This is a genomic window from Streptomyces neyagawaensis (genome assembly GCF_023516595.1).
GTDB lineage: Bacteria > Actinomycetota > Actinomycetes > Streptomycetales > Streptomycetaceae > Streptomyces > Streptomyces neyagawaensis.
Genome location: NZ_JAMGBG010000083.1, coordinates 57,672 through 104,136 on the forward strand (window position 1 = coordinate 57,672; position 46,465 = coordinate 104,136).

The following is a 46,465-nucleotide window of genomic DNA, read 5'->3' on the forward strand; positions in this document are numbered from 1 at the left end:
TGGCGGTGCCGAGGATGACGGCGGCGCGCGGCGCCGTCTCGGGGGTGACCTGAAGGCCCGCGTCCCGGACGGCCTCCTCGGCGGCGACCAGGGCGAGGTGCACGGTGCGGTCGAGCCGGCGCACGGTCTTGTGGTCGAGGTGGTCCTCGGCGCGGAAGTTCTTCACCTCGCCGCCGAACCGCACGGGCAGGTCGGAGGCGTCGAGTTGAGTGAACGGGGCGACGCCGCTGCGGCCGTCCAGCAGGGCCGCCCAGGTCTCGTCCCAGGTCAGGCCGAGCGGGGTGATGGCTCCCCGGCCGGTGATCACGACCCGGCGCGGGCCCGGCCCGTACCGGGGCAGCGCGTCGGGAACTCCGGGGCTCGGTACGGCTGCGCTCATGTCTGCTCACCCTTCGCCAGAGCCCTGCGGGCTCGTTCCTCGAGTCGGGACACATCGGTCTTGCCGTTGCTGCTGAGGGGGAAGGCGTCGAGCACCAGCACGAGGTTGGGCAGCTCGTAGGGCTCCAGCACCTTCCGGAAGTCCCCGGCCCAGGCGGCCGGGGAGCGTCGTAGGGGGTCCTCCACCACGAAGACCAGTCGCGTCTCGCGGTCGCCGTGCCGGACGGCGACGACATGGACGGGTCCGCCGCAGCGTTCGGCCCGGCGGGCCAGCGCGGCCGGGTAGAGGGTGTAGCCGTGCCGGGTGACGGCGGACATCCGGCCGAGGACGCGCAGCCCGCCGCGGGCGTCGAGGACGCCGAGGTCATGGGTGCGGAAGTCGCCGTCGCCCGGCGGCCGCACGGTGGTGCCGTCGGCGTCCAGGAGGCCGACCGTCGCGTCGGGGGTGCGCACCCACACCTCGCCCGGTTCGCCGGGCGGGAGCGGGCGGCCCGCCGGATCGCGCACGGACACCTGGACGCCGGGCAGCGGCAGACAGTCCTCGGGGGCGTCGGGGCCGGCGAGGGCCACGTTGCCGAGCTCGGTGCTGCCGTAGCCGTCCAGCAGCGGCCGCCCCATGGTGGCCCGGAAGTCGCGGGCGAGGGCCGTGTCGAGGGGGCCGCCGCCGGTGCACCACAGACGGACGGAGCGCAACTCCTCCACCCGTTCCGGTCGCAGCTCGGCCAGGCGCAGCAGTGAGCGGTGGACGGAGGGCGTGGCGTCGACGACGGTCGCCCGGTGGGCGGCAACGGTGTCGAGGGCCCGGTCCAGCCGCCGGTACGGGGTGACGAGCAACCGGCAGCCGCTGAGGTGGGCGAGGAGCACGAGGGAGAAGCCGTACTGGTGGCTGAAGGGCAGCAGGGGGGCGAGGACGTCGTCGTCGCGGTACCCCATCCGCTCGACGGTGCGCCGGGTGTTGGCGAGGACCGAGCGGCCGGAGCGCACGATCGCCTTGGGTTCGCCGGTGGAACCGGAGGACCAGGCGATCAGGGCGTCGTCGCGGCGGGCCCAGACGTCCAGGGCCGGCGGGGCCGCGGCGGTCCACGGTTCCGGGGTGCCCGGCGTCCGGGCCGGTGCCGTCTCCCCCGGTATGGGGGCCGGTGACCGCGCCGGGCCCTCCTCGTCGAGCAGGGCGCCTCGCAGTGCCGGCGCGTCGAGGGACAGCGACGGCACCGGGCCGGACCACTCCTGCGAGGGCGGCCCCTCATGGATCAGCCGGTCGGCGCCGGCCCGTGCGGCGGCCGCCGCGGCCGACCTCGGTGACCTGAGGTGGTCCACGAGGACGACACCGGCGCCCAGGTGCATCAGGCCCAGCAGCACCGCCACGAAGGCGGGCGAGTTGCTCGCGTGCAGGGCCACACGGTGACGGGGCAGGACACCGAGGGCCCGCAGCGCGTCGGCGGTCCGGTGTGCCTGTGCGCCCGGCCGCAGAAGGGTGCCGGCGGGGCCTGTGGTCTCGTAGGTCGTGAGGGTCATGGGAGGCGCCCTCGGGGGGTGGTGCGCGTCGCTGCCAGCACGTCATCTCCGATCTCGGTGATCAGGGGCCCCGTGCCAGGGGCGGCTCGACGGATCGCGACGGGGCGCGGATTCCGGAGCGGGAACGTGGACACCGGCGCGCCGTCGGGGCGGTGCGCTGTGCCACGTCCAAGACGCTAACCGATACGGCTGACAATTCTCGATGTCCGGCTCTCAAATACCGTACGACTACGGCACTTTCCGTCGGCGGCACACGGGTCACCTCGCCGTATGCCCGAAAGGGCAGGGCGGCCTGCCCGCACGCAGATCGGGGAGACTACGGCACTTGCCGTTCCCCGCTCCTGGTACGGCACTTTCCGCTTGACGCTTCAAATGGCCGCGTGTTGACCTTTGTTCGCATCACGCCACCGGAATCCGACGTCCCCCGCGGCCCGGTGACACAAGCCGGCGGGCGGCGACCCCGCCCGTCGGCGACGATTTCCCGGGATTCGCTCAGAACTTCCCCGGGAGATCGCGAGCAGACCATTGTTCCAGCCCGGGCCGCATACCGCTCCGGCATCACGAGGGTGGGAGAAATGCAAGGAGAGTACGTCTCGCTGCGGCCGATCAACGGCAAGCAGGACTACGAGCTCATCGCCCAGTGGTCGTCCTCCGTCGCGTCCGTGTACTCCTCGGGCGGGCAGACCTTCACCACCGGCGATGGGATGGAAGCCCTCATGGCCAGGCACGGGATCACCTATCTGATGGTGGTCGACCGGTCCGGGGAACCGGTGGGCGGGGTCACCTACCAGCAGCTCACCTATCCCGGGAACTTCGAGGTCGGCAATGTGGTCGGCTCACCCGAACTGTGGGGCCTCGGCTACGGGATGGAATCCATGCATTTGCTGCTGGACCATCTCTTCCACCAGCGCAACGCCCACCGGGTCCATCTCATGGCCGGCCTCTACAACAAACAGATGGTGCAGATCTTCCTCAAGGGCCCCATCAAAGTGGAGGGAATCCTCAGGGATTTCTTCTTCCTCGACGGTGAATACCATGACGCGCTGGTCGGTTCGCTGCTCAGGAACGAGTACTACGGTTTTCTGCGCAGCCTGGGGACGAGTCCCGCCGATCTGATCCCGAAGGACGACAAGGCGGATGCCCGCGTCCTGCTCGCGGAGGCCCTCGACAAGGTGACCGACATCCTTCCCGCCCGGACGAACGGAGGTGAGACCCGTGCCGATATCGCCGAGACCAGCGTCTGAATTGCGCGCGTGGGCCGTCGAATGGGTGATGCGCAACGCCGGCATCGCGCGGGAGACGGTGGAGACCGACCGGCCCTTCGGGGACTACGGACTGTCCTCCATGAAGCTCGTCTCCCTCTCCGGTGAACTCTCCGAACTCCTCGACCGGAACCTGCCGGTGGACATCGCGTACAGCTTCCCGACGATCGCCGCGCTGGTGGCCGAACTGTCGGCCGAGCACGGCGCGGCACCCGCCGCCCCGGTCCCGCCGGGGTCGGCCGCGGCCACGACGGAGTCCATCGCCGCCGCGTCCGGGTCTGCCACCGCACCCGGGTACGGGCCCGTCGGCACCGCGTCCGGGTCTGCCACCGCACCCGGGTGCGGGCCCGTCGGCACCGCGTCCGGGTCTGCCACCGCACCCGGGTACGGGCCCGTCGGCACCGCGTCGGGGTCCGCCGCCGCGTCCGGGGCTGCCGCCACTTCCGGGGCCGCCACCCCGTCCACGTCGGCGGCCTCCCCGGCTCGACCCGTCGCGGCCCCGGCCGTCCGTGAGCCGATCGCGGTCGTGGGGGCCGGGTGTCGGCTGCCCGGCGGGATCCGGGGGCCCGAGGAGTACTGGCGGTTCCTGCTCGACGGCGGCGACGCCATCCACCGCACCCCGCCCGGACGTTGGAGCGGGCTGCCGGGCGCCGACCGCATCCGGGAGGGCGCCGCCGGCCTCGGCGGGTTCCTCGACGACATCGACCGGTTCGACGCCGCCTACTTCGGCATCTCGCCCAAGGAGGCGGCGATGACCGACCCGCAGCAGCGGCTCGTCCTGGAGGTCGCCCAGGAGGCCCTGGAGCACGCCGGGATCCCCGCGCGCACCCTGGAGGGCCGCAGGGCCGGCGTCTTCCTCGGCGCGAGCACCGCGGACTACGCGCCCGACAGCCCCGAGGACATGGGCGGCTGGAGCGCGGCGGGGTCCTCCATGGGCGTCATCGCGGGCCGGCTGTCGTACAGCCTCGGGCTGCGCGGACCCAGCATGCTCGTCGACACCGCCTGCTCCGCCTCGCTGGTCGCCGTCCATCTCGCCTGCCAGAGCCTGCGGGCCGGGGAGTCCGAACTCGCCCTCGCCGGCGGGGTGAACCTGCTGCTGTCTCCGGGCGCCTCCGTCGCGTTCGAGGAGGCGGGCATGCTGTCGCCCGACGGGCGCTGCCACACCTTCGACGCCGGGGCGCACGGGTACGGGCGCGGCGAGGGCTGCGGGGTCGTCGTCCTGAAGCGGCTGTCCGACGCCGTACGCGACGGCGACCGGGTGCTGGCCGTGATCCGGGGCAGCGCCGTCAACCACAACGGGCGCTCCAACGGGCTGATGGCACCCAACGGGCAGGCCCAGGCCGAGCTGCTGGCCGCCGCGTACGAGAACGCGGGCCTCGACCCGGCCACCGTCGACTACGTGGAGGCGCACGGCACCGGCACGGCGGTCGGCGACCCCATCGAGATGGGCGCGATCACCTCGGTCACCGGTGAGGGACGCGCCCCGGAACGCCCGCTGCTGGTCGGCGCGGTCAAGACCAACCTGGGGCATCTGGAGGCGGCCGCAGGTGTCGCCGGGTTCCTGAAGACGGTGCTGGCCCTGCGGCACGGCGAGCTCCCGGCCACGCTGCACTTCCGGGCTCTGAACCCCGCGATCCCGGCCGACGCGCCGGTGCGGGTGGTGGCCGAGCGCACACCGTGGCCGTCGGGCACCGGTCCCCGGACGGCGGGCGTGAGCTCCTTCGGGTTCGGCGGGAGCAACGCGCATGTCGTCCTGGAGGAGGCGCCTCCCGGCACGGACGGCGGCCGGGACGCCGGCCACGCGGACGACGCCACGGCGGACGACGCCTCCGCGTCACGTCCCGTGGTCGTCACGGTCGACGGCAGCTCCCCGCACGCCTGCCGCGAGCAGGCGGCGGCCCTGCACGCGTGGGTGGCCGAGCACCGCGACACGGTGTCCGCGGCGAGTGTCGCGCACACCACGACGGTGCGCCGCTCCCACGGCCCGGTCCGCGCCGCCGTCGTGGCGCGCGACACCGGTGAACTGCTCGACCGGCTGCTCCTGCTGTCCACGGGCGAGGAGGACACCGGGGTCGTCGCCGGCTGGGTGCGGGACGACGCGCGGCCCGTGTTCGTCTTCTCCGGGCAGGGCGCGCAATGGCCCGGCATGGCGAGGGAACTGCTGACCGAGGACGCCGCGTTCGCCGAGGCGATCGACGCGCTGGACCCGCTGGTGCGGGAGGAGTCCGGGTTCTCGGTGCGCGAGGTGCTCGCCGAGGGCGCCGCGACGGCGCTGGACCCGACGGACGTGATGCAGCCCGTGCTGTTCTCCGTCCATGTGGCGCTGGCCGCGTCCCTGCGGGCGCGGGGCGTCGAACCGGCCGCCGTCGTCGGCCACTCCATGGGCGAGGTCGCGGCGGCCGTCGTCGCCGGCGCGCTCTCCCTGGAGGACGGCGTACGGGTCACCTGTCGGCGCTCGCGGCTGATGAAGGGGCTCTCCGGGCGCGGGGCGATGGCGGTGGTGTCCGCCGACCCCGAGGAGGTCACGCGGTTCGTCGCCGGGCACGGACTCGACCGCGAGGTGACGGTGGCCATCCGGCTGAGCCCGTCGGCGACCGTCGTCTCCGGCGACCGTGACGCCGTGGAGTTGCTCACGGCGGCCTGGCAGGCCGAGGGCGTCAAGGCGCTGCCGGTCAACATCGACGTGGCGTGCCACTCGCCGCAGGTCGACGAGATCCTCGACGAACTCGCCGCCCAGCTCGCGGACATCCGCCCCCGTACGCCCCGCGTCCCGCTCTACTCGACCGTCACCCCCGGCCGCGCGACCCCGATGGACGCCCGCTACTGGGTGGACAACCTGCGGCAGCCGGTCCTGCTCTCCGACGCGGTGGGGCTGGCCGCGCGGGACGGGCACGAGGTCTTCGTCGAGGTGAGCCCGCACCCGGTGCTCGTCGGCCCGATCGGGGCCACGCTGCGCTCCCTGGACGTCGCCGAGGCGGTGGTACGGCCCACGCTGCGGCGCGAGGAACACCCCCTGGACGCGCTGGCCCTGACCGTGGCGGCCCTGCACTGCCACGGCCACCCCATCGCCTGGAACGCCGTCTGGCACACCGGCACCCTGCTCCCCCTCCCCCCACGCAGCTGGGACCACCGCCGCAGCCACTGGCTCACTGCGGCGGCGACGGCCCCGACGGGGGCAGCCGCACCGACCACCGGGCCGGAGGGGACAACGGCACCCGAGGGAGCCGCTCCGGGACCGAAACCCATGGAGGAACGGCAGCCGGAGCCGGCCACTGCGGCGACGGCGGTCTCGGGGACCACCGCCACGCAGCCGGCCGCTGCCGGGGCGGACGCCACGCAGCAGCCCACAGCCGACGCCGACGCCACGCAACCGGCCACCGCCGGGGCAGAGACCGCACAGCCGACCGACGCCCGGACCGACGCCACACAACCCGCCGCCACCGGAGCAGAGACCACACAGCCGACCGACGCCCGGACCGACGCCACACAACCCGCCGCCACCGGAGCAGAGGGCACGCAGCCGGTCGACGCCCGAACCGACGCTACGCAGCAGCCCTCCGCCGACACCGACGCCACGCAACCGGCCACCGCTCAGGCAGGGGCCGCGCAACCCGCCGCGGCCACGCCGCCGAGCTCCGCCATGGCCGACGTCCGCAGGGCGTCCGCTCCGCAGGCAGCGGACGAGGAGGGTGTCGCGGAGGAGGACGGGGCCGCGTTCGCCGCCCTGGGCAGGGCGCCGTCCCTGGCCGGCCGGGGCCGCCGCCGACCGGTCGCGGCCCGCCGCGCCGACACCCCGCACCCCTCCGCCTCCGCCTCCGCCGCCCCCACCGACTCCCCGCTCGCCGCCACGGCTCCCCCGCCCGCCAAGGGCCCCCGTGCCACGACCCCCACCGGCGCCCCCGCACCCCCCACCGGCACCACCTCGAACCCGGCACCCACCACCGGCACCACCCCGAACCCCGCACCCCGCACCGGCACCACCCCCAACCCCGCACCCCCCACCCGCGCCCAACTAGAGGTGCTCGTGCGGGACGAGGTGGCCGCCGTCATGGAGTGCGAGCCCGAGGACGTGCGGACCCGGCAGAGCCTGTTCGCGGCCGGCATGGACTCGTTGATGAGTCTGGTGGTGCTGGGGCGGCTGTCCGATCTGCTGGGCCTCGAGGTGACGCCCGCCGATCTGCGCGAACACCCCACGGTGGCCTCCCTGGCGGCGTTCCTGGCGGACGCCCTGCCGCAGGGGCCCCTCCCGGCAGCCCTGCGCGAGCGGGCGGAAAAGCCGACGAAGCCGGCGGAGACCCGAACGGAACGTACCGAGGGGGCGCCCGTGACCCGGCGCACGCCTCACCGGACGCGACCACGCGAGAGAGCAGAAGGAGACCGGAGCATGAGCCGAGTGGCACTCGTCACGGGCGGTAACCGAGGGATCGGCCTGGCCGTGGCCAGGCGGCTCGCGGCCGACGGCATGAAGGTCGCCGTCACCTACCGCAGCGACCCGCCCTCGGACCTCTTCGCGGTGCAGTGCGACGTCCGCGACCCCGAGTCCGTCCACCACGCCGTGAACGAGGTCGAGCAGACCCTGGGCGGCATCGACGTCCTGGTCGCCAACTCCGGCATCACCCGCGACCGTGCCTTCGCCGTCATGTCGGAGCCGGACTTCGCCGCGGTGATGGACACCAATCTGATGGGCGCCTACCGCGTCACCCGCGCCGTGGTGCGCGAGATGATGCGCAAACGCGAGGGCCGGATCGTCTTCGTGTCGTCGGTCGCCGGCCTCACGGGCTCGGTCGGCCAGGCCAACTACGCGTCCTCCAAGGCCGGGATGATCGGCCTGGCCCGCTCGCTGGCGCTGGAGCTCAGCCCGTACGGGGTGACCGTCAACACCGTGGCCCCGGGCTGGGTCGACACCGACATGACGGTACGGCTGCCCGAGAAGGTCAAGGAGGGCATCACGTCCCAGGTGCCGCTGGGCCGTCAGGGCTCCGCCGAGGAGATCGCCGAGGTCGTCGGCTTCCTCGCCTCGGAGGGGTCGAGCTACGTCACGGGCGCGGTGCTGCCCGTCGACGGCGGCCTGTCGCTGGGAGCGTGACGACGATGCTGCTCGCCGGGAAGCGGATCCTGGTCACCGGGGTCATCACCGAGTCGTCCATCGCGTACCACACGGCCGTCGAGGCGCAGCGGGCCGGCGCGGAGGTGGTGCTCACCAGCATCCGGCCGCGTCTGGTGCGGCGGATCGTCGAGCGGATGCCCGAACCGGCGCCCGTCGTCGAGCTCGACGTGACGGACGCGGAGCAGCTGCGGACGCTGCCGGACCGGCTCGCCGAGCACGGCGACCGCTTCGACGGGGTGCTGCACTCCATCGCGTACGCCCCGCCGGGCGCGCTCGGCGGACGGTTCATGCAGACGCCCTGGGAGGACGTCGCGACCGCCGTGCACACCTCCGCGTACTCGCTGAAGTCGCTGGTGGCCGCGGTGCTGCCGATGATGAAGGGCGGCGGGGCGGTGGTCGGGCTCGACTTCGACGCCTCCGTGTCCTGGCCCGACTACGACTGGATGGGCGTCGCCAAGGCGGGCCTGGAGTCCACGGCCCGCTACCTCGCCCGCTATCTCGGCCCCCAGGGCGTCCGGGTGAACCTGGTCGCCGCCGGGCCCCTCAACACGCTGGCGGCGAACGGGGTGTCCGACGCCCCGCCGGACGAGGACGGCGGCACCTGGGCCGATCTGGCCCCCCTGGGCTGGGACGAGAACCTCGCGACGCCGGTGGCGAAGGCGTGCGTGGCCCTGCTCTCCGACTACTTCACCGCCACGACGGGGGAGATCGTCCATGTCGACGGAGGCGTCCATGCCATGGGCTTCTGAGCCGGCCGGGCAGCCGGCCGTGACGCTGGACGACATCGCCGAGTGGTTCACGCGCAGGCTGGGCCGCGAACTCGGGCCGAGCCCGTGGCACGAGGTGACGCCCGAGGCGGTACGGGGCTTCGCCGACGCCACCCACGACTGGCAGGCCATCCATCTGGACGCCGAGCGGGCCGCGTCCGGCCCCTACGGGGTGCCCGTGGCGCACGGCTTCTACACGCTCGGCCTCATCCCGTATCTCACCTCCACCCTCTTCGATCCGAGCTGGATCGACGTGGCGCTGAACTACCGCCTGGACCGGGTCCGTTTCCTCACGGCGGTGCCGGTGGGTTCGCGGGTGCGGGCCCTCGCCCGGGTGAGCGGCGTCCGGGTACGGCCGCGTGGCTATCTGGAGGTCGTGCTGGCCTTGTCGCTGATGGTCGAGGGCGCCGAGCAGCCGGCCTGCACGCTCGACCACACCCGTCTCTACACGATGCGCCCGGACGCGTCCCTGCCCGTGGACGGGCCGGTCCCCCGCGTGATGTACCCGCCCGGGCACCCGGCACCGGCCGACTCCCTCACCCCCTGAAGATCCCTGGCAAGGAGGAGCCCCCGCATGGGCGACACCCCGGCTGCCCCCTCGGCCGACACCCCGGCCGCGCCACCGAAGGCGGCACCGCCCCCGTTCACCGGCCGCAGACTCCTGTTGATCGCCTCCGGGGCCGTCAACGCCGTCCACCTGCCGTACTGGCTGACCTGGATGCGCAGCAAGTACCCGGACACGGCGGTGCAGGTCGTCGCCACGCGCAGCGCACAGCGCTTCGTGACGCTCCAGGCGCTGTCGGCGCTCACCGGCCGGCAGGCGATCGGCGACACCTGGACCGACGACCCGCTCCCGACGGCCCTGCACGTCGAACTCGCCGAGTGGGCCGACTCGGTGGCCGTCTACCCGGCCTCGCTGCACTACATGGCGCGTGCGGCGCTCGGCCTGGGCGACAGCCCGAGCCTGCTGGCGCTGCACGGCACCGCCGCGCCGATCGTCCTGGCCCCGTCCCTGCCACCACGGGTGGAGGACAACCCCGCCTACGTCCGGCATCTGAAGGCGCTCGCGGAGCGCCCCAACCTGTCGGTGGCACCGACGCGGCCCGGCGTCAGCATGACCACGGGCCGGCGCGACGGCCGGACCGCGCCGCCGCTCCCGGACGTCCTCGCCGAGCTGGAGCGGCTGCGCGGTGCCCTGCCGAAAAACCTCGCCGAAGAAATCGAAGAAAACTCTGAATCGGATATTGACTCCCTCCGATAAAGCAGGTGAAGATATAACCAGGAAAGCCCGGAACGGAAATACGGAAAGTCCGGGAATTCCATTTGGGCAATTCCTTTGCCCCACCCCCGCTCCACCCTCCCCGCACCCCACGCCATCGGAAGGACCGGAAGAGTCATGGCCGTCGGAGATCCGCAGATCTACTGCTACGCGGACCCGCTCTTCTTCGAGACGCCCGACCACTGGGACCGCGGATTCGCCCCGTTCACCGTCGCGACCCGGCCGGCCCCGGCCGGCTGGACCCGCACCGAGCGGGCCGGCTGGACCCACCTCGTGCCGCCCGTCAGGAACCTGCCGGACCAGGGCTGGAAGATCCATGTCTCGGCCGGCCCCGAGCACACCGACCGCGCCCTGGAGATCGTCTGGGACCACTGCGTCGGCGAGAACGTGCAGTTCAAGCATCTGAGCACCCGCGAGGTCCACCTCGCGCACAACACGAAGTACGCGCCGCGCTCCGGCAGCGGCAAGCTGATCACGATCTACCCCCACGACGACGAGCAGCTCCTCACCCTCCTGGAGGACCTGACGAAGCGGCTCGACGGAATCACCGGGCCCCGCGTCCTCAGCGACCTCCAGTGGCCGGACAGCCCGCTCCACCTGCGGTACGGGGCGTTCGTCGAGCGGTTCTGCACCGAACCGAACGGCGCCGTGGTGCCCGCCCTGACGCGGCCCGACGGCACTCTGGTGCCGGACCAGCGCCGGCCGGTGTTCACCCTGCCCGACTGGGCCCCGGTCCCGCCCTTCGTCCAGGAGGTCCTGGACCGGCGCACCACCGGCCCGGAATTCCCGTACCGAATTCAGCGCGCCATGCATTTCTCCAACGCGGGTGGCGTCTATCTCGCGGAACGGAAAAGCGACGGAAAGGTGTGCGTCCTCAAGGAGGCACGACCGTACGCGGGCCTCGACATGAAGTCCCATGACGCGGTGACCCGATTACGCAGGGAGAAATGGGCCCTGGACCGGCTGTCCGGCGCGGAGGGCGCACCCGGCGTCCTCGACTACTTCACGATGGACGGCCATGAATTCCTGGCCATGGAACACGTGGACGCCTCGAACCTCTGGGTGTGGATGGCCCGGATCCACCCGATGATCGTCTCGGAGAACTCCTCCCCCGAGGACTACCGGGCGTACACCGAGCGGGTCCTGGGTGTCCTGGACCGGATCGAGCGGGTCCTGGCCGGTTTCCACGCCCGCGGTGTGGGCTTCGGCGATCTGCACTACGGCAACGTCCTGGTCCGCCCGGACGACTCGGTCGCCCTGATCGACTACGAGGCGGCGTTCGACGCCGCCGACACCGACCACCGGCCGGCCGTCGCCACGATGGGCTTCTCCGCCGAGACCGGCCTGCGGGGCATCGACCTCGACCACTACTGTCTGGCCTCCCTCAAGGCCGCGATGTTCCTCCCCTACGAGAAGCTGCGGGCGCTCGACCCCAAGAAGACCGCCGAGCAACTGGACTTCATCGCCGAGCGGTTCCCCCTGCCCGAGGGCTACCTGGACCCGGTACGGCGGATGCTGCTGCCGTCCGGCACGGCGCAGTCGGCGCCGGCGGGGACGGGGCTCCCCCCGGTGCGGGAGGCGGCCGCCTCGATGGCCTCGGCGATCGTGTCCTGCGCCGACCTCTCCCACCCCGACCGGCTGTTCCCCGGCGACTGCGAGCAGTTCACCACCTCGGGCGCCACGTTCGCCAACGGCGCCGCGGGCGTCCTGTGGGCCCTGTCGGTGTGCGGGTTCCCCGTACCCGACGCCCACCAGGAGTGGCTGGTCGAGGCCGCCGACCGGCCGGGCCCCCGCCAGGGCTTCTACAACGGCACGCACGGCCTGGCCTACGCCCTGGACCACCTCGGCCACACCGGGGCGGCCGCCCGCCTCGTCGACCGCACCCGTGACGCGGCGCGCACCGCACAGGGCATCGGCCTGTACGACGGGCTGACCGGCATCGGCCTCACCCGCCTGCACCTCGCGGAGCGCTGGCAGACCGTCGACTTCGACGAGGACATCGCCCACATCGCCGACACGCTCGCCGGGGCGCTGCGGACGAACCGCCCGGTCACGGGCGGCCCCACCGCGCAGGACCCTCCGCCCGTCCGGGCGGGACTGATGCGCGGCTGGTCGGGAGTGGCGCTGTTCTTCCTCCGGCTGTACGAGGTGTCCGGGGACCCCGGCCATCTCGACCTGGCCGTGACCGCCGTCCACCGCGATCTCGACCGCTGCACGACCACGCCGAACGGCTCGCTCCAGGTGGAGGAGGCCGGCGTACGCACCCTGTGCTACCTGGATGTGGGAAGCGCCGGGATCGCCCTGGTGGCGGACGAGGTGCTGACCCTGCGGGACGACGACCGGCTGCGGGAGGCCCTTCCCGCGCTGCTGACCGCCTGCACACCCGAGTTCGTGGTGATGCCGCAGCTGTTCATGGGCCGCTCGGGGCTCGTCGCGGCGCTGGAGCGGGTCGGCCGCCGCGACCCGGAGCTGGCGCGGCCCGCGGTGGTCGCCCGGCATCTGGACCGGCTCGGCTGGTACGCGCTCTCCCACCAGGGGCACATGGCCTTCCCCGGTGACCTCCTGCTGAAGCTGTCCATGGACCTCGCCACCGGCACGGCGGGCGTCCTGCTCACCACCGCCGCGGTGATGGGCGACCAGGGACGCTTCCTGCCCTTCTTCACCGACCGTCCGTCGGCGCCGGCGGACCCCACAAGCTCCCGCTGATCACCGATCAGCGGGTCCGGACACCACCCGGTGTCCGGTGCACCACCCAGAGAAACCGATCAGCAAAGGATGAGTGACATGGACCAGATTCTCGACCTGCAGGGCCTGGAGACCGCCGGTGACGAGGCGGAGCTCCCCACCAGCTCCGCCAGCACCAACTGCTGACACCCGGCGAACCTTCACGGTCCGTCCGTCCCCCGTCCCGTCCCCACGATCATGGAAAGGAGGTGCGACATGGACCAGATCCTCGACCTGCAGGGCCTGGAGACCGCCGGTGACGAGGCGGAGCTCCCGACCAGCTCGGCCAGCACCGGCTGCTGAATCCCGTGACCACGGGAGGGCCGGGTGTGAGGCGTCGATATCGCCTCACACCCGGCTCCACCAGTATGTGCCCCGGCGGCACGAGGCTGTAGCCCCCGTGCACGCCCGGGGGACCCCGGAACATCACGCCCCATCCCCTGGGGCGTTTCTCTGTTGGGGGGCCGGCGCCACGTGCGACACACGCCCCGGGCCGGCCGCGTTCAGGACGACGCCCGCGCCACCAGCTCCGTGGGCAGGACCACCTGGCGGCGTTCCAGGCCCCGCGAGATCGCCGGACGGCGGTCGGCGATCTCGTCGAGGAGCAGATCGATCATGGCGCGGCCCATCTCCTCGATCGGCTGCCGGACGCTGGTGAGGGGCGGGTCCATGTGGCGGGCGATGGCGGAGTCGTCGTAGCCCACCATGGCGACATCGTCGGGCAGCCGGCGTCCGGCCTCGCGGAGGACCTGACGGGCACCGGCCGCCATCACGTCGGACTCGGCGAAGACCGCGTCGAGGTCGGGGCAGCGCTCCAGCAGCTCCCACATCGCCCGGCGGCCGCCCTCCTCCGTGAAGTCACCGGGGACGATCAGCCGCTCGTCCACCTCGCGCCCCGCGTCCTCCAGGGCGTCGCGGTAGCCCTCGATACGGCGCTGGGCGCCGTAGACGTCGAGGCGGCCGGTGATCGTGGCTATCCGGGAACGGCCGCGTTCGATCAGGTGCTCCACCGCCGAGCGGCCGCCGCCGTAGTTGTCGGAGTCGACCGAGGGCAGTGTCTCGTGCTCGGAGCGCGGACCGCTGATCACCGCCGGGATCTCCAGCTGCGACAGCAGGTCCGGCAACGGGTCGTCGGCGTGCACGGAGACCAGCAGGACCCCGTCGACCCGGTGGGCCGCGAGGTACTGGGCCAGCCTCCGGCGCTCGCGGTCGCTGCCCGCGAAGATCAGCAGGAGCTGCATCTCCGTGTCGGAGAGCTGGGCGCCCACGCCCTTGAGGATGTCGGAGAAGTACGGCTCGGAGAAGAAGCGGGTCTCCGGCTCGGGCACGACCATCGCGATCGCGTCGGTGCGGTTCGCCGCGAGGGCGCGGGCCGCCGTGTTCGGGACGTAGCCCAGCTCCGCGACGGCCGCCTCGACCGCCGCCCGGGTCGCCTCGCTGACCCGTGGCGAGCCGTTGATCACCCGGGACACCGTGCCGCGGCCGACACCGGCCCGTGCGGCGACCTCTTCCAGGGTCGGCCGCCGGCCGCTTCGGCCCCGTGCTCCGTGGCCTGCCACCATGGTCGCCTCCCGTTCACACCGCGCTGGCGTGGAATCTAACAGTCCCGCTTCCCGGACGATGTCCGGCGACCCCTGTTCCGGACGCCGGGACCCGGCCCCCGGACCGGCGCGGACCCCGCCGCCGACCTGTTCGTCTCCCCGATCCCGCCGACCTCTGAAGTCCCCCCGGTCGCGCCGGCGGACGGTTCGGGGCATGCTCGGACCTCGGTCCCGGCGTTAGTTAACAGCCCGATAACCGAAGACATCTCTCCACGCCGACTCCCTTGACACCCCCGCACGAACCGACGACTCTTCAACACATCACTTGTGGGAGCGCTCCCACAGTACCTGGCACTTACACATCCCGCACGTTCCCCGCCCGAGCCGCAGCAGTGAAAAAACGGGCCCAACAACGCAGTTGGCCGGGGGGTCGGCACGTCAGGGCATCAGGAGGACGCAATGCGAGCACGTACCCTCCCCCACTCTCGGCTGCGGTCGGGCGGGGGCACCCGGATCGCCCGCACTACGCGCAAGACGGTGGTCATCGCGGCCGTCGCGGCGCTGGGCGCCGGGCTGCTCGCCGGCTGTGCCGACGACGGCAAGGACGAGGACGACACGTCGTCGGGTAGTGGTGGCGGCAAGACCAAGATCACCCTGGGGCTGTTCGGCACCGCGGGCTTCGAGGAGTCCGGCCTGTACAAGGAGTACGAGAAGCTCCACCCGGACATCGACATCCAGCAGACCGTCGTGGAGCGGAACGAGAACTACTACCCCGCTCTCCTCAACCACCTGACCACGGGCAGCGGTCTGCAGGACATCCAGATGGTCGAGGTCGGCAACATCGCCGAGATCGTCGGCACCCAGTCGGACAAGCTGCTCGACCTGTCGAAGTACGGCAAGAAGGACGACTACCTGCCCTGGAAGTGGCAGCAGGGCACCACCTCCGGCGGCCAGACCGTCGCCCTCGGCACCGACGTCGGCCCCATGGCCATCTGCTACCGCAAGGACCTCTTCGAGAAGGCCGGACTGCCCACCGACCGCGCCGAGGTCGGCAAGCTGTGGGCGGGCAGCTGGGACAAGCTCGTCGAGACCGGCAACAAGTACAAGGCGAAGGCGCCCAAGGGCACCACGTTCCTGGACTCCCCCGGCGGTCTGCTGCAGGCGATCCTCAGCAGTGAGAAGGACCGGTTCTACGACTCCTCCGGTGAGGTCATCTACAAGACGAACCCGGCCGTCAAGAACGCCTTCGACCTCACGGCCAAGGCCGCGAAGGACGGGCTGGTCGGCAACCAGACGCAGTTCCAGCCCGCCTGGGACACCACGATCGCCAACAGCAAGTTCGCCGCGATGTCCTGCCCGCCGTGGATGCTCGGCTACATCAAGGGCAAGTCGAAGCCCGAGGCGGCCGGCAAGTGGGAGATCGCCCAGGCCCCGAAGTCCGGCAACTGGGGCGGCTCCTTCCTGTCCGTGCCGAAGAACGGCAAGAACGCCGAGGAGGCCGCGAAGCTGGCCGCCTGGTTGACGGCTCCCGAGCAGCAGGCGAAGCTCTTCGCCGTACAGGGCAGCTTCCCCAGCACCCCGGCCGCCTACGACTCGGACGCGGTCAAGAACGCGAAGAACGACATGACCGGTGACGCGCCGATCGGCACGATCTTCGCCGAGGCCGCCAAGAACATCCCCGTGCAGACGATCGGCCCGAAGGACCAGATCATCCAGCAGGGCCTGACCGACAACGGCGTGATCCTCGTGGCCCAGGGCAAGTCGGCCGGGGAGGCCTGGAAGAACGCCGTCAAGACCATCGACAACGCACTGGACAAGTGACCGGTATGCCCACACGGCACGACGCCGCCGCGCCCCCCGTCAAGGGGGGCGCGGCCCCGGCCCGCCCGCCCGCGGAGTCCGCGTCCGAGGAACGACGCCGGGCCCGGCTGTCCCGCCGCTGGCAGCGGGACGTGCGCTGGAGCCCGTACGCCTTCGTCTCGCCCTTCTTCCTGCTGTTCGTCGCGTTCGGCCTGTTCCCGCTGCTCTACACCGGCTGGGCCTCGCTGCACGCGGTGGAGCTGACCGCCCCCACCGACATGAGCTGGGTGGGGCTGCGCAACTTCACCCGCATCTTCGACGACGAGTTCTTCTGGAACGCGGCGAAGAACACCCTGATCATCGGGATCATCTCGACCGTCCCGCAGCTGATGATGGCGCTGGGCATCGCGCACATCCTCAACTACAAGCTCCGCGCCTCGACCTTCTACCGGGTCGTGATGCTCGCCCCGTACGCCACGTCGATCGCCGCCGCCACCCTGGTGTTCGTGCTGCTCTTCGGCCGTGACTACGGAATGATCAACTGGTTCCTGGGGCTGTTCGGCATGGACCAGGTCGACTGGCAGAACGGCACCTGGTACTCGAAGATCGCCGTGTCGACCGTCGTCATCTGGCGCTGGACCGGCTACAACGCGCTGATCTACCTGGCCGCGATGCAGGCGATCCCGCAGGACCTGTACGAGTCGGCGGCCCTCGACGGCGCAAGCCGCTGGAAGCAGTTCCTCCATGTGACGCTGCCGTCGCTGCGCCCGACCATCCTGTTCACCTGCGTCGTCTCGACCATCGGTGCCTCGCAGCTCTTCGCCGAGCCCCTGCTGTTCGACGCCAACAAGGGCGCGTCGGGCGGCTCCCAGCACCAGTTCCAGACGCTCGGCCTCTACCTGTACGAGCAGGGCTGGGTGAACCAGCACCTGGGCCGCGCCTCGGCGATCGCCTGGACGATGTTCCTGATCCTCATCGTGGTCGGAATCATCAACTACGTCATCTCGCGCCGGCTGCGCGCCAGTAGTTAGGAGACCGGCCGTGACGACGACAATCACCAAGCCCCCGGCCGACGCCGCACCCGAGCCGCCGGAGAACGGCAGGCGCAGGCGCGGACCGAAGGCGGCTCGGGCGGGCGGTCAGCATCACGCCGGGCCGGTCGCCTACGTCATCCTCATCGCGTTCACCCTGGTCTCGCTGTTCCCGCTGTTCTGGACGGCCGTCGCCGCCTCCCGGGACAACGCGCGGCTGGCGGAGACCCCGCCGCCGTTCTGGTTCGGCGCGAACCTCTTCGACAAGATCGAGGTGGCCTGGAAGGACGCCAACCTCGGCGAGGCGTTCCTCAACACCACGATCGTGGCGGGCGTCTCCTCGCTGACCATCGTCTTCCTGTCGACCATCGCCGGCTTCGCCTTCGCCAAGCTGAAGTTCCGGGGCCGTGGCGCGCTGATGCTGATCGTGATCGGCACCATGATGGTGCCGCCGCAGCTCCAGGTGATCCCGCTGTACATGTTGGTCGCCAAGCTCGACTGGACGGACCAGCTCCAGGCGGTCATCCTGCCGTCGCTGGTCAGCGCGTTCGGTGTGTTCTTCATGCGGCAGTACCTGCTCCAGGCGCTGCCCGACGAGATCATCGAGGCGGCCCGCGTCGACGGCGCGAGCAGCTGGCGGGTGATCTGGCACGTGGTCTTCCCCGCCGCGCGGCCCGCGATGGCCGTGCTGGGCATGCTGATGTTCGTCCAGACCTGGAACGACTTCCTCTGGCCGTTCCTCGTCCTGACCCAGCTGGGCAACCCGACCGTGCAGGTCGCGGTCGCCGGTCTCGGCCGGGGCTACACCCCCGACCAGGCTTTGATCATGGCGGGCGCACTGCTCAGCACACTGCCGCTGCTGCTGGTCTTCGCGATCTTCGGCAAGCAGATCGTCGGCGGCATCATGCAGGGCGCGGTGAAGGGCTGATCCCCGCGCCGTGCGTCTCGCACCCCTGGGGGCCGGGCCACCGCCGCCCCGGCCCCTTCCGCCCTCAGTTCTCTTTCCCCCCACCCACACCGTCGGTCTGATCGACCACCAATGGGAGCGCTTCCATGCCTGAGCCCACGACGCCAGTGACCTTTCCTCCCGCCTTCCTCTGGGGCGCGGCGACGTCCGCGTACCAGATCGAGGGGGCGGTGCGGGAGGACGGCCGCACGCCCTCGATCTGGGACACCTTCAGCCACACACCGGGCAAGACGGCCGGTGGCGAGACCGGTGACATCGCTGTCGACCACTACCACCGCTACCGCGACGACGTGGCGCTGATGGCGGACCTGGGTCTCTCCTCGTACCGCTTCTCGATCTCCTGGTCGCGGGTGCAGCCGACGGGCCGGGGCCCGGCGATCCAGCGTGGCCTGGACTTCTACCGCCGGCTGGTCGACGAGCTGCTGGCGAAGAACATCAAGCCGGCCGTGACGCTCTACCACTGGGACCTGCCCCAGGAGTTGGAGGACGCGGGGGGCTGGCCGGAGCGCGAGACCGCGTACCGCTTCGCCGAGTACGCGCGGATCGTGGGCGAGGCGCTGGGCGACCGCGTCGAGCAGTGGATCACGCTGAACGAGCCGTGGTGCAGCGCGTTCCTGGGCTACGGCTCCGGGGTGCACGCGCCGGGCCGTACGGACCCGGTGGCGTCGCTGCGCGCGGCCCACCATCTGAACCTGGCGCACGGTCTCGGCACGGTGGCGCTGCGCTCGGTGATGCCGGCGCGCAACTCGGTGGCGGTGAGCCTGAACTCGTCCGTCGTGCGGCCGCTGTCGAACACCCCGGAGGACCTGGCGGCGGTCCGGAAGATCGACGACCTGGCGAACGGGGTCTTCCACGGGCCGATGCTGCACGGGGCGTACCCGGAGTCGCTGTTCGCGGCGACGTCGCAGCTGACGGACTGGTCGTTCGTGCAGGACGGTGACGTGGCGACGGCCCACCAGCCGTTGGACGCGCTGGGCCTGAACTACTACACGCCCACACTGGTCGGCGCGGCGTCGCCGGACATGGCCGGGCCGCGGGCGGACGGCCACGGCGCGAGCGACCACTCGCCGTGGCCGGGCGCGGACGACGTGCTGTTCCACCAGACGCCGGGCGAGCGCACGGAGATGGGCTGGACCATCGACCCGACCGGCCTGCACGAGCTGATCATGCGGTACACGCGGGAGGCGCCCGGCCTGCCGCTGTACGTCACGGAGAACGGCGCGGCCTACGACGACAAGATGGACAGCGACGGCCGCGTCCACGACCCGGAGCGCATCGCCTACCTCCACGGCCATCTGCGCGCCGTGCGCCGCGCCATCGCGGAGGGCGCGGACGTGCGCGGCTACTACCTGTGGTCCCTGCTGGACAACTTCGAGTGGGCCTACGGCTACGGCAAGCGCTTCGGCGCGGTGTACGTCGACTACGCGACGCTCACCCGCACCCCCAAGTCGAGCGCGCTCTGGTACGCCCAGGCAGCGAAGACAGGCGCACTCCCGCCCCTGGCGACGCCCACGCCGTAACACCACCGAACCGGGGGGAACGGGGGCAAGGGGCGCGGTGCCATTAGGGGAGCATCGCGCCCCTCGGGGTTACCGCGGCCGTCACCAGGGCCTTCAGAGGCTGCCAGGCGGCGCGAGCCACTGCGTCGGCTGGCCGGTGACCGAAGCGATCGTCTCGAAGTCGTGGTCGTAGTGGAGCATCGTCAGGCCCTGTAGCTCGGCGGTCGCGGCGACGAGCAGATCCACCGCGCCCGCGGAACGGTGCCGCCCCTTCTCGGTGAGCTGCCGCTGCACGTCCCACGCCCGCGTGACGGCCCGCTCGTCCAAGGGCGTCCAGCCGAACAGCGCGTCGAGATCATGGACCAGTTCCGCCCGGTCCTCCGCGTTCTTCGCGCTGTAAAGGAACTCGACCTCGGTGAGAGGGCAGCGCGCGATCAGCCCTTCCTCCAGGGGCCTCTCCCAGACGGAACGGGCCGGGCGCCGCAGGATGCGGACCAGAGCGCTGGTGTCGATGAGGTAGGAGGCGGTGCTCACCGACGGTACGTCTCCTTGTCCAGCAGCTCGTCGAAGTCACCCGCGTCCGCCTTCGCCGCCAGCCGGGCCAGCGCGAGCGCCCGCTTCTTGCGTTCCACACCGTCCCTCAGCGCCGCGTTGACGGTGTCCTTCTTCGTCTTGGTCCCGAACGCTATGGCGGCCTCCGCCAGCAGCTCCTCATCGATGTCGATCAGCGTCTTGGCCACGGGGAACCTCCTGGATATCCACTGGATGCATCAGTATATCCATCAGGCCGGGAGGGGTCCGTGTCCCTTCCGGCGAGCGCGCGTACGACGATGTCGATGCCTCGCGCCGCCACACCGCTCTCGTCTCAGGACACCCGCGCCGGAACGGCTCTACACGGCGACCAAGCGCACCCTTTCCCCGCAGAGTTTCGCCATGTCGTCGACGTCCGAGGTGAGCATGACCACCGGGCGGCGCTGCCGCAGGGCCATCTCGGCGACCGCGGCGTCGAGGGCGTACTTGTGGCCGTGGAGACCGGCGGACATCAGCATGGCCGACGCCGCTCGGGCCTCCTCGTCCCCGACGGGCACGATCCGCACGCCGGACAGGATCCCGGTGAGCCGTGCCCGGTCGGTCCTCCGGTGCACCGCTTCGATGATCGTGAGCGCGCTGACGGCCACATCCATGCCGCGCCTGCGCGCCTCGGCGACCAGGGCGACGACCGGCTCCCTGTCGTCCACGAGCCTGGACAGGCCTTCACAGTCCAGGACGAGAGTGCCCTCGTGGCTCAGCTTGCGGCGGGCCACTGCCCCTCCTCGGCGAACACCTCATCGAAGATCCGCCGGGCACGCTCCTGCTCGTCCGGGGAGATCGGGCCCTTGCGCTTCTCGTAGTCGGCGAGGTACTCGTCGAGGATCTGCCCCCGCAGTTCACGCTCCACCGCCTCGGTGATGAACGCCGAGAACTCCCGCTTGCCCACCCGCTGACGAATCGCCTCGGCGGTGCCCTCCGGCAGGGAGAGGCTGACCCTGGTGGCGGGGCCTTCGCCGATGCCGTACGAGGTCTCACTCATGGACTGAGATTATGAAATGAGCAGGAATACGCCCGGGCGCCCGCACGACACCGACTCCGAAGTGTCAGTGCTCGTACGGGCGCCCCAGCAGGCCGCGACCGTCAGCGCGGTTCCCGTACCACCGCCGCGTCGCCCGCCGCCAGCTTCAGTGAGCCGGTGGTGGCGGGTTGGCCCGTCAGGAGGTCGACGGCGTTCGGGGCCACCTCGATCTCGGCCTCCGACTCGCCGTGGTTGATCAGGAAGACGTAGTCCGCCTCCGGGCCGCGGCGCAGGGCCGCCTCGACGGACGCCGGGGTCGTGCGGACCGGGCGCACGCCCGCCTCCTCGCGGACGCGGTCCAGCAGCGACGCGAGGGCCTCCGGGTCGGGGCGGGTCGCCACGTACCAGGTCGTGCCCGTGCCGTACGCGTGGCGGGTCACCGCCGGGACCCCGGCGAGCGGGCCGGAGGCGTACGTGGCGACCGCCTCGGCGCCCCGCAGCGCGACCCGCTCGGACCACAGGGCACCCCGCGCGCCCTCGCCGAGCCCGGTCAGCTCCACCGACTCGTCCGGCAGCAGCGGGAAGACCTCGTCCGTGTGGACGCCCAGCGCCTCACGGAACGCCCCCGGGTAGCCGCCGAGGCGGATGTGGCAGTTCTCGTCGACCGCCCCGCTGTGGAAGCCGACGGCCAGCGTGCCGCCCCGCTCCGCGAAGCCGGTGAGGTTCGCCGCGCCCTCGTCGTCCACCAGGTACAGGCTCGGCGCGAGCACGAGCTTGTACGCCGACAGGTCCGCGTCGGGGCGGACGAAGTCCACCGCCACGCCGGACCGCCACAGCGGCTCGTACCAGGCCCGCACCAGCTCCTGGAAGCGCAGCTCACCGCTCGGCTGGGAGGGCAGTTCGACGGCCCACCAGGCGTCCCAGTCCCAGACGACGGCCACCTCGGCGGTGCCCGTGCTGCCGCGCACCTCCGCCAGCGCCTTCAGGTCCGCGCCCAGCGCGACGACGTCCCGCCAGATCCGGCTGTCGGTGCCGGCGTGCGGAAGCATCGCCGAGTGCCACTGCTCGGCGCCCGCCTTCGCGGCCCGCCACTGGAAGTAGGCGATGCCGTCGGCGCCGCGCGCCACGTGGGAGAGCGCGTTGCGGCGCAGCTCGCCCGCCGTCTTGGCACGGTTGACGGGCTGCCAGTTGACCGCGCCGGTGGAGTGCTCCATCAGCAGCCAGGGACGGCCGCCCGCGAGGGAGCGCACCAGGTCGCCGCTGAGCGCGATGTCGATCTCCGACTCGGGGTCCGTGGACTGGAGGTAGTGGTCGTTGGAGACGATGTCCAGCTCGGGCGCCCAGCGCCAGTAGTCCAGCTTGTCGAAGTTGAACATCACCATGAAGTTGGTGGTGGCGGGCACCTCGGGGGCCGCGCCCCGCAGTACCTCCCGCTCCGCCTTCAGCAGGGACAGCAGCGCGTCGCTGCAGAAGCGGCGCCAGTCCAGCTGGTGCGTCGGGTTGGGGACCGCACCGGTGGCGCGGGGCGGGATGATCTCGTCCCAGTCGTAGTACCACTGGCTCCAGAACGTCGTGCCCCAGGCGTTGTTGAGCGCCGCCAGGTCGTCGTCGTACTTCTCCCGCAGCCAGACGCGGAACGCGGCGGCGCTGGTGTCGCAGTGGCACTCGCCGTTGTGGCAGCCGTACTCGTTGTGGACGTGCCACATGACCACCGCCGGGTGGTCGGCGTAGCGGCGGCCGAGTTCGCCGGCCATCCGCAGGGCCGCCTCACGGTAGGCGGGGCTCGACGGGCAGAACGTCTGGCGGCTGCCGTACGACAGGGTGCGGCCGTCCTTGTCGACCGGGAGCGCCTCCGGGTGGGCGCGGAAGAACCACGCCGGGGGCGCCGCCGTCGGGGTGGCGAGGTCGGCCGCGATGCCGTTCTCGTGGAGCAGCGCGAGGATGCGGTCCAGGCGGGAGAAGTCGTACTCGCCCTCGCGGGGCTCCAGGAGCGCCCACGAGAAGATGTTGACGCTCACCATGGTGACGCCGGCCTCGCGCATGAGGCGTACGTCCTCGTGCCAGACCTCCTCGGGCCACTGCTCGGGGTTGTAGTCGCCGCCGTACGCGATGCCGGGGACGTTCAGGGTGCTCATGGGTGCGGTTGGTTCTCTTTCGAACGGGGCCGGTGTCAGCCCTTGTTGGCGCCGAGCGTCAGACCGCTGACGAACTGCCGCTGGAGCGCGAAGTACACGACCAGCGTCGGGATGGCGGTGAGCAGGGCGCCGGCGGCGACCAGGTTGGGGTCGGTGAAGTACTGGCCGGAGAGGTTGTTCAGCGCCGAGGTGATCGGCATGTTCTCACCGGTGGAGATCAGCACCAGCGCCCAGAAGAAGTCGTTGTAGATCCAGATGGACAGCAACGTCGCCAGGGCGGCCATCGCGGGCTTGCACAGCGGCAGCACGATCTGCCAGTACAGGCGCCACACGGAGGCGCCGTCGACGAGCGCGGCCTCGGTCAGCTCGTGCGGCAGGGAGCGCATGTAGTTGCTCAGCACGAAGGCGCAGAAGCCGGACTGGAAGGCCACGTGGATGAGGACCAGGCCGAGCGCGGAGTCGTAGAGCTTGCCGCTCATCGTGATGCCTGGGATGTCGATGAGCAGGTACAGGCGGTACAGCGGGGTGATGATGACCTGCTGCGGGAGCAGGTTGCCCGCGGTGAAGACCAGCAGCAGGAAGAGGTTGACGCGGAAGTCGAAGCGGCTGACGTAGAACGCGACCATCGACGACAGGAACAGCGTCAGCAGCACCGCGGGCACGGCGATGATCAGCGTGTTCACGAAGTAGTGCGTCATCTCCGACTGGGTGAACGCGTTCGTGAAGTTCTCGAGGCTGAGCTTGTCGGGCCAGGAGACATAGCCCTTCTCGCTGGTCTCGCCGTACGGGCGCATCGCCGCGTAGAGCGCCCACAGCAGGGGCGCCAGCCAGGCGAGCGCCGCGCCGCCGAGGAAGACGTGGAGCAGGACCCGGGCGGGGCGGACGGGAGTGCGCTTCTTCAGAGCGTCGGTGGCGACGGTGGTGCTCATGCGCGCCGCTCCTTCCGGAAGGTCGCGATCAGGTAGGGGATGATCACGGCGAGGGAGATCACCAGCAGGACGACGGCGATGGCCGAGCCGTATCCGATACGGCTGGACTCACCGATGATGTTGTTGGTGACCAGGATCGACAGCAGCTCGGTGCCCTCGGCGCCCTTGTTGAAGACGAAGACGAGGTCGAAGGCGCGCAGGGCCTCGATGATGGTGACGACCAGCACGACGGTGTTCGTGGGGCGCAGGGTCGGGAAGATGACGTTCTTGAACGTCTGCCACTCGTTGGCCCCGTCGAGCGCGGAGGCCTCCCGCAGGGACGGGTCGACGCTCTTCAGACCGGCCAGGTAGAGGATCATCATGTAGCCGGTGTGGCGCCACGAAGCGGCGATCAGGATCGCCCACAGGTTCAGGTCCGGGTCGCCGATCCAGTCGATGTAGTGACCGGGCTTGTTGGCGCCGATGATGCTGTTGATCAGGCCCGTGTCGGGGTTGTAGATCAGCTGCCACACGAAGCCGATGACCGCGAGCGACATCACGACGGGCAGGAAGAACGCGGTCTGGTAGACGCGGCTGAAGCGGATCTGCTTGTCCAGCTGCACCGCGAGGAACAGCCCCATCGGCGTCGGGATCAGGATCAGCACGACGAACCACACGATGTTGTGCTCGACCGCGGGCCAGAACTGCGGGTTGTTGGTGAACAGTTCCGAGAAGTTGTGCAGCCCGACCCACTCGATGGAGTCGAAGCCGATGCCGTCCCAGGTGGTGAACGCCAGCAGGATCGAGGCGAGCGCGGTCACCCAGACGAGGGCGACGTGCAGGATCGTCGGCAGGCCCGCCATCAGGCCCAGCGTGAGCCGGTCACGCCGGGTGAGGAGGCGCTTGTGCCCCTGGGGCACCTTGGTGGCCGCCGTCTTCGGGGCAGGGGTGGAGCCCGGAGGCGGCGCGGGCGCTTCCGGGCTCTTGGTGGGTGTGGTCGTCATGTCTGTCGGTCATCCAGTCGTGAGGACGGTCTTGGGGGCGGACAGTCCTGGGGACAGCCGCCCCGGCGGCCGCCCGTGCGACCGCCGAAGCGGTCGTGGGGCGGCCGTCGGGACGGTCGGCCGTCAGGACGCGAAGATCGTCTTCTTCTGGCGCTCGATCGACGAGAGCAGGCTGTCGATGCCCTTGGGGTCACGGATGAACTTCTGCAGCGACGGCTGCATCACCGTGGAGGTGAAGTCCGGGCGGCTGTCGCGGTCCATGAACTGCGTCAGGCTCTTGGCGCCGGAGATCATGTCGTACGCCTTCTTCTGCAGCGGCGTGTACGAGGAGGTGTCGGCCTTGGTGGAGGCGGCCACCACGTTCGGGTCGGCCTTGAGGTAGATCTGCTCCGCCTCGGGGGTGCCGAGGAACTCCAGGAGCTTGACGGCGCCGGCCTTGTTCTTCGGGCTCTTGCTCATCATGAAGCCGTCGGTGGGGGCCTCGACGGTGTCCTGGCCGTACGCCGGGTCGATCTCCGGGAAGGCGAAGAAGTCCAGGTCGTCCAGGTCGGCCTTGTTGGTGAACTGCTGGCCCACGAAGGAGCCCAGCAGGTACATGCCCGCCTTCTTCGACACCAGCGTCTGCGCCGCGTCCTGCCAGGTACGGCCGACCGCGCCCTCCTGGTGGTACGGCAGCAGCTCGGTCCACAGGTCGAACGTCTTGCGGACCTTGGCGTCCGTCCAGGCGACCTTGCCCGCCATCAGCTCGACGTGGAAGTCGTAGCCGTTGGCGCGGAAGTTGATCTGGTCGAACGTGCCCATCGCGGGCCAGGCGTCCTTGTCACCGAAGGCGATCGGGACCAGGCCGTCCTTCTTCATCTGCTTGCACAGCGCGATGAGCTGGTCCCACGTGGTGGGAACCTCGTAGCCCTTCTCCTTGAAGACGCTCTTGCGGTAGAAGAGCGCCCAGGGGTACGTGTACAGCGGCACGAAGTAGGACTTGCCGTCCTCACCCTGGCTGAGCTTCTTCATCGCCTCGGGGAAGTTCCCCCCGATCTTCTCCCACACCTCGTCGATCGGGCTGGCCAGCCCCTTGGCCGCGAAGAACTGCATCCGGTAGCCCGCGAACCAGTGGAACACGTCGTCCGGCGTGCCCTGCAGGTAGGAGTTGATCTGCTCCTGGAACGTGTTGTGGTCCTTGGTGTTCACGTCGACCTTGATGCCGGACTTCTTGGCGAAGTCGGCGTAGATCTCCGCGAACGCCTTCTTCGGCACCGCGTCGGAGGCGTTGGAGCCGAGCGAGACGGTCTTCGAGTCAGTGGCCGAGCTGCCACTGCCGCCGCAGGCGCTGAGCAGCGGGACGCCCGCGCCGAGCGCCGCGGCCCCGCCTATGCCGCGCAGCAGGGTGCGGCGGCTCGTGCCGGGCACGGAGAGACCGGAAGGTGTGAGATGCATGAACGGCTCCCTGGGGACAAGTGGTTCGGTCGTTAAGAGGCCCTCGTCGGTTATTGATCGAAATCGACCAGAAACCAACTTGACCGAACACGGTGGTCGCCATAACAGCCCTATGCCAGGTCGCGCGTCAAGCCTTCTTGTCCCCCTTTGTTGAAACGTAATCCCTGTTCGTCGAAACGTGACCGTCACATACGTGAGCCATCTCACTAGGTGTCATATACACGCATCAGGGTGCGCGCATCGGGGGTGCGGCGAACGCACAGGACCCGTCACGCGGACGACCCGTTCAGCCCGCCGGGCAGGCCCGTTCAGCCCGCCGGGTGCAGGGTCGCCTCGCCCGTGACACGGATGCCGGTCGCCTCGCCCGGCCGCACCGGCAGCGGGCCCGCGACGCGCACGCCGACCGGGGTGTCGTGGCCCTCGACGGCGACGGTGACCATGGCGTCGTGGCCGTAGAAGCACACGTCGGTGACCGTGCCCCGCACGGCGCCCTCGGCGGCCGGAGCGGTGAGCCGCAGCTGTTCCGGGCGGAGCAGCACGGTGCCCGTGGCCGGCCCGTCGGGCGCGGCGGCGAGCGGGACGGCGCCGAGCGGGGTCCGGGCCGTGCCGTCGCCGCCGACGGTGGCGGGGAGCAGCACCGCGTCGCCGACGAAGCCCGCGACCCAGGGGTCGGCCGGGCGGCGGTAGAGGTCCTGCGGGGTGGCGCACTGGGCGACGCGGCCGTCCCGGACGACGGCGACGAGGTCGGCCGTGGAGAGCGCCTCCTGCTGGTCGTGGGTGACGAGGAGCGCCGTGGCCCCGGTCGCCCGCAGCGCGGCGCGTACGTCGGCCCGTACGCCCGCCCTGAGGGCGCTGTCGAGGGCGTTGAACGGCTCGTCCAGCAGCACCAGCTGGGGCCGGGGCGCGAGGGCCCGGGCGAGGGCCACGCGCTGCTGCTGGCCGCCCGAGAGCTCGTGCGGCATCCGGTCGCCGTATCCGGCGAGGCCGACGAGTTCCAGGAGTTCGCCGGTGCGCTGCCGCCGTTCGCCCCGGGTCAGCCCGGTGAGCCCGAAGGCCACGTTCCGCGCAACGCTCAGGTGCGGGAAGAGGGCGCCCTCCTGGGGCACGATCCCGATGCGGCGCCGCTCCGGCGGCACATGGACACCGGGTCCGGCGAGGGTCCGCCCGCCGAGCCGGACGGTGCCCGCGTCGGCCCGCAGGAACCCGGCCACGATCCTCAGCAGGGTCGTCTTGCCGCCTCCGGAGGGGCCGAGGACGGCCGCCAGGGCACCCGCCGGGACGGTGAGCCGGAGAGCGCGCAGGACCGGGTCGTGGCCGGCCGTGTAGGACTTCGTGAGGCCCTCGACCTGGAGCGCGTTGGTGTGCGGGTCGTCCGACTGCGCCGGATTTGCGTGCGTCTCGTTTGCTTCGAGCCCGTCCCCCCGCCGCTGTGACGGTTCTTGTTCGATCGTGTGCTGTTCGTCCGTGGTGGATGCCTGTGTGTCCGGTACGTCCGTGCCCGGCTCGTTCGCGTGGGACTTGTTCATGATCGGTGCCTCCCCAGCAGGTACGAAGGCACGGCGGCCAACAGGATGAGCGCGGCGGCGTACGGGGCGGCCGCCGCGAAGGAGCCCGCGCCCGTCTCGGTCCACAGGCGGGTGGCGAGGGTGTCCATGCCGGTGGGGCGCAGGAGCAGGGTCGCCGGGAGTTCTTTCATGCAAACGACGAAGGTCAGCGCGGCCCCGGCGGCGACGCCCGGCGCGGCCAGCGGGACGGTGATCTCGCGAAGCACCTGCCAGGGCCGACGGCCGAGCGAGCGGGCCACGTCCTCCAGGACGGGCGGGGCCTGGAGCACGGCGGCACGGGTGGCGGCCACCGCGACCGGCAGGAAGAGGACGGCGTACGCACACACCAGCAGGGGCAGCCGCTGGTAGAGCGGGTAGGCGTAGCGGACGGCGAAGAAGACCAGGGACAGGGCGACCGTGATGCCGGGGAGCGCGTGCCCGGCGTAGGCGGCCTGTTCCAGCAGCCGTGCCCCGCGCCCCCGGTGCCGGGCGGCGATCACACCGACGGGCAGGGCGAGGAGCGTGGTGAGGGCGGCGCCCGCAGCGGCGACGCCGAGCGTGGCCCAGGCCGTCTCGGCGAGACCGCCGAGGTCCCAGGTGGCGGAGGAGCCGACCGCGAGCCAGTAGCCGAGGGTGCCGAGCGGGAAGGCCACGGCCACGGCGGTCACCGCACCGCACCACAGCAGGGCGAGCGGCTTCCAGCGGCCGAGCGCCACGGGCACCGCCGGGCGGGCGGTGCCCCCGCCGGTCCTGGCGTGCCCGGCACGGCCGCGCGTCCGCGCCTCCGCGGCGACCAGGGCCACGGTCATCAGCACCAGCACGACGCTGAGCGCGGCGGCGGGGGTGCGGTCGAAGGAGGCCCGGTAGGAGGTGTGGATGGCCCGGGTGAAGGTGTCGTACCGCATGAGGGAGACGGCGCCGAAGTCGGAGAGCACGTACAGCGCGACGAGCAGCGCCCCGCCCGCCGCCGCCGGACGCAGCTGCGGCAGGGTGACCCGGAGGAACGTGCGGAGCGGACCGTCCCCGAGGGAGCGCGCGGCCTCCTCCTGCGCCGGGTCGATGCCCCTGAGCGCCGCCGCGACCGGCAGCAGCACATACGGGAAGCTGACCAGCGTCAGCGAGAGCGCGGCCCCGCCGAATCCGGCGAGGCCCGGTTCGGCCGACAGCCACGCGAAGGCCGCCACATAGCTGGGCACGGCCAGCGGCAGGGTCGCGGCCACCGCCCAGAAGCGGGCGCCCGGCAGCGCCGTACGCACCGTCAGCCAGGCCAGTGAGACCCCGAGGACCACACAGGTGGCGACGACCACGACGGTCAGGCCCAGGCTGCGCGCGAGGAGGTCCAGCGTCCGCTCGTCGGCGACGACCTCCCAGGCGAAGGCGGGGCCGCGTTCGAGCGCGCGGACGGCGAGATAGCCGAGGGGAAGCAGGGCGAACAGGGCGGCCACACAGGCGGGGACGAGCAGGACCAGGGGCGGCCTGCGCTGTGCCCCGCGTCCGGCGAAGGAGGCGGTCTTCTCCGCCGGACGGGGGGTGGCCCGCGCGCGCTCGGACTGCGTCCGCGCGGCGGTCGGCGAGGGTTTCACGGCCCGTCAGACCAGCCCGACGTCCTGGAGCATCGCCAGGGTCTCCTGGAGGGACTCCAGCTTGCCGAGGTCGATGTCGGGCGACTGGAGCGACTCGAACGGCGGCAGCCCCTCGACGGAGCTGGTGACGCCCGCGGCCAGCGGGTACTCCTTCGTCGTGTCCGCGAAGTAGGTCTGCGCCTCCTTGGAGAGCAGGTAGTCCACGGCCTTCCGCGCGGTGGCGGCCTGGTCCTCGTTCGCGGCGAGGACGCCGGCGCCGGCCACGTTGATGAGGGAGCCGGGGTCCTTGCCGGGCAGGAAGTGCAACTTGGCGTCGACGCCGTCCTCGCCCTTTTCAGCGACCCGCTCGTACCAGTAGTAGTGGTTGACGAGGCCCAGCGACACCTCGCCGGCCTCCACGGCGTCGAGGGTGGCGAGGTTGTTGGTGTAGGTCTTGGACCCGTTGGCCTTGAGGTCCTCCAGCCACTTCCGGGCCGCGTCGTCCCCCTCCAGGACGCGCATCCCGGTGACGAACGCCTGGAAGGAGGCGTTGGTGGGCGCGAAGCCGACCTTGCCCTTCCACGTGGGCTTCACCACGTCGTGGACGCTGTCCGGCACGTCGTCCGCGCTCACCTTGTCGGGGTTGTACGCGATGACGCGGACGCGACCCGACAGGCCCACCCAGTCGCCCTCGCCGCCGCGGTACGCCTTGTCGACCTTGTCGAGGGTGCTCTGCGGCAGCTTCGCCAGCATGCCCTCGCGGGAGAGCGCGCCGAGCGCCCCGGCGTCCTGGGAGAAGAACAGCCCGGCCTTGGTGCGGTCGCCCTCCTCCAGGATCTGCGCCGCGAGTTCGGCGCTGTCGCCGTAGCGCACCTCCACGTCGGCGCCCACGGCCTTCTCCAGCTTGTCCAGGATCGGCTTGACCAGCTTCTCGTTGCGGCCGGTGTAGATGACGAGGGACGCGTCGCCCGCCTCACCCGACCCGCCGTCCTTGTCGTCGCCGGAGCCGCAGGCGGCGAGGGCGGGGAGCAGCAGACCGGCCGCGACGAGCGCGAAGATCCGGCCACCCAGAGGGGGTCGCATATGTGTGCCTTTCCTACGCGGCTCACCGGTGCACCAAGGGGTCGTGGCCTCGGTCGGCGAGGGCGAACTGACGCTTCTTGGCCAACTGTGAACATGCTATGAATAAGGTAAAGCTTGCCTAAGCGTCAAGGGGCGTGTGTTACCCGCGGACGCTGTTCCGGAAAGGCCGCGCCCCGTGATCCACTCCTCCGGCCCCGTCCGGGCCGCCTTCGCCGCCCTGCCCGCCCTCCCCGCTCCGGCCGGCCCGATCCTGCTCCCGGGTCCCCACCCGCGACCGCGCATGGTGCCCTTCGCCCGCGACCTCGCCGCGTACGGCGACCGCGTCGCCCTCCACACCCCCACGGGCACGGTCACCTACCGTGCCCTCGCCGAGCGCGTCGCCGCCACCGCGGAGCGACTCGGCCGCGTACGGCGGCTGGTGCTGGTGGCCGGGGCCAACCGCGCCGACGCGCTGGTCACCTACCTCGCCGCCCTCTCCGCCGGCCACCCCGTGCTGCTCGTCCCCGGCGACGGCGACGAGGCCGTCGCGTCCCTCACCGCCGCGTACGCGCCCGACGTGGTGGCCCGCACCGGCGCCGACGGCACCTGGACGCTCGACGAGCACCACCCCGGCACCGCCCACACCCTCCACCCGGACCTCGCCCTCCTGCTGAGCACCTCTGGCTCGACGGGCTCCCCCAAGCTCGTACGGCTCTCGCACGAGAACGTGCAGGCCAACGCCGAGTCCATCGCCACCTACCTCGGCATCACCGACACCGACCGGGCGGCCACCACCCTCCCGATGCACTACTGCTACGGCCTGTCCGTCATCCACAGCCATCTCGCGCGCGGCGCCGGGCTGCTCCTCACCGAGCGGTCGGTCACCGACGACGCGTTCTGGGCCGAGTTCCGCGCCGCCGGAGCGACATCCCTCGCCGGGGTGCCGTACACCTTCGACCTGCTCGACCGGATCGGCTTCGACCGGATGGAGCTGCCGCGACTGCGCCGGATCACCCAGGCCGGCGGCCGACTCGCGCCCGAACGGGTCGCCCGCTACGCCGAGTTGGGGCGCCGCCGCGGCTGGGACCTGTTCGTCATGTACGGCCAGACCGAGGCCACGGCCCGTATGGCCTACCTGCCGCCCCACCTCGCGGCCACCCGCCCGGAGGCCGTCGGCATCCCGATCCCCGGCGGCTCCTTCCACCTGCGGCCGCTCGACGACCACGAGCACGCACTCGCCCCCGGTCACGCACTCACTCCCGGCCACGGACCCACCGCCGACCACGGGCTCGCTCCCGGCCAGGGACTCGCCCCCGTTCGCGCCTCGGACCACGGCCCGGCCGGCGGCGAGGGCGACCGGCAGGCCCTCGTGGGCGAACTGGTCTACTCGGGCCCCAACGTGATGCTCGGTTACGCCGAGAGCCCCGCCGACCTCTCCCTCGGCCGCACCGTCACCGAACTCCGCACCGGCGACCTCGCCCGGCAGGCCCCCGACGGCCTGTACGAGATCGTCGGCCGCCGCAGCCGCTTCGCGAAGATCCTCGGCCTGCGCATCGACCCGCAGCGCGTCGAGGCCGCGCTGGAGCGGCACGGTGTGACGGCGTACTGCGCGGGCGACGGGGACGAATTGGCGGTCCTCGCCGCCGGAACCGCCGCCGACGAGCCCCGCCTCCGGCGCCTGGCCGCGGCCGCGTGCGGTCTCCCGCCCCGGGCGGTACGCCTCCGCGCCCTCCCCGAGGCTGACCTCCCCCGCCTGCCCACGGGTAAGCCCGACTACACGGCGGTCCGCCACCTGACCCGCCCGGCCGCTCCCGCGTCAGCCGACACCCCGACCGACGGGCACGCCGGGGGCGCGGGGACCACCCCGGTCCCCGAGCACATCCCTGCCCCGGAGAGCGTCACGGCCGCCCAGCGGGGCACGGCCGCCCGGCGGAGCACGGCAGCCGACCGCCCCCCGGTCCACGGCCAGCCCTCCACCGACGACCGGCGCCCCATCGATCAACTCCGCGCCCTCTACGCCGAGATCCTCGACCGCACCGACGTCACCGACGACAGCACCTTCGTCGGACTCGGCGGCGACTCCCTCTGCTACGTCGAGATGTCCGTGCGCCTGGAGCAGGTACTCGGCGCCCTCCCGCCCGACTGGCACACCCGCCCCCTGCGCGACCTGGCCCCGGCGGCGCCCTCGGCCGTCTCGGCCCAGCCGGGGCCGGCCCCCGCCCGCGCCGGTCTGCGCCGCACCCTGGAGACCGGCATCGCCCTGCGCGCCGTCGGCATCGTCCTGATCGTCGGCTCGCACATCCATCTCTTCACCCTCCAGGGCGCGGCCCACATCCTCATCGGCGTCGCGGGCCACAACTTCGCCCGCTTCCACCTCACCGACGCCGAACACCGCGTGCGCGTGCGGCACCTGTGGCGCAGCATCGCCCGGATCGCCCTGCCGAGCGCGGCGTGGATCACCGCGGCCGTCCTGGCGACCGGCGTCTACGATCCCGCGAACGCCCTTCTCCTCAACAGCCTCCTCGACCAGGGAACCGAACGCCACGAGTGGCACTACTGGTTCATAGAGGCCCTGCTCTACTTCCTCGTCGCCCTCGCCCTGTTGCTGGCCCTCCCCCTGGTCGACCGTCTGGAGCGGCGCCACCCCTTCGGCCTCCCGCTCGCCCTGCTGGCCGTAGGGCTTCTCGGCCGCTACGACATCGCCGGCCTGGCCCCCGCCCGCTTCCACCTCGGCCCCACGGTGGTCTTCTGGCTCTTCGCCCTGGGCTGGGCGGCGGCCCGCGCCACCACGGCCCGGCGGCGCCTGCTCCTGACCGCCGTCCTGGTGCTCGCCACGCCCGGCCTGTTCCAGCCGGACCAGCAGCTGCGCACCGTCGTGGTGATCGCCGGCCTGACCCTGCTGATCTGGGTCCCGACGCTGCCCAGCCTCGCCCCCCTGAACCGCCTGGCCGGCCTCCTCGCGGGCAGCTCCCTCTACATCTATCTGACCCACTTCCAGGTCTACCCCCACCTCGAGGACGACTTCCCCGTCCTCGCCCTCCTCGCCTCCCTCGCCGTGGGCACCACCTACGCGGCGGTGGCGACCCGGGTGACCCGGGCCGTGCGCCGACGGTGAGCCCCTGCGGGCGACGGCACCACGCCGGAGCCCGGCGGCCACCCGAAACCACGGAGCCCGGCAGCTACTTGAAGACCGATGCCAAGCCGGTCTGCCGACGCCGCCGCATCGCCCCGCGGTGCCCCTTGCTTCTCGGCCCCCTCCCGCCCTTGGCGCCCAGCTGGATCCAGATCCGCACCTCGGTGCCGCCCAGCACCGACGACCCGATGCGTACGTCGCCGCCCGTCGCCTCCGCGAGGCGGCGGACGATGTCGAGGCCGAGCCCGGTCGAGCCGTCGTGCCCGGAGCCTCGGCCGCGTGCCATGGCCGCCTCGGGGTCGGCGATGCCGGGGCCCGCGTCGGAGACGAGCACGATCACGGCGTCCTCGCCGTTGTGCACGTCGACGGCGAAGGCGGTGCCCTCCGCCGTGTGCCGGAAGACATTGCCGAGGAGGGCGTCGAGCGCGGCGGCGAGGTCGGCCCGTGCAACGGGTATGCGGACCGGCCGCTCGACCCCGGCCACCCGCCACTTGCGGCCCTCGTCCTCCGCGAGCGCCGACCAGAACGCCATCCGCTCCCGGACCACCTCCGCCGCGTCGCACCCGGCGCCCGGCCCCACCGCCGCGGTCTGCGGCTTGGCCTCCCGCGCCGTCCGGATGATCGTGTCGACCTCGCGCTCCAGCTGCTCCACCGCCGCCCGGGTCTGCTCGGCGGCAGGCCCGTCGCCGAGCGAGGCCGCGTTGAGCCGCAGCACGGTCAGCGGCGTGCGCAGCCGGTGCGACAGGTCGGCCGCCAGCTCCCGCTCGTTCGCCAGGAGCTGGACCACCTGGTCGGCCATCGCGTTGAACGCCACCGCCGCCAGCCGCAGTTCCTTCGGCCCCTCCTCGGGCACCCGCGCCCCCAACTGCCCCTCGCCCAGGTCATGGGCACTGTCCACCAGCCGCCGGGCGGGCCGGACCATCCGCACCCCCAGCCGGTCGGCCACCGCCACCGAGCCGACGACGAGGGCCACCCCCACACCGGCGAGCACCGCCCACGCGGTGGCCACGCCGTTGCTCACCTCGGCCTCGGGGACGAACACCTCCACGACCGCTATCTCGCCCGAGCTGAGCGCGGTGGGCTGGAGCAGCGTGGACCCGCCCGCCACCTCGGTGGTGGACGCGCGGCCCAGCTCGCGCACGGTGGCGATGTCCTTGTCGGAGGCGCGCTGCCGGCCGAGGTCGAGCGCGATGGCCCCGTCGCCGACCGCGGGGAGGTGGACCGCGAGCCCGTCGTCCGCGCCCGCCGAGGCGACGACCCGCTCCAACTGCTCGCGGTCGTTGGTGATGGACAGGGCCGGGGCGATGGCCGCCGCCTCCCGTTCGGCGTTCGAGAAGGCGCGGTCGCGGGCCATCTCCTTGATGACCAGACCGAGCGGCACGGCGAAGGCGACCACGACCATCGTCGTCACCGCCACGCACACCTTGACCAGCGCCCACCTCATGGCAGCACCGCCGGCCCGGGTGGCTCCAGCTTCACCCCGACGCCCCGCAGGGTGTGCAGATAGCGCGGTCGCGCCGCCGTCTCCCCCAACTTCCGCCGCAGCCACGACAGATGGACGTCGATCGTCTGGTCGTCCCCGTAGGACTGCTGCCACACCTCCGCCAGGAGTTCCTTGCGGGGGACGACCACACCGGGCCGTCCGGCGAGGAACGCGAGGAGGTCGAACTCGCGTCGTGTCAGGTCGAGTCGTACGCCGTCCAGTTCGGCCTGGCGACGCAGCGGGTCGATGGCGAGCCCGCCGACGCGGATGACCGTGGACGGGGGTGGCTCCCCCACGGGGCCGCGCGCGCGGCGCAGGACCGCGGCCATCCGGGCGGACAGGTGCTCGACGGAGAACGGCTTGGTCAGGTAGTCGTCCGCGCCCGCGTTGAGCAGCCGGACGATCTCCGTCTCGTCGTCCCGCGCGGTGGCGACGATCACCGGGACGTCGGTGATCCCGCGCAGCATCTTCAGCGCCTCGGAGCCGTCCAGATCGGGCAGTCCGAGGTCGAGGACGACCAGGTCGAAGTGGTGATGGGCGACCTCGCGCAGCGCCTCCAGGGCCGTGCCGACGCTGCGCACGGTGTGTGCGGCGTCCGTCAGATGCCTGATCAGCGCCGAGCGTACGAACTGGTCGTCCTCGACCACGAGCACACTTGCCATGCGCCGCACCGTACGCCATCGGGACGAGCCCGGTCGGGGCCTGTGGACAACTTGTCCACACCCTCCGCGCACACGGCCGCCACTGGCCCTCCACCGCCGGACGGGACCCCGCACCCCACGACACGGGTGGGACTCGTGGTGCAGGATGGCCGCGATGCGCAGAGGACTGCTACACGTACTGGCCTGGCTGCTCGCCACGGGCGCGGCGGTCACGTTGTCGTGGTGGGGTGTTCACACGGTGATGGCCGGCACCGCCTACGACCCGCCCCGGGCCCTGCCCATCACGGCCGCCGACGCGAAGGACACGGGGAAGGACCGCGAGGAGCCCGCGCGGGTCTCCGACACCGCCGGCCCGGACCCCTCCCCCAGCACCGGCCGGCCGGAGCGGAAGGGCGGTCAGGGGAGGAATGGCACCGGCACGGCGTCGCCGGTCCCGACGAAGTCCCCGCGGGTCAGCCCGGGTCCGAGCACCGGCTCCTCCGGTGACTCCGGTGAGGTCAAGGCGTACGACACCGAGGGCGGCCGGGTGGTCTTCTCGCTGACGAGGACGTACGCGACCCTCGTCTCGGCCACGCCCGGTTCGGGCTGGTCGATGCAGGTGTGGAAGACGGAGTCCTGGATCCGCGTGGACTTCGCCGCGGGTTCGGACCGGGTGTCGGTGTTCTGCACCTGGCACGACAGCGCGCCCCGCGTGGACGTGCAGAACTTCTGACCGCCGACTGCCCGGCCCCGGCCGCGGGTCAGCGGAACACCGAGGGCGGCGGGGCGGGCGAGGCGACGGCCGCCGCGTCGGTCACGGGTGCCGCCCCGCCGGTGAAGTCGGTGAGCGCCCTGCCGTGCTCGACGCGGCCGGGATGCGGGTCGGAGGCGGCGCGGCGGGTGAGTTCGGCGAGCGGCAGCGGACGGCCCGAGGCCACGAGGACCGCGTTGCCGAATCGTTTGCCCCGGAGCACGGCCGGGTCGGCGACCAGCGCGAGTTCGGGGAGGACGGCGGCGGCGGTGGCGATCTGGCCGCGCAGATGGGCGAGCGGGGGACCGTCGGCGACATTGGCGGCGTAGCACCCGTCGGGCTTCAGCACGCGCCGTACGTCCGTGAGGAACTCCGTCGACGTCAGATGTGCCGGGGTGCGTGCCCCGCTGAACACATCCGCGATCACCAGGTCCGCCCAGCCGTCCGGCACCTTGGCCAGACCCTCGCGTGCGTCCGTCGACCGCACCCTCACCCGGGCGTTCGGGTCCAACGGCAGCTCACGCCGTACGAGTTGGACGAGTGCCGCGTCACGTTCGACGATCTGCTGGGTGGACCGGGGCCGGGTGGCGGCGACGTACCGGGCGAGCGTGAAGGCGCCCCCGCCGAGGTGCACGGCGTGCACGGGCCGCCCGGCCGGGGCGACGAGATCGATGACGTGACCGAGCCGCCGCTGGTACTCGAACGACAGATACGCGGGGTCGTCGAGGTCGACGTGCGACTGCGGAGCCCCGTCGACGAGCAGCGTCCAGGCCCGCGTCCGGTCCGGATCCGGCACCAGCTCGGCGAGCCCTCCGTCGACCGCTTCGGCGACGACGTCGGCTCCCCGTCCCCGCCCCTTCTTGGACCTGCCCATACGGCCATTATCGACCGTGCGGAGCAGGGCCTCCACGCCGGTGCGCTCCCCGACGGGCCATGGCCGCCGCCCCTTCCTGGCCGCCGCCCCTTCCTGGCCGCCACCCCTTCCTGGCCGCCGCCCCTTCCTGGCCGCCGCCCCTTCCTGGCCGCCGCCCTTTCCTGGGCGACGTCCGGCGGCGGCACGGTCCGCGCCGTTCAGCGGCAGTTGTCGGCGGCCTCGATCAGCCGCGCCGCCTCACCGAGCGCCGCCCGCAGCACCGCCGGGTCCGTCGCCAGGTCCGCCTCCCCCGGCGGCAGCAGCCAGTCGGCGCCGTCCGCGGGGGCCAGTTCCGCGCCCCGCCCTTCGCTCTGCGTACAGGTGCTGCCCGGCACGTCCCACGCGTCGGCCGTGCCCGGCGGGACGAGGAACCCGAGGGTGTCGCAGGCGTCGTCGTGCAGGACGGGCCCCACGGTCATGACGGGCCCGACCACGTCGAGGGCCCCGCGCCGGAGGATGTCGACGGCCTCCAGACCCTGCCGCGCGGGGACGGTCACGAGGTCGCACTCGGAGGCCGACTGGGCCGGCGGGGCAGGGTGTTCGGGGGTCGGCCAGTGCTCCGCGGCGGGCACGTCGGACAACGGCGTACGGGGTTCGACGTTCTTCATCCGGGCCTCCAACGCGTACAACCCCCTTCTTCCGGCAGACGGCAGCGGGAGTTCGGGCACTCCCGGTCCACGTTGCCCAACGCGCGGGCCCGTCAACGGCTACGGCGGAACCGTGCCGCAAAGGATGGCAGTTCATGGCAGATCAAGGATGAGATATCCGGTTTGTAGCCAAACCTCGCATCGAGGCATCCGCGGGGCGGGTACGTTCTTGCCCCGCCGGACACAGAGGAACCAACCACCCAGGACGCGGACAACTCGCCTGGGACAACTCCCCTGATTCCGGCACGGTTCGACGGTTCGCGAGAGAGGGCCCGACCATGGCGTCGTCATCGGTGACCTCATCCCAGTCCCCCCGGCCACAGCGGCCGAACCTCGTCTTTCGGCGGCTGCGCGGGCAGCGCTCGCCGGGCGAGTTCGCCGCGGCGGTACGCCGGGCCGCGCGTGAGATCGGTGAGCGGGTGAGCTGTGACGCGCGCTACGTCGGGCGGGTCGAGTCAGGAGAGATCCGCTGCCCGAACTACGCGTACGAACGGGTGTTCCTGCATATGTTCCCGGGCCGGACCCTGACCGACCTGGGGTTTGCGCCCCGCGCGGAGGTACGCGGTAGGGGGGCGCGCTCCACCGAGGAGGCGCCCTCCCCTCGCACCAAGAGCCGCTCGCGCTCCTCCCTGGGTGAGAGGGGTGAGGCGGAAGGGGCGTACGAGCCGTATGAGACGCAAGAGACGTACGACATGCAGGACCCGCCGGGCGACACGGGCTATGTGCGCGGTCGGCGGGACACGCACCACACGTACCAGGACCACGAGGAGAGCGACGTGCAGCGTCGCGCATTCATGACCGGGGGTACCGCCGCCATGGCGGCCGCCTCCTTCGGCCCCTTCGCCCTCGCGGGCACGGCCTCGGCCGCGGGCCGTTCCGCGCATCGCGCGGGTTCGTCGGAGGCGGGGGCCCTCGAAGCGGCCGTGCGCAAGATCCGGCTGCTCGACGACAGGCACGGGGCCGACGGGCTGTACCGCAGGGCCTCGGCGCCGCTGCGGGCCGCGTACGCGCTGCTCGACGCGGGGACCACCCGGCAGGCCAGCGCCGACCGGCTGTACGCGGGCGCCGGTGAACTCGCCATCTCCGTGGGCTGGCTGGCCCATGACTCGGGGCGTTTCGACGACGCCCGCTCCCACTACGCGGAGGCGCTCGCCACGGCCCGGATGTCGGGCGACCCGGCCCTGGAGGCGCACGCGTTCTGCAACACGGCGTTCCTCGCGCGGGACGCGGGCCGACCGCGGGAGGCGGTACGGGCGGCACAGGCCGCGCAGCGGGTGGCGCGGCCCCTCGGTTCACCGCGGCTGATGTCCCTGCTGGCGCTGCGGGAGGCGGGCGGCTGGTCGGGGCTCGCCGACCGCACCGGGTGCGAGCAGGCCCTGGCCCGGGCACACGCCCTGTTCGGGCGGGGGACGTCCGACGCCGACCCGGAGTGGATGACCTTCTACGGCGAGGCCGAGCTGGAGGCACTGGAGGCGCAGTGCTGGTCCACGCTCGGCGACTGGCCCCGCGCGGCCCGGCACGCGCGGCGGGCCGCGCAACTCCAGAACCCGCACTTCACCCGCAACATCGCCCTCTACACCGCCGAACTGGCCGACGACCTCGCGCGCGGGGGCCGCCCCGACGAGGCCGCGGCGGCGGGGATGCGGGTCCTCGACCTGCTGGACGAGGTCCAGTCCTCCCGGGTCCAGCAGATGCTCGCGGGCACGGCCCGCGTCCTGCTGCCGCACCGCCGCGCGGCAGGCGTGTCGGCGTTCCTGGAACGCCACGCGGGGGTCGCGCGAACCGCCTAGCAGTACTTCGGGCCTGGCTGCGCGTGGGGGGAGGCGTCTCAGCCGGACAGGTGCCCCGTGTCGTTCCACGACTCGATCGCCGGGTCGCCGTAGGCCCAGCCGAGGACCGACAGGGACGTCGGGTTGAGGCGGACACGGGCGGCGAAGTCGATGCCCTGGCCGAGCCAGCGGGCGGCTATGGACCGCAGGATGTGCCCGTGGGCGAAGACCAGCACATCCCGCTCCTCGCTCCGCGCCCACTCCACCACCTCGTCCGCGCGCGCGGTGAGCTGCTGGAGGGTCTCCCCCTCGGGGACGCCGTCGCGCCACATGAGCCAGCCGGGCCGTACGGCGTGGATGTCGGCCGGGGTGAGCCCCTCGTACGTCCCGTAGTCGACCTCCATGAGCGTGTCCCACGCGGTGGCGCGCTCGCCGAACCCGGCCAGTTCGCAGGTCTCACGCGCGCGTGAGAGGGGACTCGTACGGACCTCGACTCCGGGGAGCCCGTCCAGGGGCGGCCGGTGCAGGCGCTCGCCCAGCAGCTTGGCACCGCGTCGGCCCTCTTCGAGGAGGGGGACGTCCGTCCTGCCGGTGTGCTTCCCGAGCCGGGACCATTCCGTCTGTCCGTGGCGGGCCAGCAGGATGCGCGGTGCCATGCGAAAACCTTTCCGGGTGTCCTCTGGGAGAAGAGAGAATGAAGAGGCGGACGCGTCCATCATCGCTCAGACTGCCGGGGGGCAACCCGAGGGGCGATCCCAGCGTCTTGGACAACGTCCTGCACACGGGAGGACGTCCCGCGCACGACGCACAGATGAACACAGTGGACGCAGATGGGGGAGGGCGATCGGATGCCGCAGACCGAGGCGGCCGAAGCACCGGTCACCGAGAGGACCGACGCACCGGTTACCGAGGCAGTGCCAGGCACGCACACGCGGCTCCGCTGGTGGACCGAGTTGCCGCTGATCCTGCTGGTGTACGGGGCGTACTCGGCCGGCCGGCTGCTCGCCCGGGGCGACACGTCGACCGCCGTGGAGCACGGCCTGGCGATCCTGCGCTTCGAGAAGGCCCTGAGCCTCAACGCCGAGCATCCGCTGAACCGGCTGTTCACACAGGAGCCCTGGATAGGCATACCCGCCGACTTCTGGTACGCGTCCCTGCACTACCTGGTCACACCCGTACTCCTGGTGTGGCTCTTCCGCTCCCACGCCGTGCGCTACCGCGCGGCCCGCACTTGGCTGATGACCTCCACGTTCATCGGCCTGATCGGCTTCACCCTGCTCCCGACCTGCCCGCCCCGGCTGCTCGACCCGGCGTACGGCTTCGTCGACACCATGGCCCACTACAGCTCCTGGGGCTGGTGGGGCGGCGAGGCCAGCGCGCCCCGCGGCCTGGGGGGCATGACCAACCAGTACGCCGCGATGCCGAGCCTGCACGTCGGCTGGGCGCTGTGGTGCGGGGTGATCCTCTGGCGCTTCGGCGGCGGCTCGCGCCTCGTCCGGGCCGCCGCCATCGGCTACCCCGTGATCACCACCCTCGTGGTCATGGGCACCGCGAACCACTACTTCCTCGACGCGGCGGCGGGCGCCGCCGTGATGGGCGTCGGTCTGCTGCTGGCGCCGCTGGTGCTGCGGACCGCGGACCGGTGCCGGGTCGCGCTCGGGCTCACGGCGACCGACGGCGACCGCGCCGGCACCGGCCTCGTGGTCCGGAGCAAGGGCGACGGCGGGCCGCGCCGGGAGGAGCGTGCGGACAGTGCCGTCACCCCCGTCCCGGCGGCCTCTCCCGGCTCCCTGTCCCCGATTGTCAGTGCCGGATGCCAGACTTCGCCGGGTGAGCGAATTCCACGGCAGCGGATCACCGAACCCGAGCCGGGTGCCGCCCCCTCGGAAGCAGGGGACGGCGCTCCGGCAGCAGCTCGCTGAGCTGCGCGGACCCGAGGTCCCACCGAAGGCGCTGGACGCGCGCGCCCTCGCCGCGCTCGCGGCCAACCCGGGCTGCGAGCGCCGCGCGCTGCTGGACGGCGCCGGGGTGAACAAGGCGGTGCTGGCGGACGCGCTCGGTTCGCCCTCCGCCTTCGGCCAGTCGCAGTTCGCCTTCATGCGGGGCAACGCCTTCGAGGCCCGGGTGAAGGCGGACGGCGGAGCGGAGCTGCTGAGACTCGTCCACGAGAAGCTGGACCTGGGCGCCGAGCCGCCGGCCGGCGCGTCCGTCCCCGACCTCGCCGCCGTCGGCCCCGAGGGCCGCGCCGCCCGTACGGCACTGGCCCTGCGGGAGGCCACCGACGCGGGCGGCTGGGCGCTGCTCGACCACCCCATGGTGGCCCTGGACGTGGCGGGCTCCCCCGCCTTCCTGGAGCCGGACGCGGTGGTGGTCCACCCGGACGGCACCTGGACGGTCGTCGAGATCAAGTCCTTCCCGATGCTGGACGGTTCGGCGGACCCCGCGAAGGTGGGCGCCGCCGCCCGCCAGTCCGCCGTCTACGTCCTGGCGCTGGAGGAGGTGGCCGCCCGGCTCGACCCCGCGCCCGCCGTCCACCACCGGGTGCTGCTCGTGTGCCCGAAGGACTTCACCAACCTGCCCACGGCCGCCGCGGTCGACATCCGCAAGCAACGCGCGGTCACCCGACGCCAGTTGACCCGGCTCACCCGGATCGAGGACATCGCCGCCGCCCTCCCCGAAGGCACCTGCTTCGCCCCCGACCTCCCCCGTGACGAGCTGACGACCGCCGTCGAGACCCTCTCCGCCAGCTACGCCCCCGAGTGCCTCGCCGCCTGCGAGCTGGCCTTCCACTGCCGGGCCCGTTCCCGCGCGGACGGCGCGGTGACCTCCCTGGGGCGGGCCGCGCGAGCCGAGTTGGGCGGACTCACCACCGTCGAGGACGTCCTGGCGGCGGCCCACGGCAGGGCGGGCGACCCCGACGACCCGACGGTGGCGGCGCTGCGCCGGGCGGCGGAGCTGCGCGCCGAGGCCCTCGCGGCGGCCGGTGCGCCCGTCCCGGTCACCGAGGGGGCCGTGTGTCACTGATCGCCACCCTCGCCCGCCTCGAAGCCATCAGCTCGGGCCGCGCCCAGCCCGCCGCCACCGTCCTGCACCGGCATCTGACCGCGACTCCGCTGGTGTTCGTGCCGCTCATCACGGCCGGTGAGGCCGGGGCCCCGCTCGGGGCGCTCGTCGGCACCGACCGGGACGCGCCCCGGCTGCTGGTCGTCCCCCAACCCCGCGACCGTGACCTGCGGTTCGCGTTCCTGGCGGAGCTGGCGGACATCGTGCTGCCCTACGTGGACGCGTACGCCGACGTCGTGGAGGCGGCCGAGCGCAGAGAGACCGACCCGGAGACCGGCAAGCGGGTCAAGGTCGAGGTCGAACTGTGCGCCGACGCCCCGCAGTTGATCGTGCCGAGCCGCACCGGCATCGACTTCGTCCGGCTCCTCGGGCGCTCCATGCGGTTCCGGCGGACCGCCGAGCAGGACCCGGAGGCACCCCACCCGGCGCCGCCGCGGGTGCCGCTGCTCGGGCGGTGGCTCACCCACTTCGGGGAGCGGGCGCGGGTGCCCGGCTCCTCTCTGCTGCTCGCCCTGACCGATCTACTGGCGCGGCACTGGGCGACCGGGCAGTCCGGCGTCGAGGACCAGCACCTCGCGTCGCTGCTCGCGTGGATCGACCCGCCGGAGGGCGAGTCGGGCGAGGCGGCGGCGCGGCGGGCCGAGCTGGCGCGGGACTCCGAGGGCCAGTTGCTGTGCCCGCCCGCCGGTCCGGCGACGGACCCGGCGTTCGACAACAAGCTGCTGGCCCCGGCCATCGAGCGGTACGACCGGGCCCGGCTGGCGCTGTCCGCCGCCGAGGACGGGCTGGAGGCCGACGCACGCCTCGGCGCGCTGACCGCCGCCGAGCGCGAGGTCCGCGCCCTCGTGGAGAGCCGCACCCGGCCCACCTGGGACGCCGTCTGGCACGGCCTCGACCTGCTGCGCGCCCTGCCGGAGGGCGCCCACGCGGCCGACCGGTGGACCCGGGACCGCTGGTCCTTCACCGGCCACCGGGACCGGATCGTCGCCGGGGAGCCCCCGCAGCCCCGCATCGACGACGCGGTCACCGCCGCGAACAAACTGGCCGCGCGGGAGCGGGAGCAGGCCCGGCTCGACGCCCAGGAGGCCCTCGACGACCCGCTGGTGATGGCGGGGCGGCGGCTGTCCGGGGAGGCGTTCGCCGGTGAGGTCACCGATGTCGTGATGGCGTACAGCGAGGGCAGGCGGCCGAGCCCCCGGCCGCTGGTCACCGTACGGACGCAGGACCGGCCGCATCTCGGGGAGCGCGTGAAGGTGTACCGCTCGCTGGGCGGGAAGCCGCAGACCGCCGAGTTCGTGGCGGCCGAGGAGGACGCGGAGGACGGCGGCCGCGGGGTGCTCCTCACGCTGCGGATCATGGACAAGATGGGGCGGGGCAAGGAGCCGGAGGTCGGGTCGGTCCCGGAGAAGGGCGACCGGGTCTGCTTCACGCTGTTCGAGCACGACCAGCGGGGCGGGGCGAAGCTGCCCGAACCCGAGGACACCCCGTGGACGCACGGCGGGCCGCCGGGTGAGCCCGACGCCGTACCGCTGCCGGACCCGGTGACCGAGGAGGACGTCCTGTGACCAGCGCCGAGGCAGTGCTCGACCCGGGGGCCGCGGCAGGGCGGGCCACCGAGGCGATCCTCCGCGACACCCTGCACGGCACGCATCGCGGGGTGGTGGTCGACTCGCCGCCCGGCGCAGGCAAGTCCACGCTCGTCGTCCGCGCCGCGCTGGAGCTGGCCTCCGCCGGACGCCCGCTGATGGTCATCGCGCAGACGAACGCGCAGGTGGACGACCTGGTGATCCGGCTCGCGGAGAAGGACCCCGAGCTGCCGGTGGGCCGGCTGCACAGCAGTGACTCCGACCCGTACGACAAGGCGCTCGACGCCCTGCCGAACGTGAAGAAGTCGACGAAGGCGGCCGAGCTGGCGGGCCTCGACGTCGTGATCTCCACGGCCGCCAAGTGGGCCCACGTCAAGGGTGTCGAGCCGTGGCGGCACGCGATCGTCGACGAGGCGTACCAGATGCGGTCGGACGCGCTGCTGGCCGTGGCGGGGCTGTTCGAGCGGGCGCTGTTCGTGGGCGACCCCGGGCAGCTGGACCCGTTCTCGATCGTGGGCGGCGAGCAGTGGGCGGGGCTGTCGTACGACCCGTCGGCGTCGGCGGTGACGACGCTGCTCGCGCACAACCCCGAGCTGCCCCAGCACCGGCTGCCGGTGTCGTGGCGGCTCCCGGCGTCGGCCGCGCCGCTGGTTTCCGACGCGTTCTACCCGTTCACGCCGTTCCGCAGCGGCACGGGGCACGGGGACCGGCGGCTCGCCTTCACGGTGCCGTCCGACGGGTCCGGCCCGGACCGGGTCATCGACGAGGCCGCCGAGTCGGGGTGGGGGCTGCTGGAACTGCCGGCCCGCCACACGCCCCGGACCGACCCCGAGGCGGTACGGGCGGTCGCCCTGGTCGTACGGCGGCTGCTGGACCGGGGCGGGGCGGCGACGTCCGAGCGGGCCGAGGAGCCGGTGCCGCTGACCGCCGACCGGATCGCCGTCGGCACGGCCCACCGGGACCAGGCCGCCGCGGTGCGCGCCGCGCTGGCCGAGCTGGGGGTGTCCGACGTGGTGGTCGACACGGCGAACCGGCTCCAGGGCCGGGAGTACGACGTGACCGTCGTCCTGCATCCGCTCTCCGGCCGCCCCGACGCGACGGCCTTCCACCTGGAGACCGGACGCCTGTGCGTCCTCGCCTCCCGCCACCGCCACGCCTGCATCGTGGTCTGCCGCGCGGGAGTGACCGACCTCCTGGACGACCACCCGTCCACCGAGCCGGTCCAACTGGGCGTGACCGTCAAATTCCCGGACGGCTGGGAGGCGAACCACGCGGTACTGGCGGAGCTGGGGGAACACCGGGTGGTGTGGCAGCCGTAGCCGCGCGGCGAAGCAGGACCGACCGCCCGCCCGGCAGGGAACCACCACACCGCCCCCCGACCCGCCGGACGGAGTCCGGCACGCCACCGACA

General features: G+C 72.4%; 37 protein-coding genes (1 of these 37 running past the window's edge). 18 read left to right on the top strand and 19 right to left on the bottom strand.

Going from position 1 to position 46,465, the window contains the following annotated elements; genetic code table 11:
• Positions 1 to 379: the 5' end (the start) of a beta-ketoacyl-ACP synthase II gene (gene fabF, locus M8J73_RS29980; protein ID WP_079054749.1), read on the bottom strand. It extends 923 nt beyond the left edge of the window; the window shows 379 of its 1,302 coding nt (coding positions 1-379); the start codon lies at positions 377 to 379; its stop codon lies beyond the left edge, outside the window.
• A complete protein-coding gene (locus M8J73_RS29985; protein ID WP_055538077.1) occupies positions 376 to 1,893 on the bottom strand; it encodes a class I adenylate-forming enzyme family protein in 1,518 nt (505 codons plus the stop codon). The genes fabF and M8J73_RS29985 overlap by 4 nt, the downstream gene beginning before the upstream one ends.
• Positions 1,894 to 2,468: 575 nt before the next feature.
• Here M8J73_RS29985 and M8J73_RS29990 point away from each other — a divergent pair.
• The 7 genes from M8J73_RS29990 (at position 2,469) to M8J73_RS30025 (ending at position 13,179) form a co-directional block, all read left to right on the top strand.
• Positions 2,469 to 3,137 (top strand): GNAT family N-acetyltransferase, encoded by a 669-nt coding sequence (locus M8J73_RS29990; RefSeq protein WP_055538078.1) that lies wholly within the window; start codon positions 2,469 to 2,471, stop codon positions 3,135 to 3,137.
• A 28-nt stretch (positions 3,138 to 3,165) separates the two neighbouring features.
• Complete coding sequence (locus M8J73_RS44975) at positions 3,166 to 8,241, top strand: type I polyketide synthase (protein ID WP_274757619.1); 5,076 nt, start codon at positions 3,166 to 3,168, stop codon at positions 8,239 to 8,241.
• 5 nt (positions 8,242 to 8,246) lie between these two features.
• Positions 8,247 to 9,011, top strand: coding sequence for an enoyl-ACP reductase FabI (gene fabI / locus M8J73_RS30005; protein WP_055542406.1), 765 nt, complete (start codon positions 8,247 to 8,249; stop codon positions 9,009 to 9,011).
• Positions 8,995 to 9,576 carry a MaoC family dehydratase gene (locus M8J73_RS30010; protein WP_157873347.1) on the top strand — a complete coding sequence of 194 codons (582 nt, stop codon included), beginning with the start codon at positions 8,995 to 8,997 and terminating at the stop codon, positions 9,574 to 9,576. Before fabI ends, M8J73_RS30010 begins: the two co-directional genes overlap by 17 nt.
• Positions 9,577 to 9,603: 27 nt before the next feature.
• Positions 9,604 to 10,290 carry a flavoprotein gene (locus M8J73_RS30015; protein ID WP_063799315.1) on the top strand — a complete coding sequence of 229 codons (687 nt, stop codon included), beginning with the start codon at positions 9,604 to 9,606 and terminating at the stop codon, positions 10,288 to 10,290.
• Between the two features lie 135 nt (positions 10,291 to 10,425).
• A complete protein-coding gene (gene lanKC / locus M8J73_RS30020) occupies positions 10,426 to 13,014 on the top strand; it encodes a class III lanthionine synthetase LanKC (RefSeq protein ID WP_055537304.1) in 2,589 nt (862 codons plus the stop codon).
• 69 nt (positions 13,015 to 13,083) lie between these two features.
• Complete coding sequence (locus tag M8J73_RS30025) at positions 13,084 to 13,179, top strand: class III lanthipeptide (protein WP_206187772.1); 96 nt, start codon at positions 13,084 to 13,086, stop codon at positions 13,177 to 13,179.
• Between the two features lie 356 nt (positions 13,180 to 13,535).
• On the opposite strand, the gene M8J73_RS30030 is transcribed toward M8J73_RS30025, so the two are convergent.
• Positions 13,536 to 14,591 (bottom strand): LacI family DNA-binding transcriptional regulator, encoded by a 1,056-nt coding sequence (locus tag M8J73_RS30030; protein ID WP_055537306.1) that lies wholly within the window; start codon positions 14,589 to 14,591, stop codon positions 13,536 to 13,538.
• Between the two features lie 441 nt (positions 14,592 to 15,032).
• Here M8J73_RS30030 and M8J73_RS30035 point away from each other — a divergent pair, with 441 nt between their 5' ends.
• The 4 genes from M8J73_RS30035 (at position 15,033) to M8J73_RS30050 (ending at position 19,891) form a co-directional block, all read left to right on the top strand.
• Positions 15,033 to 16,394 carry an ABC transporter substrate-binding protein gene (locus M8J73_RS30035; protein WP_055537305.1) on the top strand — a complete coding sequence of 454 codons (1,362 nt, stop codon included), beginning with the start codon at positions 15,033 to 15,035 and terminating at the stop codon, positions 16,392 to 16,394.
• A gap of 5 nt (positions 16,395 to 16,399) precedes the next feature.
• Complete coding sequence (locus M8J73_RS30040) at positions 16,400 to 17,404, top strand: carbohydrate ABC transporter permease (RefSeq protein ID WP_249829300.1); 1,005 nt, start codon at positions 16,400 to 16,402, stop codon at positions 17,402 to 17,404.
• A 10-nt stretch (positions 17,405 to 17,414) separates the two neighbouring features.
• Entirely contained in the window at positions 17,415 to 18,332 is a 918-nt protein-coding gene (locus M8J73_RS30045; RefSeq protein ID WP_055542502.1) for a carbohydrate ABC transporter permease, read from the top strand.
• 125 nt (positions 18,333 to 18,457) lie between these two features.
• A complete protein-coding gene (locus M8J73_RS30050) occupies positions 18,458 to 19,891 on the top strand; it encodes a GH1 family beta-glucosidase (RefSeq protein ID WP_055539314.1) in 1,434 nt (477 codons plus the stop codon).
• 93 nt (positions 19,892 to 19,984) lie between these two features.
• Here M8J73_RS30050 and M8J73_RS30055 read toward each other — a convergent pair whose 3' ends face one another.
• From M8J73_RS30055 to M8J73_RS30105, 11 genes are all read right to left on the bottom strand, one after another.
• A complete protein-coding gene (locus M8J73_RS30055) occupies positions 19,985 to 20,404 on the bottom strand; it encodes a PIN domain nuclease (protein ID WP_055539315.1) in 420 nt (139 codons plus the stop codon).
• Positions 20,401 to 20,610 (bottom strand): type II toxin-antitoxin system VapB family antitoxin, encoded by a 210-nt coding sequence (locus tag M8J73_RS30060; protein ID WP_055539316.1) that lies wholly within the window; start codon positions 20,608 to 20,610, stop codon positions 20,401 to 20,403. Before M8J73_RS30060 ends, M8J73_RS30055 begins: the two co-directional genes overlap by 4 nt.
• A 150-nt stretch (positions 20,611 to 20,760) precedes the next feature.
• Complete coding sequence (locus M8J73_RS30065; RefSeq protein ID WP_055539317.1) at positions 20,761 to 21,174, bottom strand: hypothetical protein; 414 nt, start codon at positions 21,172 to 21,174, stop codon at positions 20,761 to 20,763.
• Positions 21,156 to 21,440 (bottom strand): hypothetical protein, encoded by a 285-nt coding sequence (locus M8J73_RS30070; protein WP_055539318.1) that lies wholly within the window; start codon positions 21,438 to 21,440, stop codon positions 21,156 to 21,158. Before M8J73_RS30070 ends, M8J73_RS30065 begins: the two co-directional genes overlap by 19 nt.
• A 101-nt stretch (positions 21,441 to 21,541) precedes the next feature.
• The gene (locus tag M8J73_RS30075) at positions 21,542 to 23,554 is read right to left on the bottom strand and encodes a beta-galactosidase (RefSeq protein ID WP_055539319.1); all 2,013 of its coding nucleotides are present in this window, start codon (positions 23,552 to 23,554) and stop codon (positions 21,542 to 21,544) included.
• A 35-nt stretch (positions 23,555 to 23,589) separates the two neighbouring features.
• Positions 23,590 to 24,483, bottom strand: coding sequence for a carbohydrate ABC transporter permease (locus M8J73_RS30080; RefSeq protein ID WP_055539320.1), 894 nt, complete (start codon positions 24,481 to 24,483; stop codon positions 23,590 to 23,592).
• Positions 24,480 to 25,466 carry a carbohydrate ABC transporter permease gene (locus M8J73_RS30085; RefSeq protein ID WP_055539321.1) on the bottom strand — a complete coding sequence of 329 codons (987 nt, stop codon included), beginning with the start codon at positions 25,464 to 25,466 and terminating at the stop codon, positions 24,480 to 24,482. Before M8J73_RS30085 ends, M8J73_RS30080 begins: the two co-directional genes overlap by 4 nt.
• 123 nt (positions 25,467 to 25,589) lie before the next feature.
• Positions 25,590 to 26,900 carry an ABC transporter substrate-binding protein gene (locus M8J73_RS30090; RefSeq protein ID WP_055539322.1) on the bottom strand — a complete coding sequence of 437 codons (1,311 nt, stop codon included), beginning with the start codon at positions 26,898 to 26,900 and terminating at the stop codon, positions 25,590 to 25,592.
• 308 nt (positions 26,901 to 27,208) lie between these two features.
• Positions 27,209 to 28,426, bottom strand: coding sequence for an ABC transporter ATP-binding protein (locus tag M8J73_RS30095; RefSeq protein ID WP_079054904.1), 1,218 nt, complete (start codon positions 28,424 to 28,426; stop codon positions 27,209 to 27,211).
• A complete protein-coding gene (locus M8J73_RS30100; RefSeq protein ID WP_055539323.1) occupies positions 28,423 to 30,027 on the bottom strand; it encodes an ABC transporter permease in 1,605 nt (534 codons plus the stop codon). Before M8J73_RS30100 ends, M8J73_RS30095 begins: the two co-directional genes overlap by 4 nt.
• Positions 30,028 to 30,033: 6 nt before the next feature.
• Positions 30,034 to 31,089 (bottom strand): iron ABC transporter substrate-binding protein, encoded by a 1,056-nt coding sequence (locus M8J73_RS30105; RefSeq protein WP_055539324.1) that lies wholly within the window; start codon positions 31,087 to 31,089, stop codon positions 30,034 to 30,036.
• A 175-nt stretch (positions 31,090 to 31,264) separates the two neighbouring features.
• Here M8J73_RS30105 and M8J73_RS30110 point away from each other — a divergent pair, with 175 nt between their 5' ends.
• The gene (locus M8J73_RS30110) at positions 31,265 to 34,183 is read left to right on the top strand and encodes a non-ribosomal peptide synthetase (protein WP_372504040.1); all 2,919 of its coding nucleotides are present in this window, start codon (positions 31,265 to 31,267) and stop codon (positions 34,181 to 34,183) included.
• Positions 34,184 to 34,247: 64 nt separating this feature from the next.
• Here the strand turns inward: M8J73_RS30110 and M8J73_RS30115 are convergent, their stop codons facing one another.
• Both M8J73_RS30115 and M8J73_RS30120 read right to left on the bottom strand, forming a co-directional pair.
• Positions 34,248 to 35,645: a sensor histidine kinase gene (locus tag M8J73_RS30115; protein ID WP_055540316.1), complete on the bottom strand. Its 1,398-nt coding sequence runs from the start codon at positions 35,643 to 35,645 to the stop codon at positions 34,248 to 34,250.
• Positions 35,642 to 36,346, bottom strand: coding sequence for a response regulator transcription factor (locus M8J73_RS30120; protein ID WP_055540317.1), 705 nt, complete (start codon positions 36,344 to 36,346; stop codon positions 35,642 to 35,644). The genes M8J73_RS30115 and M8J73_RS30120 overlap by 4 nt, the downstream gene beginning before the upstream one ends.
• Before the next feature lie 145 nt (positions 36,347 to 36,491).
• Between M8J73_RS30120 and M8J73_RS30125 the strand changes: the two genes are divergently transcribed.
• Positions 36,492 to 37,058: a hypothetical protein gene (locus M8J73_RS30125; RefSeq protein WP_055540318.1), complete on the top strand. Its 567-nt coding sequence runs from the start codon at positions 36,492 to 36,494 to the stop codon at positions 37,056 to 37,058.
• A gap of 28 nt (positions 37,059 to 37,086) precedes the next feature.
• On the opposite strand, the gene M8J73_RS30130 is transcribed toward M8J73_RS30125, so the two are convergent.
• On the bottom strand, positions 37,087 to 37,950 hold the full coding sequence (locus M8J73_RS30130) for a spermidine synthase (RefSeq protein ID WP_055540319.1): 864 nt from the start codon (positions 37,948 to 37,950) through the stop codon (positions 37,087 to 37,089).
• Positions 37,951 to 38,147: 197 nt separating this feature from the next.
• The gene (locus M8J73_RS30135) at positions 38,148 to 38,597 is read right to left on the bottom strand and encodes a hypothetical protein (protein WP_240501499.1); all 450 of its coding nucleotides are present in this window, start codon (positions 38,595 to 38,597) and stop codon (positions 38,148 to 38,150) included.
• Between the two features lie 317 nt (positions 38,598 to 38,914).
• On the opposite strand from M8J73_RS30135, the gene M8J73_RS30140 reads away from it, so the two are divergent.
• Positions 38,915 to 40,426 (top strand): NsdA family TPR-like regulatory protein, encoded by a 1,512-nt coding sequence (locus tag M8J73_RS30140; RefSeq protein WP_055540320.1) that lies wholly within the window; start codon positions 38,915 to 38,917, stop codon positions 40,424 to 40,426.
• 38 nt (positions 40,427 to 40,464) lie between these two features.
• Here M8J73_RS30140 and M8J73_RS30145 read toward each other — a convergent pair whose 3' ends face one another.
• Complete coding sequence (locus M8J73_RS30145) at positions 40,465 to 41,061, bottom strand: histidine phosphatase family protein (RefSeq protein ID WP_055540321.1); 597 nt, start codon at positions 41,059 to 41,061, stop codon at positions 40,465 to 40,467.
• A 192-nt stretch (positions 41,062 to 41,253) separates the two neighbouring features.
• On the opposite strand from M8J73_RS30145, the gene M8J73_RS30150 reads away from it, so the two are divergent.
• From M8J73_RS30150 to M8J73_RS30165, 4 genes are read left to right on the top strand one after another with little or no spacing between them, the layout of a single operon-like run.
• Complete coding sequence (locus M8J73_RS30150; protein ID WP_055540322.1) at positions 41,254 to 42,327, top strand: phosphatase PAP2 family protein; 1,074 nt, start codon at positions 41,254 to 41,256, stop codon at positions 42,325 to 42,327.
• Positions 42,278 to 43,429: a hypothetical protein gene (locus M8J73_RS30155; protein ID WP_249829303.1), complete on the top strand. Its 1,152-nt coding sequence runs from the start codon at positions 42,278 to 42,280 to the stop codon at positions 43,427 to 43,429. Before M8J73_RS30150 ends, M8J73_RS30155 begins: the two co-directional genes overlap by 50 nt.
• Complete coding sequence (locus M8J73_RS30160; protein WP_055541686.1) at positions 43,420 to 45,033, top strand: hypothetical protein; 1,614 nt, start codon at positions 43,420 to 43,422, stop codon at positions 45,031 to 45,033. Before M8J73_RS30155 ends, M8J73_RS30160 begins: the two co-directional genes overlap by 10 nt.
• Positions 45,030 to 46,373 (top strand): AAA family ATPase, encoded by a 1,344-nt coding sequence (locus tag M8J73_RS30165; protein ID WP_055541685.1) that lies wholly within the window; start codon positions 45,030 to 45,032, stop codon positions 46,371 to 46,373. Before M8J73_RS30160 ends, M8J73_RS30165 begins: the two co-directional genes overlap by 4 nt.
• The last annotated feature ends 92 nt before the right edge of the window (positions 46,374 to 46,465 follow it).

Bases quoted from the DNA above. Each gene is read 5' to 3' on its own strand.
- M8J73_RS29985 (WP_055538077.1), bottom strand. From the start codon at position 1,893: ATGACCCTCACGACCTACGAGACCACAGGCCCCGCCGGCACCCTTCTG.
- M8J73_RS29990 (WP_055538078.1), top strand. From the start codon at position 2,469: ATGCAAGGAGAGTACGTCTCGCTGCGGCCGATCAACGGCAAGCAGGAC.
- M8J73_RS44975 (WP_274757619.1), top strand. From the start codon at position 3,166: ATGCGCAACGCCGGCATCGCGCGGGAGACGGTGGAGACCGACCGGCCC.
- fabI (WP_055542406.1), top strand. From the start codon at position 8,247: ATGCTGCTCGCCGGGAAGCGGATCCTGGTCACCGGGGTCATCACCGAG.
- M8J73_RS30010 (WP_157873347.1), top strand. From the start codon at position 8,995: ATGCCATGGGCTTCTGAGCCGGCCGGGCAGCCGGCCGTGACGCTGGAC.
- M8J73_RS30015 (WP_063799315.1), top strand. From the start codon at position 9,604: ATGGGCGACACCCCGGCTGCCCCCTCGGCCGACACCCCGGCCGCGCCA.
- lanKC (WP_055537304.1), top strand. From the start codon at position 10,426: ATGGCCGTCGGAGATCCGCAGATCTACTGCTACGCGGACCCGCTCTTC.
- M8J73_RS30025 (WP_206187772.1), top strand. From the start codon at position 13,084: ATGAGTGACATGGACCAGATTCTCGACCTGCAGGGCCTGGAGACCGCC.
- M8J73_RS30035 (WP_055537305.1), top strand. From the start codon at position 15,033: ATGCGAGCACGTACCCTCCCCCACTCTCGGCTGCGGTCGGGCGGGGGC.
- M8J73_RS30040 (WP_249829300.1), top strand. From the start codon at position 16,400: ATGCCCACACGGCACGACGCCGCCGCGCCCCCCGTCAAGGGGGGCGCG.
- M8J73_RS30050 (WP_055539314.1), top strand. From the start codon at position 18,458: ATGCCTGAGCCCACGACGCCAGTGACCTTTCCTCCCGCCTTCCTCTGG.
- M8J73_RS30070 (WP_055539318.1), bottom strand. From the start codon at position 21,440: ATGAGTGAGACCTCGTACGGCATCGGCGAAGGCCCCGCCACCAGGGTC.
- M8J73_RS30075 (WP_055539319.1), bottom strand. From the start codon at position 23,554: ATGAGCACCCTGAACGTCCCCGGCATCGCGTACGGCGGCGACTACAAC.
- M8J73_RS30080 (WP_055539320.1), bottom strand. From the start codon at position 24,483: ATGAGCACCACCGTCGCCACCGACGCTCTGAAGAAGCGCACTCCCGTC.
- M8J73_RS30085 (WP_055539321.1), bottom strand. From the start codon at position 25,466: ATGACGACCACACCCACCAAGAGCCCGGAAGCGCCCGCGCCGCCTCCG.
- M8J73_RS30090 (WP_055539322.1), bottom strand. From the start codon at position 26,900: ATGCATCTCACACCTTCCGGTCTCTCCGTGCCCGGCACGAGCCGCCGC.
- M8J73_RS30095 (WP_079054904.1), bottom strand. From the start codon at position 28,426: ATGAACAAGTCCCACGCGAACGAGCCGGGCACGGACGTACCGGACACA.
- M8J73_RS30105 (WP_055539324.1), bottom strand. From the start codon at position 31,089: ATGCGACCCCCTCTGGGTGGCCGGATCTTCGCGCTCGTCGCGGCCGGT.
- M8J73_RS30115 (WP_055540316.1), bottom strand. From the start codon at position 35,645: ATGAGGTGGGCGCTGGTCAAGGTGTGCGTGGCGGTGACGACGATGGTC.
- M8J73_RS30120 (WP_055540317.1), bottom strand. From the start codon at position 36,346: ATGGCAAGTGTGCTCGTGGTCGAGGACGACCAGTTCGTACGCTCGGCG.
- M8J73_RS30125 (WP_055540318.1), top strand. From the start codon at position 36,492: ATGGCCGCGATGCGCAGAGGACTGCTACACGTACTGGCCTGGCTGCTC.
- M8J73_RS30130 (WP_055540319.1), bottom strand. From the start codon at position 37,950: ATGGGCAGGTCCAAGAAGGGGCGGGGACGGGGAGCCGACGTCGTCGCC.
- M8J73_RS30135 (WP_240501499.1), bottom strand. From the start codon at position 38,597: ATGAAGAACGTCGAACCCCGTACGCCGTTGTCCGACGTGCCCGCCGCG.
- M8J73_RS30140 (WP_055540320.1), top strand. From the start codon at position 38,915: ATGGCGTCGTCATCGGTGACCTCATCCCAGTCCCCCCGGCCACAGCGG.
- M8J73_RS30145 (WP_055540321.1), bottom strand. From the start codon at position 41,061: ATGGCACCGCGCATCCTGCTGGCCCGCCACGGACAGACGGAATGGTCC.
- M8J73_RS30150 (WP_055540322.1), top strand. From the start codon at position 41,254: ATGCCGCAGACCGAGGCGGCCGAAGCACCGGTCACCGAGAGGACCGAC.